This is a genomic window from uncultured Aggregatibacter sp., from assembly GCF_901873365.1.
Taxonomy (GTDB): domain Bacteria; phylum Pseudomonadota; class Gammaproteobacteria; order Enterobacterales; family Pasteurellaceae; genus Aggregatibacter.
Genome location: NZ_CABFLM010000011.1, coordinates 1 through 57,671, shown reverse-complemented (window position 1 = coordinate 57,671; position 57,671 = coordinate 1). Strand labels below are relative to the sequence as shown.

The window sequence follows — 57,671 nt, the reverse complement described above, 5'->3', positions numbered from 1 at the left end:
CACTTGAGAGAGATCCACGCCCTCCGTTTCTAATCCGTGACGGGCTAAAAAGATGCCATTACGCCCTTCTCCCGTGGCAAGATCTAAGGCTCTTCCCGAGGTTGGCAAGTAAGGCTGAATTCTGGCGATAAACTCATTGGGTTCCGTGCCGAAAATGTATTCTTCCGTTTGATAACGCTCATCCCATTTTGTCATATATTCCCCTTTTATTTTGCTAATAACTGCCCTAATCCGCTCTGGCGTTGTACCGGATTTTTCACCGCACTTTCCCACACACTTTGTAACGCAAACACCGTGAGGAAATCCTTGGTGCGGGTGATTCCCGTGTAAACCAGCTCTTTGGATAAGACCGGGCTATTTTCTAACGGTAAAATCAGGAACGTATGTGGAAATTCGGAACCTTGAGATTTATGTACGGTCATCACAAATGCCGTTTCATGATTCGGTACGCGACTAGCCAACACCTTTTTGTAGCTATTTTGTCCCTGTTCGAACCACACGCGTCCATGGCCTAAATAAATACCGATGTCGCCGTTGTACAAGCCGACTCCGCTGTCATTTTGCGTCACCATAATCGGCTTGCCGATATACCACTCCCGTTCCTGATGAAATTGTAACAACCGTTTTTGACGCAATTTTTCTGCAATAGCCAAATTTAGCTGTTCGACCCCAAACTCGCCTACGCGTAATGCGGTTAAAAAACGTATGTGATTAAACGCAGCAAAAATTGACCGCACTTTATCTTCCTGAAGAACGCCATCGGACGGAATTTGTTGCAAATAGCGCGCGTATTCTTCCGCAGCACGATCGACAATCAATTTCACACAAGCTTTACGCTGTTGCATGTCGTCTTTATTACTCAAATAATGCGCAAAGTCCGTTAAGTACACACCACAATGTTTATCTTGATGTTGCTGATATTGTTGCAATAACTGCCAACTCTTGGACGCATTACCTAAATTCACGGTCGTTGCCAACTCACCCACTTCCGGATTCGCCCCAAAACGGCGACTGACTTGTAAATAACAAATACTGTCGCTAATGGCGTTCATCTTCTCTTCTGATGGCAATATCATCCCTGTTGTTGCCTGTAAATATTGCGCCATGGGCGAGCTGTATGTCGGTTTTGCCGCATTCACAAAACGCCCTAATTCGCCCAAAATAGCACCGGCTTCTACGGAAGCAAGTTGGTCTTTATCTCCCAACAAAATCAGTTTAGTTTCCGGTTTGAGTGCATTAAGCAATTTAGCCATTAAAGTGAGATCGATCATGGACGCCTCATCCACCACCAACACATCCAACGGCAATGGATTGTCCGCGTGATAACGGGTTTCTTCACTGAAAAAACGCACACCAAGCAAACGATGGATCGTTTCTGCGTTCATCGGAATGTGCAGATTTTCGATGATTTCTCGCTTATTTGGCTCCTGTACAAATGTCTGTTTTAAACGTTCCACCGCATCCACAATGGATTCCGTTAAACGCGCTGCCGCTTTACCTGTTGGCGCAACCAATTTAATACGTAAGCCGTTTTGATGCAGTTCTTGCAAGGTTAAAAGCAACTTGGTTACGGTTGTTGTTTTCCCCGTTCCCGGTCCGCCGGTAATTAAACAAAAACGCTGACGTAATGCCATGGCAACGGCGATTTTTTGCCAATCAATCCCCTGTTCTTCCTGAAAATAGCGATCGAGAATCGAGGCAATTTGTGAGAATTGCTCGGTTGAAAAAACAGGCTCAAAACAGACCGCACTTTTGAAGTAATCGGCAATCCGAAATTCGTCTTGCCACACGCGATAAAAATACAAGCAATTAAACTGCAACACCAAAGGCGCGATTTGCTGTAATGGCGAATCGGTAAAGGCGATGTGTTGTACCTTTTGCAAGGTAGATTGCCATTGTGAAATCGGCAAATAATCAATTTTTTGCTGAATTTCTGTCAAATAAATACGTTCGTTAAAATAATCCTGTAAACCGAATAAATCCTGTTCAGTGGCTTGGTTCAACAAAAGACAGGTGTTGCCTTGACGATAATTGAAATTACACAATGCCGCCATCATTACCGCCAAGTTTTGCACAGAGGGCGCATAATTGAATGGTTGCTGTTTACGGTGAATAAACTCGGCAAAATAATAGTCGGCGGTGTTAATAATGCCTTTTTCTTTGAGTTGAGATAATAAAGTTAACATCAGAACAAATTCTCCAAGGCTTGAATTAACGCGTAATCCGGTTTATCAAAAAACACACCGTCCTGATTTTCCCCGTTCATGCCGCGCAAGAAACAATAAAACACGCCGCCAAAATGGGTTTCGTAGTGATAGTTTGCGTCACGTTGTTGCAAATAACGGTGCAATGCCAGCGTGTAAAATAAATATTGCCAGTCGTAATGGTTTGCCAGCATGGCTTGCTCAAGGCTTTTGCCAACATAGTTTTGTGGCTCGACACCGAGAAAATTCGATTTGTAATCCACCAAATAATATTTTCCGTTATGGCAGAAAACCAAATCCATAAAACCGCGTAACATGCCTTTAATCGCATCAAATTGCAGCGCTTCTGATGGTAAATGGTGATGTTTTTGCAACGCGCGATTAAATGCCGACACATCAAATACGCGATTAAGTTTCAAATAAAACTGCATTTCTTTCACGCATTGATGGCGAGATAAATTGTTCAGTTTCAACGTTGGATCATCTGCACTTAACGGCGTATCTAAAATCGCCTTCATCCATTGTTGTAAGGATGGCAACCAGGTTTCCTCTAACTGTAACCATTGGCAGAGTTTTTGCACTTTGTCTTCATTTAACGGCTGACTAAAATCATATTTTTCCAAGAAACGGTGCAACGCTGTACCGATTTTAATCCCGTGCGGGAAATCAAAAGGCGAATAGCCGAAAGGATAGGCAGATTCATGACTAGCGCTTTCAGGCATGGTTTCTGTTGCTTGTTCATTAAAATCGTAATCTTTGCCGCCATCAAAAACAGGTTCAAAAGCGACCGCACTTTCTGCCGCCAGTTGTTCTTTATAGTATTTTTTATTTTGATGAATTGCCTCAATGGCGCTGAAACTGGTCACCGTCCAGTTTTGTTCAATATGACCGGTAAATGTTGCCGCGTTTAATGGCGCTTGAGTCTCCGACTGCATTGGTGCATCTAGCGCTTTTAATGCCGTGGTTTCAGAAATCTGAATACTCCCCTCTGGGGCATCATGAACCAACTTTTTCAATAACGGTAAGCTATCGTAGGCTGTCGGCTTCTCATTTGTTTGAATTTCCCCTTGAGTGAGCACATATAACAAGGCACTCCACTTTTCCTCAAAGGTTTTCGGCACACCGATGTTCAACTGATATTTCGCTCGGGTCAGCGCCACATAGAGTAAACGAAGTTGTTCAGCAAAATCCTCTTGCTTTATATCCTTCTCATGAGAACCATCAATATCCCACAGCACATCGTCCCGATCTTGGTCGTAATAAGTAGAAATGTGTTCAGGCCTAAATTTGGAGGCATAACCAATAAACGGCAACCAAACTAAATCGTACTCCAACCCTTTGGATTTATGAATCGTGACAATTTTGACCAACTGCAATTCACTTTCCAACCGCACTTGTTGTTCATTTTGTCGATCTTCCCCTTGAATTTGCTTTTCAAACCAACGTAACAATGCCGCTTCACTTTCGTTCAACGTTGCTGCTTCTTGCAATAATTCCGCTAAATGCAATAAATCCGTCACCAGGCGTTTACCATCCACAGTGGGATACAATTTTTCAGTGATTTTTTCTTGTAGGAATAACTGGTGTAACATCACCAATACACCTTGTTTTTGCCACGTTCTTTGATAATGAATAAATTTTTCGACCCAATATTCCCAACGGTTTTCATCTAAACGAATACGCTGAATATCTGCTGCCGTTTGCGCAAAAATCGCCGTTGCAACAGCATTTAAAATATTGCGTTCGGAAAATGGATTAAGACAGGCTCGTAAAATCAACAACAGATCCTTTGCTGCTTTACTATCAAACACATTGCTATTTTCTGACAAAAACACGGAGGCAATGCCAAGACGACGTAATTCGTTTTTCACCAAATCAGCTTCTTTGCGACTACGCACCAATACGGCAATACTTTCCGGTTTTAAGTTTTTTTCGATACCTTTTTCATCGGAACGAAAATCGGCGGTATTTTCCACCGCACTTTGCAACCAATGTTGAATAGAAATGGCACAGACTTTCGCCATATTCTCTTTTACGGAGGCTTCATCCACATAAAACCGTACGGCAGGTTCCACTTCACCGTTTAACCAAAATTGCGGATGATCGTCTTTAGATTCGACCGGTAAGAATGGAATCTTGTCATATAAAAATGGAGGCGGTTCGTGAAAATCAAACAAGTGATTGACACATTGCACAACATCTTGGTGAGAGCGGTAATTTTTTCCTAGATTGAAACGGTGCTGTGCTTCATCAGCCGCTTTAAAGTAAGTAAAAATGTCGGCGCCACGGAATTTATAAATCGCCTGTTTTGGGTCGCCAATCATAATAAAGCCGTTATCAGACACTGATTCTAATCGCTGCGGCTCTACATAAACCTTAGAAAAAATCTGATATTGCACCGCATCCGTATCTTGAAATTCATCAATCATAGCAAACGGGTATTGATAACGAATCAACTGAGCAAATTCTGTATTATTCGGATGACATAAAGCTTCTTTTAACAAGCGCAATAAATCATAAAAACTTTTTTCGCTATGATTGAGTTTGTATTCAGCCAACTGCGCATTTAGCATTTCTAAATAATGAAACCAAAGCGCTTGAGACAGTAAAGCCTGTTGTTCGGAAAATGCTAACAACTCATCAATTTTGATGAAAAGCGGGTGACTCAACGCTTTCTGTGCATCCTCGCCTTTCTGTTCATCCATTGCCGTTTGCCCGAAGCGGTAAAAACAATCCGGGAAATCTGCTTTTTCGTTTTCCGCCCAATGCTTCATGGCAGCAAGCCATTTCGGGCGATTGGCAGATGTGAAACTGCGGCGGTTTAATTTTTGTTCTTTCGCATTCTTATATTTGGTGTTGATTTCTGTTTCAATCAACTCCGTAATTTCCACCTCTTTTTCTAACCATTTTTGCTTTAATTCGTGAGTTTGCGCGATTAATGCTTGCGAGTAATCAGTAAGTTTTGAAAGAAATTCCTCGAAAGTCCCCTCAAAAAAGTGCGGTCGTTTTTCCGGAAGTTTTAATTCGATTCCGGTAAATTTTTTGATTTTTGTCAAAATATTGCTTGGGGAAACCAAATTCTTTTGAATAAACTCGGCAACCCCATAAGGCTGTGAATAAAAATGCTCACGCCAAATTTTTTGTGCTAAGTGCAACAACAGCTCGTCTTCTTCGCCAGTCAATTCTAGATTGAAATGAACGCCTGAATTGAAGGCGTATTGCATCAGCATTCGGCGACAGAAACCATGAATGGTATAGATCGCCGCCAAATCCATGTTTTGTTCCGCCAAGGTCAGGCGTTGAATGGCAAGCGGTAAATTACTGATTGTCGCAACTAATTCGCGTAAAAAATCATCCTGTCCAAACACCGCAGAATCCTGTGTCTGCTGATAAGCCGTCAATTTTTGTTTGGCATCGTAAATACGCTCGCGAATTTTGCGTTTCAGCTCCTCTGTCGCCATTTCAGTAAAGGTCACCACCAAAATTTGCTCGACATTCAACGCATAGGGAAAGGTATTTTCCCCTGCCTGCAATAATAGGCGCAAATAAAGGGAACCCATGGTATAGGTTTTGCCCGTACCGGCAGAGGCTTCAATTAGACTAACAGCATTTAACGGGATAGAAATCGGATTGAGTTGTTGCATGGTTAAGATTAAAAGAATGAAAAATATTGAATAAAATAAGGGCGGAACCGAATCCGCCCAATACTCTCGCTAGAAATTAACGACTTTATCTGCCCATAACGTCCATTTGGAAACATCGTCTAAGGTGCCGCGAGTCACGCCGTCAATCAGTTTGGATTCAAATAAACCGCGTGCTTTGGTGCAGCTTGTGCAAAGTTTAACTTCTGCGCCTTGTGCCACCAAGATTTCCATCACTTGTTGTACGTTAGACCCTTCATTTGGGTGCTGACCGGCAATGCCACTTAACACAGAATCACCAAAACAGAACACTTTAATTTCTACTTCCTTGCCATGTTCTTCCTGCAAATTCACGGCTAAACGCAATGCGTTGAAGCTTTTTTCTGTGCCGTATGGCGATTCATTTAAAATAAAAAGAAGTTTTTGCATCATTAACCTACCCAGATAAATTTAATTAAGAATAATAAAGAAACCACCCAAACCGGTGCATTCACTTCGCGCCAACGCCCCGTTCCGACTTTCATCACACAATAGCTGACGAAACCAAACGCGATTCCTTCGGTGATGGAGTATGTAAATGGCATCATCGCAGCAGTAATAAAGGCAGGAGTCGCTTCTGTTAAGTCGTCCCATTGCACTTTAATTAAGCTGGATGCCATCAAAATACCCACATAAACCAATGCGCCCGCGGTAGCATAAGCAGGCACCATGCCGGCCAATGGCGAGAAGAAGATCGTCAGTAAAAACAATAACCCGACAACAACCGCCGTCATACCGGTACGCCCACCGACCGATACGCCTGCGCCACTTTCAATATAAGTACTGATCGCAGAAGTACCGATATAAGAACCAACAACGGCGCTTGCGCTATCAACATATAAAGCTTGTTTCATTTTCGGGAAACACCCTTTTTCATCGCTAAAACCTGCTTTGTCGGTGACACCAAGCAAGGTACCGGACGAATCAAATAAGTTCACTAGTAAGAAAGAGAAGGTGATACCAACAAGTGCCGTATCCAATGCACCGGCAATATCCACTTGGCCAACCACTTGAGTTAATGCCGGCGGCATGGAAACGATGCCGTGGAACATCACGCTTTCGTCAAAATACAATGCAAGTGCGGTCACCGTTGCGATAGAAATTAGCACGCCGGAATAAATATTGCGTGCTGCCAACACCACGATAATAAAGAAGCCAAGGATGCCCAATAACACTTGTGGGCTGTGTAGATCGCCTAACGCCACTAAGGTTGCCGGATTGGCAACCACCAAGCCCATATTTTTGAAACCAATTAAGGCGATAAAGAAACCGATACCGGCACCAATACCTACCCGCAAACTAAGCGGAATGGATGCCATCAGCCAATAACGGATTTGGAAAATAGTCAATAGCAACAAGCCGACAGAGCCCCAAAAAATAGTACCCATACCCACTTGCCAAGAATAGCCAAGTTTACCGACAACCACATACGCAAAAAACGCATTCAAGCCCATTGCCGGCGCCAATGCGATAGGCAAGTTACTGAATAACCCCATGGCAATCGTACCGAAGCCTGCGATTAAACAAGTGGTCACAAAGACAACTTGCTTATCCATGCCCGCATCCCCCAACACAGACGGGTTCACGAAAACGATATACACCATGGTAAAAAAGGTGGTAATACCGGCAATAATTTCAGTTTTGGATGAGGTTCCTTTTTCTTTTAATTTAAAGAATTGTTGTAGAAAAGATTGATTTTCCATTGTAATTTCCAATCAGAGACAAAATAAAAACGATGAAAAACAAGGTTATAAGAAAGGTGTTTTTCCCGCTGATTCTAGCAAAAGATCAGAAAGACTGCGACGGGTTTATTGTCTATACACGGTACCTCTTACGCCTCATCATCCTCATCTAAAATAAAGTCAAACCAATCAATCACATCACGTTCATGAATGCCATATCGAATCAAGATATCGGCTTTTCTCACACTCTCAGGATCGCCACTGATTAACGGGTGCCATGACGGCAACGGCTTACCTTCATAAAGCAAACGATAAGCGCAAGTCGTCGGCAACCAACCGAATTCGGGCAAATTGTCTTTGGTCAGTTTGGTGCAATCCTCTTCCAACTCAAAACGTTTCAAATAATTACCGCACTTTCCTGTTTCTAAATCCAATAAATTGCACGCGATACGGGTGTAATACAAACGCTCATATTTCCCCTCGCCATCAATGTATTTACGATAACAACACTTGCCGCAACCATCGCATAATGCCTCCCATTCGTCATCATTCATATCAAGCAGGTTTTTGTGTCGCCAGAAATCAGGTTCTAATTGCATAGGATTATTTACCGGTTTGGTTTTAAAAGCGGAAATTATAGAGAGGAACGCAGCCTGTGACAAATACTGAAAGAGAGGTTTAGAAAAACAAAAAAGTGCGGTCAATATTGACGATGTTTTTCAACAGAAAAAACACATCGGATATTGACCGCACTTATCCTTAAAAATAACAGATTAACGATAGGTGACGCGTTCGTTATCGTTTAAATGAATGGTCGTTTCAGCCAATTTGGTTTCTGCAATGACCTTGCCGTGGCGAATAGAATAACGCGTCGGCACTTGACGTCGTACTGCATCAAAGCCATTTTCTGCCGGTAAAATAATAAAGTTAGCGGCATTCCCCTCTTCCACGCCATAATCTTGCAACCCTAGCGCTTTTGCACTGTTTTCAGTCACTAATTTTAAGCCGTCGTTAATTTGTCCGTAACCCATGAGTTGGCAAACGTGTAACCCCATGTGTAACACCTGTAACATATTTGCGGTTCCCAACGGATACCAAGGGTCAAATACGTCATCATGGCCGAAACACACATTGATATTGTTTTTCAGCATTTCTTTCACGCGCGTCACGCCACGGCGTTTTGGATAAGTATCGAATCGACCTTGCAAATGAATGTTGACAAGCGGATTAGCCACAAAATGAATTTTGGATAATTTCAACAAACGGAAAAGACGAGAGGCATAGGCGTTATTGTACGAATGCATTGCAGTAGTATGGCTCGCCGTCACTTTGTCGCCCATTTCATATTTCAACGCTAACGCAGCAACCGTTTCCACAAAGCGGGATTGTTCATCATCAATTTCATCACAGTGAATATCGATTTGTTTGTTGTATTTGCGCGCAATATTGAAGGCAATGTGCATAGATTCCACACCGTATTCACGGGTGAATTCAAAGTGCGGTATGCCGCCCACCACATCTGCGCCCATTGCCATCGCTTGATCCAACAAGGCTTCGCCGTTCGGATAAGACAAAATTCCCTCTTGTGGAAATGCCACAATTTGAAGATCCACCCAAGGAGCCACTTCTTTTTTCACTTCGAGCATGGCTTTAAGTGCGGTTAACGTTGGGTCGGACACATCCACATGGGTACGCACATGTTGCACGCCATTTGCGATTTGCCATTTTAAGGTTTTCCACGCGCGGGATTTCACATCCTCATGGCTCAATAAAGATTTTCGCTCAGCCCAACGTTCAATCCCTTCAAATAAGGTACCGGATTGGTTCCAGTTCGGTTGTCCTGCGGTTTGTGTCGCATCCAAATGAATGTGCGGTTCAACAAACGGCGGATACACAATGCCCTGTTCGCCGTCTAAAATATCTCCGGAAAAATCAATCTGTTCTTCGTTAGGCAGAATACGGGCAATCTTGCCGTCTTCAATGACAATCTGCCATAAGCCTTCACGGCCGTTAATATGAATATTTTTAACTAACATTTATCGCTCCTATTTAAACGCCAATTTTTTACCGAATAACGGCGTTAACACAAAATAAGCCACGGCACCGCCAATAACGGCATTTAACGGAATAATGCCCGGCAAGAATTTACCGCAAGCAATCCCGATTGCTACAGAGATAATTGCCGTCCAGTTGATGGTGACAAATTTTGCTTGTTCAAAATTGGCATAGGCTTTATTACGCAAAATATAGTCGGCAATGATAACGCCACCAATCGGCGGAATCGCGGCAGATAAAAACGTTAACCAGCCCACAAAGTTGTTGTATAACCACAAGGCGCAAAGCGTACCGATCACACCGTTTAATACCGATAATGGACGGCTACTCCAGCCCGTAATGTTGGCGAAACCCAAACCAGAGGCATAAAGCGCGTTATCGTTAGTCGTCCAAATATTTAAACCAAGCACAATAATCGCCGGCAGAATTAATCCTTGGGCAACCATCACATCAGAAATATCAGACATCCCCGTCACCGCTGCCCCGGCGGCGCCAAAGACGAACATTAATGAGTTGCCCAAGAAGAACGCAATCATACTGATTAAAATCGCTTGTTTGGCTTTGCGTCCGAAACGCACGAAGTCAGCCGTTAATGAACCGGCGCTGATGAAAGAGCCCACAACCAAGGTAATGGCCATCGGTAAGGAAATGTCATCTTTCGGCATGATATTTTCTAATACAGATAAACCACCGGCATCTGTTACCGCCAAATACACCGAATAAGAACCAAGCACCGCAATTGCCGGCACCGCGATAGTGGAAAGAATGGTTAGTGCGGAGATACCGAAGAAAACCGTGATGGTCATTAATAAACCTGAGCCTAAAATTAAATAGTTCACATCAATGCCGGTAACTTTATTAACCGGAATAGCAAACATCGCCACCCCGACACCGAACCAGCCCACTTGGGTGCCGCCTAAAATTAAAGATGGCAACCAAGAGCCTTTCACACCGAAGGAATAACGCGCCAAAACATGGGTTGTTAAGCCGGTTTTTGCACCGATGTAGCCAAGAAATGACGTGTAAATCCCTAACATTAAGTTACCGATGATCACGGCTAACCAGAAATCATGGTAAGTGAGTGATGTGCCCAGCGTGCCGCCCGTCCACATACTTGCAGAGAAAAACGTTAATCCCAGCATAACAAACGTCAGTGCCACAGCACCTTTACGTTCATGTTGTGGAACGGGCTTCAAACTAAAATTTTCAGAACTCATTTTTGTATCCTTTCAAAGTAAAAAAATCGGCAAATTCTAATCCTTAGCCAAGCCAAAAGCAAACGTTTGCTTTGTGAAAAAAATAAAAGTGCGGTCAACATCCAGCGTGTTTTTTCAATTAAAAAACATCGTCAATGTTGACCGCACTTTCTCTCCTCTACCCTTTCAACTGGGACAAACGCCCTTCTTCATCCCCTCGATAGCGCGCGTCTCCTGACGCGAGCCCAAAACATCAATTTCATTTAATTCAGATTTTTACTATTTTCATGACTAACTTCATTCAGTTTATTTATTTTTAGCTAGATGTAAGCACGCGTCAGGAGACGCGCGCTATCTAGGTATAATAGATTGTAATGGCTCAAGCGTGGACGCTTGCGCCATCAGGGGTATGGAGCCAACAAATAGCTTAAGCGATGAACAGAAAAATCCTCGCTATATAATGAACAAGGCTGGCAAGCAAAATTCAACATATAGGATAATTATTTAACCCCTCGTAGCGTGCAACTTGTTGCACGAATGATTAACCTCGATGCGTAATTCACGATTTCATGCGTAGCGTGCATCTTGATGCACGACTAAATTACGCACAGAACGTTATTTAACGCTTTCGGGCATTCATGATTTCGTGCAACAAGTTGCACGCTACGATTCACTAAAATAGTAATATGAAAATAAACACGGTGACCAGTTTTCACAAGCCCCTTGAGGGGCTTTGTGAAGTATAGGCCCTTATAGGGGAGCCTAAAAACCGCACGCTTTACGTGCGGATTGTTATTTGAATAAATCAAAGGCTGATTTTGACATATCGTCAACATCAGCCTTTTTGATGAATAAGTGCGGTCGGTTTTCAACATGTTTTTCTGCATTAAAAAACGACTCAAACATCCACCGCACTTTTGTTTCTTCCAATCGCTAAAAGGGATTACATTGTGCCGGATTGCCACTGGTTAGCCCCAGTTTAAACCATTGCAAACGCTGGGCTGACGTACCATGGGTGAAACTATCAGGAACCACATAACCTTGGCTGCGTTTTTGCAAACGGTCATCGCCTACCGATTCCGCCGCATTAAACGCTTTTTCAATATCGCCACGTTCAAATAAACCGCTTTTTACCGCTTGTGATGCCCACACGCCGGCATAGCAATCCGCCTGAAGTTCCAATTTCACGGAAAGTTGATTTGCTTCCGTGCGGGATGAACGACTTTGCAGATGATGCACTTGTGTCAACGTGCCGAATAAATTCTGTACATGATGCCCTACTTCATGGGCAATCACATAAGCAAACGCAGATTCGCCGGCTGCCCCCAGTTTATTTTTCATGTCGTTATAAAAGGATAAATCCAAATAGACCCGTTGATCATTTGGGCAATAAAATGGTCCCATGGCAGATTGCCCGGTGCCGCATGCTGTCGGGGTTACGCCGTTGTAGATAACCATGCGAGGTTCTATATATTGTCGATTATTTTTGGAAAAATATGTGGACCACACTTCTTCTGTGTCGCCTAGCACCACTTTGGAGAGTTTAAATAATTGGTCTTCTTGCTGTGATTGCAAAGGTGAACTTTGTGTAGTGCCCACCTCCATCTCACCAACCAAGTCTGATAAATCCACGCCATAATAAGCGCCGACCAAAATAATGATCAGCCCCAAAACACCGGTCGGTTTTCCGCCACCGAAACCACCGCCCGAGGAACGTCTATCTTCCACATTTGAACTTTCTCTACGACCTTGCCAACGCATACTTTTTCCTATCTTTAAGTTAAATTCGCGCTATTCTAATCTAGAACCCTTTTTTCCGCCTAACATTTTATTCCTAGACTTATATGGCTGAATTGGGTATGTTGTGGCTCCCTAAATCAATCAACAAGGAGATGAAAATGGGATTATTTGATTTTATCGGCGATATCGGTAAGAAAATCTTCAGCAAAGAAGAAGAGGCTTCCGCCGCAGTAACCCAACACATTAACGAAGACAACCCAGGCGTTGCGGATGTAGCGGTGAAAGTCGAAAACGGCGTGGCTAAAATTTCAGGCGTGGCAAGTTCTGCCGGTGCTTTAGAAAAAGCGGTATTAATGGCAGGGAATATTGCCGGTATCAGCAACGTGAATGTTGATGACGTGACCGTGAAAAACGGTGAAACCCTTGCCGGCGATGATGAATTTTATGTTATCCAAAAAGGCGATACCCTTTGGAAAATTGCTGAAAAACATTACGGCGACGGCAACAAATATGCTGCCATCGTAACGGCAAATAAAGAAGTGATTAAAGACGCAGATAAAATCTTCCCGGGTCAAAAAATTCGTTTACCGAAAAGCCTATAGTGTTATTAAAAACCTTTGAATAAATGACCGCACTTGATGATATAAGTGCGGTCTTTTTTTACTGTGTTTTAATTGAATCACAGCGTGCAACTTGTTGCACGAAATTGTGAAACCCGAAAGGGGTAAATAACGTTCTGTGCGTGATTTGGTCGTGCATCAAGATGCACGCTACGCACTTATAGTATTATTTAAAAACGTTTAAATAAACGACCGCACTTGATGGTATAAGTGCGGTCTTTTTTTATTATGTTTTAACTATTCTTCAATAGAACGCAATAATTCATTAATACCGACTTTGCCTAAAGTCTTGGCATCTACTTTTTTCACGATAACAGCACAGTAAAGGCTGTATTTACCGCACTTTGACGGTAGGCTACCGGACACTACAACGGAACCTGCCGGCACGCGACCATAGTGAATTTCGCCGGTTTCGCGATCATAAATTTTGGTAGATTGGCCGATAAAGACACCCATGGAAATCACACAACCGTCTTCAACAATCACCCCTTCTACTACTTCAGAACGTGCGCCGATAAAGCAGTTATCGCCGATAATTGTTGGATTGGCTTGTAAGGGTTCTAACACGCCACCGATCCCTACGCCACCGGATAAGTGCACGTTTTTACCGATTTGTGCGCAAGAGCCGACTGTTGCCCAAGTATCCACCATTGTGCCTTCGCCCACATACGCCCCGATATTCACGTAAGATGGCATTAATACTGTGTTTTTAGCAATGTATGCGCCTTTGCGTACGGTAGCAGAAGGCACGACACGGAAACCTTCTTGTTGGAAACGTTCTTCTGTATAATCGGCAAATTTTAAAGCCACTTTGTCGTAGTATTTGGTTTCTGCGCCATCAATAATGTGATTGTCATTGATACGGAAAGAGAGCAACACCGCTTTCTTCAACCATTGGTGAGTGACCCATTCGCCATTAATTTTTTCGGCGACACGGTATTTGCCACAATCTAAGCCTTCGATCACTTCTTCAATAGCGGCACGGGTTTGTGCATCAACGGTTTTCGGTGTAATTTCTACGCGTTTTTCAAACGCATTTTCAATGATTTGTTGTAAATTTGACATGTTTTTTCCTATATCAATGTGAGTTAAATAAGCGTTATAAAACATCTAATGTGACGTTATCAAAAAGTTTTTTCACCGCATTATTATCGTGCAGACGTTCTGCTTTTTCTACGTTTTCACGGGTTAAGTGCGGTGAAAAATAAGTAATAAAATCATACATATAATTACGTAAGAACGCACTGTTCTTAAAAGCGATTTGGGTCATGCTTGGACGGAAGAGATGATCCGCTTTAATGGCAATGAGATCCGTATCTGCTGCAGTATGCGCCATGGATGCCATGATACCCACGCCCAATCCCATGCGTACATAGGTTTTAATAATATCGGCATCCGTTGCCGTAAAGACGATATTTGGCAAAATCCCAGCGCTATTAAAGGCATAATCTAAATCCGATACGCCGGTGAAACCGAACGTATAGGTTACCAGTGGGTATTTGCCTAATTCCTCAATGGTCAGCTGTTCGCATTTCGCTAAGGGATGATCAGGCCTTACGATCACGGAACGATTCCATAAATAACAAGGCAATAAGACTACCCCATCAAATAAATACTGCGCTTCGGTGGTGATCGCCAAATCCACTTCATCTGATAATAGCGCATCGTAAATTTGTGAAGGCGAACCTTGGTGAATATGCAGGCTCACATTCGGATAACGCTTAGAAAAACGCTCAACCACCGATGGCAACATATAACGTGCTTGCGTATTCGTTGTGGCGATGCGTAACATCCCATGATCCGGCTTCGTATATTCATCGGCAATTGAACGAATGCCTTGCATTTTCATCATTAATTCTCGAGAAATGGCGACAATGCGCTTTCCCGGAGGCGTTAACCCTTTAATATGTTTGCCGTTACGCTCAAAAATTTCCAATCCAAGCTCGCTTTCTAATAAGCGAACTTGCTTACTGATCCCCGGCTGTGAAGTAAACAGGGCATTTGCCGCTTCCGTCACATTAAAATTTTGATTCACAATCTCAACCACATAGCGAAGTTGCTGAAATTTCATGGATTCCTCTTGTTAATAATACGGCTATTTTTTGTAACGCTTACTGAGTTCCGAATAGCGTTTGACCGCTTTACGAATCTGTCCGGCTTTTGGTTTACGGCGTTGTTTATTCGCGTCTAATTTCGTTTCCGTTTCCGGTGGTAGCCCCACTAAATCGCGCAAATAATTCACTTCATCTAACGCCATTTCCTGCCAACCGCCACGCGGCAAGGTTTTCATTAATTTAATATTGCCATAACGAATGCGAATCAAGCGGCTGACTTGAATGCCTTGAGACTCCCACAAACGACGAACTTCACGGTTGCGCCCTTCCATCAACGTCACATCAAACCACTGGTTCATCCCCACGCCACCCACAAATTTAATCTCTTTAAAATTTGCCGGGCCATCTTCTAATTGCACACCTTTTTTTAAGCGAGCTAACATCGCTTCATCCACTTGCCCGAAAACACGCACAGAATATTCCCGTTCCACTTCACGACTTGGATGCATTAAGCGATTCGCCAGTTCGCCATCAGTCGTAAATAACAGCAAGCCTGACGTGTTAATATCCAAACGCCCGACCGCAATCCAACGTGCACCGTTTAAACGAGGCAAGCGATCAAATACTGTTGCGCGCCCTTCCGGATCATGGCGAGTGCAAAGCTCCCCTTCCGGTTTGTAATACATTAACACCCGACACACTTCTTTTTGCGCTTGTGTGAGATTAATAAGATTGCCGTCAATCCGCACTTTCACGCCTGAATGTACGTTAATGCGGTCGCCTAAGGTGGCGATTTTGCCGTCCACGCTCACACGATTTTCTGCAATGATGGCTTCGATTTCACGGCGGGAACCTTGTCCGGCACGGGCTAAGACTTTTTGTAATTTTTCGCCCTCTGCTGCCATGGATTTATTGACAGATTTCAGCGCAGATTGACGGGGTTTGGCTCCCACCGTTTTTTCTTTATTATTGGCTGAAAAGTGCGGTCGATTTGACGTGCGTTTTTGTGTTGTGGCTTTCATAAATCCTCGTTGTCGCTTTCCCAAGCGTCTGTTGTCGATTAAATAAATGGTGTAATGGCGCCGCTGCCTTCGCGTAAAATCACCGGTGTACTTTCGGTTAAATCCACCACTGTGGTAGGTTCTTGCCCTAAATAACCACCGTGAATAATTAAATCCACCTGACGTTCCAAACGATCACGGATTTCTTCCGGATCCGATTGCGTGATATGTTCTTCATTCGGCAACATCAAAGAACAAGACAAAATCGGTTCGCCCAAGGCTTTCAATAAATCCAAGGCAATTTGATTATCCGGTACACGAATGCCGATGGTTTTACGTTTCGATGTCATTAAACGACGTGGCAATTCTTTCGTCGCCGTTAAAATAAACGTATAACGACCGGGCGTGTTATTTTTAATTAAACGATAGGCAGAATTGGTCACCAACGAATAATTGGACAATTCTGACAAATCACTACATACCAACGTAAAATTGTGCCCTTCCGGCAACTGGCGAATTTGCACGATACGATCCATGGCGTGCTTATCGCCGATCATACATCCCAAGGCGTAACCGGAGTCAGTCGGATACACGATGACGCCACCGTTACGCAGAATTTCAACTGCCTGATTAATCAATCGGGCTTGCGGATTTTCGGGATGAATATAAAAAAATTGACTCATATTCTTCACTCTCCGAGTAAATAGCGAGGCATTATACCAGTTTCAAATAAGGCGGGATAACGGTTTGTTTTACAGAACCCCTATATCACGCCGATTTAAAATGATTGAAAAATTGACCGCACTTTACTTCACTGAACCACACGTCAAACAATACAAATATTGCCCTTTTGGATCGTTAAAGCGAGTTAATGTGCCAAGCGGTTTGGTTAATTGTGTGAACGCTTTCGGTAACCCAACGCTTTCAAGCACGAAACCTTGCGCCCAAGTTTTCGCATCGCCTTTGAAGTCACGTAACATTTTTTTCAATAATGAGCTGTCTTCATCCACAATCCATTCCACTGAGAATGAGGCTTCATCGAGTTTATCTTTTTCTGCCCGTTTTTCATTCACTAATTCAATCGTCTTACCGATGGCCGTATCTAATGTCCCAAGCTCATCTACCAATTTATGTTCAAGCGCTTCAGAGCCTAGCCAAACCTGACCTTGCGCAATATTATCCACTTGCGCCTTGGTTAAATGGCGACCCTCACTGACTTTCGTTAAAAATTGATCGTAGCCATGTTCAATTTCCAACTGAATAACATCATTTAAGGTTGGCGATAAAGGTGAAAATAATGAACTGAACCTTAAATCAGAGGTTTTCACGCCATCTGCGGTAATCCCCATTTTCTTAATGGAGTTCTCAAAGGTCGGCAACATGGCAAAAATGCCGATTGAGCCGGTAATCGTATTTTTATCGGCGACAATATAATCGGCTGTAGAGGAAATCCAATAGCCACCTGAAGCCGCCATACCGCCCATGGAAACCACCACAGGTTTGCCGGCATTTTGTAAATGTGCCACTTCTTGACGAATGATCTCTGAAGCAAACGCACTGCCACCGGGGCTATTGACACGCAACACCACGCCTTTCACTTTGTCGTCGTCATAAGCTTGGCGTAACAATTTGGCAACTGTATCGCCACCCACATTTTCTTCGTCGCTGTCACCATCAATAATAGCGCCTTCCACATTCACTACCGCAATCTGGTTGTCGGTTTCCCCATGCATACGATCCGGCAAAGAGGCTAAATATCTCTCGTAATCCACCATTTTCGGTTGATGATCCTTATCTTCACCGAAAAGTGCGGTCAGTTTTTTATCTAAATTTAAACGATCTATTGCGCCGGTTACGAGCTTGCGTTGCTTCACATAGGCCGCGGTATCGCCTTTTAACGCTTTCAATTCGGTTAAAAACGTATGCGCATCTGGGGCAACGGTACTTTGCTGAATATCACGATTCTCTGCCACACGTTGCTTATAATGATTCCACATGGTATTTAACCAACGTTGTAAATTCGCCTTGGCTTCATCGGACATCTCATTGCGTAAATACGGTTCAACTGCCGATTTGTAGGTACCGACGCGAAAGACGTGCGGGTTCACTTCGAGTTTATCGAGCATATCTTTAAAATACAGCGTTTCCTGTGACAAACCATCAATGGACACGGAACCTATCGGGTTCATATAAATTTCATCGGCATAACTGGCAAGGAAATATTGCGCTTGATTATAGTTATCCGCATAAGCAATCACCTGTTTGCCGCTTTCTTTGAAATTTTCAATCGCCTCGCCTACATATTCCAGCGCCGGCAAATCACCGCCTTGGAAAAAATTCAAATCCAGTACTAAACCACGAATATTGTCGTCTTGTGAAGCGGAATCAATGGCATACACCACATCAAATGTCGAATATTGTTGCGGAATATTCTGCCCATCCAGCTCTTTTAAAAGGGTTTTGAAATCGTTTTTCTCATCGCGATTATCGGCCAAATAGCCATCTAAATTGAGCAATAACGCCCCTTGATCACCTCTTAGCACAGCTTTTTCCGACTTATCTGCGCCAATCATCAAGGTTGCAACAGATAAAAGCACCAAAACGAAAACAAGAAACACCAAATTCATGACCAAATCACGAATAAAATTTAATATTCGCCAAGCGAACTTAATACAAGATAAAATGACGTTCATACCACCTCAAAAAGCGATCCAAAAGGATGCTTAAAATACCACAAACCGCCTGCGCAATAAACACGCGGAAAAAATAAACTGTGCTATAATCCACCGCACTTTTCGTCTCACCCACAAATGAAGGACAATCATGGATGCATTAAAATTGCTTACCGAGCGTTATTCGGAGAAAAAACTGAGCGCCCCAGCCCCCGATAAACACCAATTAACCCAAATGTTTCAAGCGGCATTGCGCAGCCCTGATCATGGCAGGCTGCAACCTTATCGTTTTATTGTCATTGAGCAAGATAAAATGACGGAATTAAGCCGTTTATTAAAAAGCGCCGTACATGAACTGAACCTTGGTGAAGAACGCTTGAAAAAAGCCGAAAACCTAGCGACCCGCGCCCCGATGATCATCGGTGTTGTTGCCAAAATCGATCCGAATATTAAAAAAGTTCCGGAATGGGAACAACTGCTTTGCGCAGGTTGCGCGACCTATGCCATTCAATTAGCAGCAAACGCTTTAGGCTTTAAAAACGTTTGGGTTAGCGGCCCTTGGTTGGATGGTACCGATTTGCGTAAAGCCTTCCAATGCCAAAGCCAAGATAAAATCATCGGTTTCTTGATGATCGGATCTGCTGAAGATAAATTGGAAAGAGAGAAAAAAACGTTAAATTTAGATGACCTTGTGTTTTCTCTTTAATGTAAAAATACCCAAAAACAGACCGCACTTGACGAAGCAATCAAAGTGCGGTCTGTTTTTTTATTGTTTTAATATGACAAATGAAGCTTTCTCATGCCGATCCTCATTTGTTGTTATAAAAAATAAGCTCAATGCGTAAAAAAGTTTGACAATTCTTTACATCATATAATATAATTTTTATATGTTAAATCTTTGTTAATTATTACTGTAAACTAAGGAGACAAATATGAACAAAAACGTTGGTGGTATAGATAAAGTCATTCGCATCCTGTTAGGGGTCGTTCTTATCGCACTCACGTTAACGAACGTCATCGGTTGGTGGGGATGGATTGGTGTTGTGCCGTTATTGACAGGACTCTTCTCACGCTGTGGTCTTTATTCATTACTTGGCATTAACACCTGCCCATTAAAAAAATAACACATTAAGGCATCATTTCCTCTTGGTAATGATGCCACTTGCTTATTTATTCTGAGAAAAACACATACTATGATGATTTCCATCATTTCCGCCATGGAAGCAAAAGACAAATTAGCTGCCGGCGCCATATTAATCGATATTCGTCAACCGGAAGAATATCACCGCGAACATATCGACGGTTCAATTCTACAACCGCTGTCCGAATTACAACATCAAGGATTGAGCAAAACCTTAAAACAAGGCAGTTGCCTTATTTTTCACTGTAAATCCGGGGCAAGAACCGCCGGTCAAGCTGACTTTTTGAAACAGTTGGCACAAGAAAATCATTGTGAAGCTTATCTGCTTCAAGATGGAATAACCGGTTGGAAAAACGCCGGGCTTGCTACGCGATTTAATCCGTCACAACCCATTGAGATTATGCGCCAAGTCCAAATCGTGGCAGGAAGCTTAATTTTACTGGGCTCATTGTTGGGATGGTGGATTTCGCCTTATTTTTATTGGCTACCCGCATTTGTCGGTGCCGGTCTCACCTTTGCCGGAATAAGCGGTTTTTGTGGTATGGCAAAACTTCTCTCTCTGATGCCATGGAACCGACGCTAAGCAATTCGCGCGTGGGATTGCTAAAAAAACGGATCAGTTATTGGTTTCAGCGGATAGGACGTGTAAAATGAGCGCTCTCATTCCCACAATGTGTAAATACTGAAATAGGATCTGATGAAAGATATTTTCGAAAAAAGTCACGAAGCCAGTACCTTTTTAAAATTGTTGGCCAATCCGAATCGCTTGGCGATTTTGTGTTGTTTACACGAACAACGCTATAACGTCACCGAGTTAACCGTCAAATTGAATATGCCGCAAGCAGCCATGTCGAACCAATTAGCCCTTTTGCGCAAAGCCGGACTAGTGGCAAGCGAGGTTCAACATCGGGAGCGCGTGTATTACATTAAAGATCCGAAAGTTGTCGAGATGATCAATGTATTACATCGCTTTTTCTGTGAAGTTCCCTCCGAAAAAGTATGATTCTCATCACCCAATACAAAAAAACGCAGATTTAACGCTGCGTTTTTTGTATCGTCTAACTTGGACAAGTTTATCTAAACCACTTCCTCTTTATCTCTCATTGTGCATTTCAAGATTCGAGGAATCCTTTTCGCGTTTTTTCTTTGCCGCATCGTTACGTTGCTCAGCAATGTTATCCAAATAAGCTTCTGTAATATCGCCGGTAACATAACAGCCGGTAAACACCGAGCAATCAAATGCTTGAATAGCCGGATTTTCTTGTTGTACGGAACCGGTTAAATCCGCTAAGTCTTGGAACACCAATTTATCCACGCCAATCAGTTTGGCAATTTCATCGGTATTACGTTCATAGGCGATTAATTCGCTGCGCGTTGGCATATCAATGCCATACACATTCGGATAGCGAATTTCCGGTGCGGCGGAAGCAAAATATACTTTTTTCGCACCGGCAGCACGAGCCATCTCCACGATTTGTTCGGAAGTAGTTCCACGCACGATAGAGTCATCCACCAATAAGACATTTTTGCCTTTAAACTCAGAGGCAATAGTATTCAATTTACGACGAACAGAACTCACTCGCTGCGCTTGCCCCGGCATAATGAATGTGCGGCCGACATAACGATTTTTTACAAATCCTTGACGATAAGGTTTGTTCAACACATTAGCAATACGCAATGCAATATCATTTGAGGTTTCCGGTACAGGAATCACCACATCAATATCCATGTCTTGCCATTCACGGGCGATTTTCTCCCCTAAACGTTGTCCCATGTGCACACGAGCGGCATACACGGAAACGCCGTCAATGCAGGAATCCGGACGGGCAAAATAGACATATTCAAAAATACACGGCGTTAACACGGGATTGTCAGCACATTGTTGAGCATACAACTCACCATCAAACGTAATAAAAATGGCTTCTCCCGGCGCCACATCACGCACAAACTCAAATCCCACAACATCTAACGCCACGCTTTCCGAAGCGAACATATACTCGGTTTTGCCATGCTCTTCACGTTTACCTAACACCAAAGGACGAATACCATGAGGATCACGAAACGCCACCATGCCGTGATCGATGATCATGGCAATACAGGCATACGCACCGCGAATATCTTTATGGGTTTGTTTCACTGCATTAAAAATATCTTGCGGTGTTAACGCGTATTTTTGCGGTTGATCGAGGTGATACGCAAGAATGTTCAGTAAAAGTTCTGAGTCGGAATTGGTGTTCACATGACGGCGGGCAAGGTTGAAGAGTTTTTCCTTCAATTCGACAGAATTTGTTAAATTGCCGTTATGTACCAAGGTTAAACCATAAGGCGAGTTTACATAAAACGGCTGGGCTTCAGAGACACTGGAACTTCCTGCTGTCGGATAGCGTACATGACCGATACCGGTATTGCCCGCCAAGCGCAACATATGCACTTGTTGAAACACATCACTCACCAAGCCGTTCGCCTTACGCAAACGAAAGCGGTTTTCGTCATCAATGGTGACAATGCCCGCTGCATCCTGCCCACGATGTTGTAATACCGTTAAGGCATCATAAATGGCTTGATTTACCGGGGTTTGGCTGACAATACCGACAATACCGCACATACACGTTGTTCCTCTACTGATTCTGCGTTGAAGTTGGGGTTGGATTTGAAGCCGGTGTAGCCACTTGCTCCAAATTCAAGGTTGAATTTAAAAAACTGGAATTGGCTTGTATTTGTTGGAAGAACCAATCCACCACAAAACGAAAGTGCGGTATTAATTTTGACTCTTTCCACCAATCACTTTGATTTGACGCGGTGAACGTATCCAAGAAAAATAACATTGCCGCCACAATGAGCACGCCACGTAATAGCCCGAAGCAAGCACCAAGTACTCGATCCGTCCCGCTTAAGCCGGTACGATCCACTAGCTGACCTAATACATAATTCACGATAGCGCCAACAATCAATGAGGCAATAAATAAGATAGCAATGGCAACACCATTGCGAATATACAAGGATTCAATGGAAGTTAACAAACCCGCCAAATACACATAAAAATTGCTTGCAATAAAAAATGCCACAATCCAACTGGCTAGTGACATCACTTCGCGGACGAAACCGCGTAATAAGCTGACAATAACGGAAAAAACAATAATACCGATAATAATGTAATCAATCATCAAATCATCTCTAAAGTGTTGAAAAAGACACTTCTATTTGCAACGGGCGTTATTCTAGCAAAAAACGAAACCGTTTGCGCAAAAATTTACGCACAAAAAAACGCCCTTTTGCACAAAGAAGCAAAGGGGCGTCACTATACCATTGTTATGTTTGGGAATATAGAAAAAATCGGGGAATTAAAGCTCCTGCCAAAAATCACGGGGTAATTTTTTCTGAGCAAGATTCAGTAACTTTGCCAAATCCAAATAGGTGGGCTTGTCGGGGAAAGAAGGTAAGGTATCCTGCGTCTCTCTCAATTTTTCAAAAACGCGTTGAAAACCGACCGCACTTTGAGGGGGCAATGCCGTTTGTGCACGTTTGCCTAACCAATAAAATCCCTGCAAAGGCAAACATAACGCAAATAAAGCGCTTAACACCGCAACAGCAAGCGCCATGTTGTCCCCTCGTGCATAAATTTGCTGCCACACCACAAATAATACCGCGAGAAACGGCATCATTTTCTGGGCAAATAAAGTGGCTTTAATAACGCGATTTTCGGGAAAGATAGCGCCTAATTTAGGCTCTAAAGGCCAACTATTTAAATATTTTTGCCCTATTTTTAATGTGCGATAAAAACCCATGTCATGCTTATCCTTTGTGTCAATTCAACGTCAGGTTGCTCAACATAACATAAACTGACGGATTTTTTAATTTTCCATATTCATACCTCTTCTTTAGTAATCTTTTTTTCAGGAAAAATGAATCACTTACGAAATGTAAAAAAATTGCTAAATTTTTTTGATTCAGGTCGCATTTTTTGATGTTAAGAATTTATTTTAAAAGGTGAAGGGTGTATTCTATGGCGGTTTAATTTTCTATTATTCGTTCACTATTTGAACGGATTTTGTTTAACTCAAACCCGTATAGGTCGCTTATGTCTGAAAAATTAGTCCTAATCCTCAATTGTGGTAGCTCTTCATTAAAATTTTCTATTTTGAATCCTGCCACCGGCGAAGAAAAATTGTCCGGCTTAGCCGAAGCGTTTTACTTACCTGAAGCCCGTATTAAATGGAAATTACACGGCGAAAAAGGACAGGCTGATTTAGGTGCCGGCGCCGCTCACGCCGAAGCGTTAAATTTTGTTGTTAATAACATTTTCTCGCTTGATCCTGAATTACAAAAAGGCGTTGTTGCTATCGGTCACCGTATCGTACACGGAGGCGAAAAATTCACTTCTTCCGTTATCGTTACCGATGAAGTGGTTAAAGGCATCGAAGATGCAATTCAATTTGCGCCATTACACAACCCTGCACACTTAATCGGTATCAAAGAAGCATTCAAACTCTTCCCGCATTTGAAAGAGAAAAACGTGGTGGTATTTGATACCGCATTCCACCAAACCATGCCGGAAGAAGCATACTTATACGCATTACCTTACTCTTTATATCGCGATCACGGTGTTCGTCGCTACGGCGCACACGGTACAAGCCACTATTATGTCAGTCGTGAAGCAGCAAAACGTTTAGGCGTTGCAGAAAACAAAGTCAACGTGATCACTTGCCATTTAGGTAACGGTGGTTCCGTATCCGCAATTCGTCATGGCGAATGTATCGATACCTCTATGGGTTTAACCCCGTTAGAAGGTTTAGTCATGGGTACCCGTTGTGGTGACATCGACCCGGCTATCGTTTTCTACATGCACGACACCCTCGGCATGTCCGTTGAAGAAATCAACACCACCTTAACGAAAAAATCCGGTTTGCTTGGTTTAACCGAAGTCACTAGCGACTGCCGTTATGCCGAAGACAACTACGACAAAGAAATCCCGGCAAAACGCGCATTAGATGTTTATTGCTACCGTTTAGCTAAATACATCGGTTCTTACATGGCCGTTATCGGTGAGCGTTTGGATGCCATTGTCTTTACCGGCGGTATTGGTGAAAACTCTGCGCACGTACGCGAACTCACCTTAGCACACTTAAAATTATTCGGTTACAAATTGGATAATGAGAAAAACTTGGCCGCCCGTTTTGGTAAAGAAGGCGTGATTACCGCTGATAACACACCAATCGCCATGGTAATTCCAACCAATGAAGAATTAGTGATCGCACAAGACACCGCACGTCTTTGCATCTAAAACGTAATCTATAAACTGCCGATTTATTCGGCAGTTTCTTTTTAATCCTCTATTCCAATCGAAGGTAAATTATGTCTCGTACTATTATTTTAATTCCGATTAGCACCGGCGTGGGTTTAACCAGCGTAAGTCTTGGTTTAATCAACGCACTTGAACAAAAAGGTGCCAAAGTCGGTTTCATGAAACCTATTTCTCAACCAAATACCGGTGAAGATATTATCGACCGCACAACGGCTATCGTACGCACCAGCACCGGTTTAGAAACGGCTGAGCCGTTTATGCTAAGCGTGGCAGAATCCCTGATCGGTCAAAATCAATCTGATGTTTTATTAGAAAAAATCGTTGAAAATCATCAACGTCTTGCTAAAAACAATGAAATTGTCATTGTGGAAGGCTTGATTCCAACCCGCAAACATTCTTTCGCCAATAGTATTAACTACGAAATCGCCCAAGCACTTGATGCGGAAATCGTGTTAGTTGCGGCACCGGCCACAGAAACCCCGGCACAATTAAAAGAACGTGTAGAAGCAGCGGCTTCTCTGTTCGGTGGTCAGGGCAATAAAAATCTTCTTGGCGTGATCGTGAACAAATTCAATGCGCCAGTAGATGAATCCGGCAGAACCCGCCCAGATTTAAGCGAAATTTTCGATTCTTTCCAACACAGCCACAACAGCGAATCCGAGTTGGTAAAATTATTTGCACAAAGCCAGCTCAACTTATTGGCTTGTATTCCATGGTCTGCCGATCTTATCGCAACCCGTGCCATTGATTTAATTAAACATTTAGGTGCATCCATTCTTAATGAAGGCGATGTCAACCGTCGTATTCGCGGTATCACTTTCTGCGCAAGAAGTTTGCCAAATATGGTGGAACACTTCCGTGCCGGAAGCTTACTCGTGGTTTCTGCTGACCGCCCTGATGTAATCGTGGCAGCGGCCCTTGCGGTGTCTAACGGTATTGAAATCGGTGGTTTATTATTAACCGGCGGTTACAAATTAGATCCACAAATCAACAAACTTTGTCAACATGTTTTTGAAAACAAAAAATTGCCGGTTTTCCGTATTGAAGGCAACACCTGGCAAACCGCTTTAAGCCTACAAAACTTTAACCTTGAAGTACCGGTTGACGATAAAGAGCGCATTGAAAACATCAAACGCTACACCAGCGAAAAATTAGATGCCGCCTTCGTTAACGGATTAGTTGAAGCTTCAAGCCGTTTACGTCGTCTATCTCCACCGGCATTCCGCTTCCAATTAACGGAATTAGCCCGTGCGGCGAATAAACGTATCGTCTTACCGGAAGGGGATGAACCACGTACAATCAAAGCGGCAATCTTATGTGCTGAACGCGGTATCGCAGAATGTATCTTGTTGGCCAACCCTGAAGAAGTAAAACGCGTTACTGAATCTCAAGGTGTGAAATTAGTTAAAGGTATTACGGTTGTTGACCCGGCAAGCGTACGTGAGAACTATGTCGCGCGTTTAGTAGAATTACGTAAAGCCAAAGGCATGACAGAAACCATGGCGCGTGAACAATTGGAAGACAACGTTGTACTTGGCACCATGATGTTAGAAGCCAACGAAGTGGATGGCTTGGTCTCCGGTGCAGTTCACACCACAGCCAACACCATTCGTCCACCGATGCAAATTATCAAAACCGCACCGGGCAGCTCCATTATTTCTTCTATCTTCTTCATGTTGTTACCGGATCAAGTGTTAGTTTACGGTGACTGCGCGGTGAACCCGGATCCGACCGCAGAACAACTCGCGGAAATTGCGATTCAATCTGCCGAATCGGCGAAATCCTTCGGTATCGAACCGAAAGTGGCGATGATCTCCTACTCTACCGGCTCTTCCGGTAGCGGTGCAGACGTTGAAAAAGTAAAAGAAGCGACTCGTATTGCGAAAGAAAAACGTCCTGATTTACTCATCGATGGTCCATTACAATACGATGCCGCGGTGATGGAAGATGTGGCACGCTCTAAAGCGCCAAATTCTCCGGTTGCCGGTCAAGCCACCGTATTCATCTTCCCGGATCTGAATACCGGTAATACCACCTATAAAGCAGTTCAACGTTCCGCCGACCTTGTTTCTATCGGCCCGATGCTCCAAGGTATGCGTAAACCGGTGAACGACTTGTCCCGTGGTGCGTTGGTTGATGACATTGTGTACACCATTGCATTAACGGCAATTCAAGCAACACAATAAAACGCTTGAAAAACACACCGCACTTTTGTGCAAAAGAAAAGGCTTTCGTAATGAAAGCCTTTTTTATTATAGCTTGCCAAAATGTGGCTATAAAAACCATACGCTATGCGTATGGAGCGCAATTTTTCCTCTCGTAGCGTGCAACTTGTTGCACAAATAAACCACACACGGAACGTTATTTGAGACCTTTGCAAAAAAGCCTTTCCTCCGACAACCGAAACCCAAACACAGGTTTTCGGCTGTTTCCGCCCCCAATACCTCCTGATTTTACCCAAATACCCCCTTAATCCTCCCCGGACGCCCGATAATCAGGCATCCGGGCCGCCTTTTAGGCGGCAACAGGCACACTTAGCCTGTTAGCCGCTTTCAACAGGTTCAAACACATCGCCTTTAGATGGCTTTGCGCACTCACTTTAATCAACCCGAAATAGGCTGCCCGGGCATAGCGGAATTTACGGTGCAGCGTACCGAAGCTTTGTTCGACCACATAACGGGTTTTCGATAAATACCGGTTACGCTTCGTTTGATTTTCCGTCAGCGGACGGTTACGGTGGGCTTTGCGCATAATGCCGTCCAACAACTGATGTTCTTTCAGATGTTGCCGGTTTTCCTTACTGTCATAGCCTTTATCGGCATAGACGGTCGTACCTTCGGCTATTCCTTCCAGCAAAGGTGACAGGTGGTTGCACTCATGGGTATTGGCGGGGGTGATGTGCAGTTTCTCAATATAGCCTTCCGCATCGGTGCGGGTATGTTGTTTGTAACCGAGTTTGTATAAATCGTTTTTCTTTGTCCAACGGGCATCTTTATCTTTGCTCGGTGTGGTTTGGCCGCTGACGTGTCCTTCCTCATCAACTTCTATGGCCTGACGCTGTTTGCTGCCGGCAGTTTGAATAATGGTGGCGTCAATGACGGCGGCGGATGCTTTCTCTACTTTTAGGCCTTTTTCGGTCAGTTGTCGGTTAATCAGTTCCAGCAGTTCGGACAGGGTGTTGTCTTGCGCCAGCCAGTTGCGGTAGCGGCATAAGGTGCTGTAATCGGGGATGCTCAACTCGTCAAAACAGCAAAACAGGTTGAAATCGATGCGGGTGATGAGGCTGTGTTCGAGTTCGGGATCGGAGAGGCTGTGCCATTGTCCGTAGAAGCGCAAGAGCGACGCGAACGAATGAAAAAACAGTTCGCCGACTAAAATATAGATGTAGAAACCTTAAAAGGCCGTCTGAAATACTATTTGCACTCATTCCCGATTTGCCGCAACGGATGTTATCGGGCGGATTGGCAAAAGCGGAATTGCCCGCCGTCCGCACAGGCTTGGGATTCATCGATCGCAAGCTCGGCGGCTTTCTCGAACTGGACTGGTATGCTTATCAAATGAAGCTCATCGGCACAGGCAACACCCCGCAGCCGAAACGCTCCGCGTGGGCGGAACTGTTCCGCCTGCTGAAAAACATCCGCCAACACCGCCTGCGTTCCGAACGGGCGTAAAAAGTGCGGTGGAATTTTTGCAATTTTTCGCTTAAATTCCATCGCTTGCAGCTACAAAAGTGCGGTCTATTTTACGAATTTTTCTTTATATTCCCCAATAGTAATCTGCGCCCTTCAAATTCCTTGCCGGCAATTTCCAAAGCGAAGCGTTCTTTGTCGGCGTCGCGTACTTTGTCGTGTATGGCACGTAATTCCTGCACGCTAGCACCCAATGCCTTGACGATTTCATCGCCCATTTTCATGGAAGAATAGAAGGTTTCGCGCACTACGAAATCCGCTTCCGCTTTCACTAGGGCCAGCGCATTGCGTCTGTCCCAGGCGCGCACGAACACCTTGGCGTTCGGGTTGATATGATGAATATTTTCCACAATTCTGACCGCACTTTCTCCGTCGTCCACGCATACCGCTACGATGTCGGTGTGTTCTACGCCGCAGGCATGCAGCACGTCGGCGCGGGTGGCTTCGCCGTAATAGACTTTGAAACCGTATTCGCGTGCGACGTTGATGATGTCGGGATCGTTGTCCAGAATGGAAATGGTGGCACCGTAGGCTAGCGGCATTTGGCTGACCACCTGCCCCATGCGCCCGAATCCGATAATCAGCACGTTGCCGTTGAGTTCGCCCGCATGTTCTTCCACATCGTCCACTGCCGCAGCTGCGCGGGATTCTTTGAAATAGCGGTCGAACAGCATAACGCTGAAGGGTGTCATAATCATGGAGAGCACCACGATTGCCGTCATATTCGCTAGCACTTCCGCATTAATCGCCCGTTGTACGGCAGCGGAGGCGAGTAATACGAAGGCGAATTCACCGCCCTGCGACATCAGTACGGCGCGGTGTATCGCGGTGTGATGGCTTGCTTTGGCAAAACGCGCCACTCCATAAATGGCAAGGCATTTCAAGATAATCATCAGTACAGTGGCGGAAAGAATTACCTTCCAGTTATTGAGCACCGTTGCCACATCCAGCGACATCCCGACAGCTAAGAAAAACAGCCCGAGCAAAAGGCCTCGGAACGGTTCGATATCCGCTTCAAGCTGATGACGGAAGTCGGATTCCGACAGCAGCACTCCCGCCAGAAACGCACCCATCGCCATAGACAGACCGCCCAGCTCCATTAAATAAGCCGCACCGAGTACCACCAGCAGCGCGGCGGCAGTCATCACCTCGCGTGCTTTGGATTTTGCCAGAATTTTAAACAGCGGATTGAGCAGCCAAATACCTGTAGCAATCAACGCTGCCAAAGAAAGCGCGGCAACACCGATTTTCTGCCATAGCGGTACGGCATCGGCAACGGCATTGGGATTATCGGGTGCTAGAAATGCTACAATCGCCAGCATGGGCACAATCAGCAAATCTTCAAACAGCAAAATGGAGACAATGCGCTGACCTTGCGGTGTGCTGATTTCATGACGTTCGTCCATAATCTGCATGACCATTGCGGTGGAGGTGAGTGTAAAACCTACCGCCGAAATAAACGACATCACTAAAGAAAAACCGTAAGCCAGCCCGATTTGGGTAAGGAACAGACTGGAAAAAGTCACCTGCAGGGTACCCAAGCCGAAAATCTGATTACGCAATTTCCATAAATGCGACGGCTTCATTTCCAGCCCGATCAAAAACAGAAACATCACCACGCCGAATTCCGCAATATGCAAAATAGCGTGGGAATCGGTAACGAGCTTTAATCCGAAGGGTCCGATAACCAGCCCCGCAGCCAAATAACCCAGAATTGAGCCTAGACCTAAACGTTTAAATAACGGCACGGCAACTACCGCCGCCCCCAATAACTCCACCACGTGCAATAAATCGCCGTCAGCTGCTTCTACCGCCATAATTCCTGCCTTTGTTAATTCATAAAAATTTTTCGTATTATAAAGAAAAATCGCCGTAACACAAAAAAGCCGTCTGAAAAATGGATTCAGACGGCGTTTAGCATTTCAGGCAGCCTGAAACCCCCAAATCTCACACCGCAAAATGCGGCATCACGTTTTCGGCGAAATCCTGAATGGTTTCCAGCGCGCCGCGCCGTGTGGGTTTTAAGTTCACGGTAATGTGTGCCACGCCGTCAGCCTGCTGTTTCTGCCAAAACTCGACGATGCTTTTGGCGCCGCCGCGCAGGTAGATGTTGTTGTAGAACTTGGCGGGGGCGTTCGGGTCTTCCAAGAGTTCGACGAAATTCGCCACGCCAAAGGGTTTCCAGGTTTCGCCGTCGCCCAATTCTTTGAGCGTGTTGACGATGTCGCCCAGTTTTTCGGGGGCGATGCCGTACCAAATCCATGCGTCGCTTTCTCGGGCAATCCATTCCAGCTCTTGGCGGGCGCGGCCAATGGCGAGCATCGGCAAACCGTGTGCGGGTTTGGGCACCAAGTCCAAATTGCCACTGAATCTGCCGTAGTGTTCGCTATTGAACGCGGGGAATTTTTCCTGCGTCAGGCGGCGGATGATTTGCCACGCTTCGCGGTAGCGTTCGGCGCGGTTGTTGAAATCGGAGGCAAAGGCGGGGTATTCGGTGGGACGGTCGCCGCTGGCCAAGCCGAGCAGGAAGCGGCCGCCGCTGATTTGTTCCACCGATGCGGCTTCTTTGGCGGTGAGAATCGGCTCGCGCAGGGGCGAAACATAACCCGCCGAGCCGAGCGCAACGTTTTGGGTGAGCGCGGCGAGATAACCCAGCGTTACCGACGGGTCGTAAATCTGCGCGACATCGCCAAAACTCGGGTCGTAAAACGGCACATCGCGCACCCACAGCGTGGCAATGCCGCTTTGGTCGGCGGCTTTTATCACGGTGGCGAAGTCGTCCATTTCGGGCACGGGGCTGTCGGGATAGCCTTTGAATGGCGCAATCAGGCCCAATGTGAGTTTGCCCGGTTGGAAAGTGCGGGCGAAACCGCGATGGTTTTGCAGGCGTTCGGGTAATTTCAGCGCAGTCATTTTTTTGCTCCTTGTGATGTGTTTTTGCACGGGATGAAGTATATTTGTTTTATTCGGGAATGTGCTTCCCTAATCTCGGGCAAGAAAATACCAAATGTAGGTCGGGCATTGATGCCCGACGTTTTTAAATTTACCTGTATTTGTCGGGCATAAATGCCCGATCTGCGCAAGAAAAATTTATGGAACTCAACAATCTCAACGATATGACCGCCTTTGTCGCCAGCGTAAAAAGCGGCTCGTTTACCGCCGCCGCCAAACAACTCGGGCTCACGCGTTCCACCATCGGTAAACGCATCGTCCGCCTTGAAGCGCGGTTGAACGTGCGCCTTTTGCAGCGCAATACGCGCAACCTTGCGCCCACCGACGAAGGGCGGCTGTTTTACGAACGCTGCACCGCCGTGTTGGAAGAGCTGGAAAACGCCGAGCAATGCCTTGCCCAACGCAGCATCGAGCCGCAAGGCCGTCTGAAAATCAGCGCGCCGCTGGTGTTGGGCAAAACCATCTTGCCGCCGCTGTTGGCGGATTTTCTCCACCGCTATCCGCAAACCAGCGTCGAACTCTCACTCACCGACGACTACGCCGACCTGATTTCAGACGGCTACGATCTCGCTCTGCGCAACGGCAACCCGCCCCAATTCGACAGCCTGATCGCCCGCACCGTCGGCAGCCAGCAAATGCTCACCTGCGCCGCCCCAGGCTATCTCGTTCAACACGGCACGCCGCAAAGCCCCGACGATTTGGCACACCACCAATGCCTGCATTTCCTACACGGCGGCCGCGTCAGCCGCTGGCGTTTCCAGCAAAAAGGCAAAGAAACCACCTTCCAAGGCAGCGGACGCTTCAGCACCGACAACGGCGAAGCCCTGCTGGAACTCGCGCTGTCCGCATTCGGCATCGTGCAGCTGCCGCATTATCTGGTGCAAACCGCCCTCGATGCAGGCAGCCTGAAAAGCGTTTTATCCGATTTCCAACCCAAACCCGTGCCCGTGATGGCGGTGTACCCCAGCCGCAAACAGCTCTCGCCCAAAGTGCGGGCGTTGGTGGATATGATGGGGGAAGCGTGGGGGAAGGCCGTCTGAGATGCCGCCGGCCATTCCAAAAAAGCTGCCTGAAAAACAAAAAAGGCCGTCTGAAAACCTAATTCCGGGTTTCAGACGGCCTGAGACCTTTGCAAAATCCCCCAAAATCCCCTAAATGTCTTGGTGGGATTTTGGGGGATTTTGCAAAGGTCTCATGTAAAAACAAATCGATAAGGTATATAATTGGTGCGCAATCCATCATTTCACGGAGACAAATTATGCACACACAAAATCTTATTATCGGCTTTGGCAAAGCGGGCAAAACGCTGGCGGCGGATTTGGCGAAACACGGGCAACAGGTCGTGCTGGTGGAACAGTCGGCTCAGATGTACGGCGGCACTTGCATCAACATCGGCTGTATTCCCAGCAAAAAACTGATTGTCGAGAGCGAGCAGCGCGGGCATAACGCCAACAAAGAGGCGGTGTTTGCGGCGGCGATGAACGCGAAAAACACCCTGATTCCGAAATTGCGCGCCGCCAATTTCGCCAAACTGGACAATCTGGACGGCGTAACCGTGCTCAACGCGCGCGCCGAGTTTCTCGACGATCGCACGGTCAAACTGACTGACCCAGACGGCGGCGAGCAAACCCTTACCGCCGAACGCATTTTCATCAACACCGGTGCCACCCCGCGCCGCCTGGGCGTGGCGGGCGAAGACAGCCCGCGCGTACTGGACAGCACCGGCGTGCTTTCGCTTACCCAACGCCCCGACCGCCTCGTCATCATCGGCGGCGGCTACATCGGCTTGGAATTTGCCTTTATGTTCCGCGCCTTCGGCAGCGAAATCACGATTCTAGACGGCGGCGACCGCTTCCTGCCGCGTGAAGATCGCGACATCGCCGAAGAAATGCTGCGCGTATTAAACAGCAAAGGCATCAAGGTGTTGCAAGGCGTGAAAATTGAAGCGTTCCGCGACAATACGGCGGACACCAGCGTCATCACCTCGCAAGGCGAATTTACCGCCGACGCGGTGCTGGTGGGCGTAGGCCGCGTGCCGAACACGCAAGGATTGGGCTTGGCAAACGCGGGCATCGAAACCGACCCACGCGGCTTCATCCTCGTTGACGATCATCTGCGCGTGCAAGGCAAAAACCACATTTGGGCGATGGGCGACGTGGCGGGCAGCCCGATGTTCACCTACATCTCGCTCGACGACTACCGCATCGTGCGCGAACAGCTTTTCGGCGACGGCAAACGCAACCGCGCCGACCGCACCCCGTTCCCGACCGCCACCTTTACCGAGCCGCCGCTCGCCCATATCGGCTTAACCGAAACCGCCGCGCAGCAATCGGGGCGCGAGGTGAAAGTGTTGAAACTGAAAGCCGACGCGATTCCGAAAGCCAAAATCCTCAACCAAACCGACGGCCTGCTCAAAGCCGTGGTGGACGCGCATAGCGGCGAAATCCTCGGCGTAACCCTGTTCTGCGCCGAAGCGCACGAAATCATCAACCTGTTTAAAATGGCAATCGATTTCCGCGTCCCTGCCCGCTATGTCAAAAACCAAATCTTCACCCACCCGACCATCGCCGAAGGGCTGAACGATTTGTTCGCGGGCTGCTAAAAAACTGGTTGTAAAACGACCGCACTTAATACGGAAATGCCATCTGAAAGCGATTTCAGAATCGATGCGGGTATGTTGTTTGTAACCGAGTTTGTAGAGGCCGTTTTTCTTTGTCCAGCGGGCATCGCTGTCTTTGCTCGGTGTGGTTTGACCGCTGACTTGTCCTTCTTCATCGACTTCTATGGCCTGACGCTGTTTGCTGCCGGCGGTCTGAATAATGGTGGCGTCAATGACGGCGGCGGATGCTTTCTCTACTTTTAGGCCTTTTTCGGTCAGTTGGCGGTTAATTAGTTCCTGCAATTCGGACAGGGTGTCGTCTTGCGCCAGCCAGTTACGGTAGCGGCATAAGGTGCTGTAATCGGGGATGCTCAGTTCGTCGAAACGGCAAAACAGGTTGAAGTCGATGCGGGTAATGAGGCTGTGTTCGAGTTCGGGATCGGAGAGGCTGTGCCATTGTCCGAGCAGGACGGCTTTGAACATGGACAGCAGGGGATAGGCAGGATGGCCGCGATGGTCTCTAAGATAACGGGTTCTTTGGCTATTCAGGTACTGCTCGATCGGGTGCCAATCAATCACTTGATCCAACTTCAATAGTGGGAAGCGGTCGATGTGTTTGGCGATCATGGCTTGTGCGGTTTATTGGAAGAAGGTGCTTATGAGAAATCCCCTAAATGTCTTGGTGGGGATTTTGGGGAATTTTGCAAAGGTCTTTATTTAACCTTTCGGGCATTCACGATTTCGTACGTAGCGTGCAACTTGTTGCACGAACAAACCACACACGGAACGTTATTTAACCTTTCGGGCATTCACGATTTTGTGCGTAGCGTGCATCTTGATGCACGACCAAACCACGCACGGAGTATTATTTACCCCTTTCGGGCATTCACGATTTCGTGCAACAAGTTGCACGCTACGATTACATGGTTCAAGATAATTTATCAACGAAAGAACATATTAACCGCACGTTTTACGTGCGGATTACTCTTTCTCTAATTTATCGCAATTCCGAAAATGTTTACGCATAAAAAAAGCGCCCCGAAAGGCGCTTTAATTTTGAACTCATTGACGATTATTTACCGTAGTGTTCACCTAATTTCGCTTTGTGTTTGCCTTCTTCAATCATGACGATAAAGAGCAAGATCACGGCGAGAACACCACCGCCGATCATGACGTAGAAACCGCCGTCCCAACCGTAGTGTTGTGCAGCCCAACCGATAACGGCAGATGCTGATACTGTACCACCTAAGTAACCGAATAAACCAGTGAACCCTGCTGCCGTACCTGCCGCTTTTTTCGGTGCAAGTTCAAGCGCATGTAACCCGATAAGCATAACCGGACCGTAGATTAAGAAACCGATTAAGGTCATTAAGATGAAGTCGGTTAATTGATATGGGTTTTCATACCATGCTGAGTAGTTTGCAAGCTCTGCTTCTGGTGTAGCTGGGTTCATCCAGTATGCTACAACTGCTGCGGTAGTTAAGATCATGAAGATGAAACCGGTTAAACCACGTTTACCTTTGAAGACTTTATCGGATACCCAACCACATAATAATGTACCTGGAACCGCTGCTAATTCATAGATTGTGTATGCCCATGCGGTACCTTTGATGTTGAAGTGTTTTACTTCGCTCAAGTAAACCGGAGACCATTTTAATACGCCGTAGCGGATTAAATATACGAATACGTTAGCAATTGCGATGTACCATAACAATTTGTTTTTCAATACATAAGTGACGAAGATTTCTTTTGTGCTTAAATCGTTTTCGTACGTTTTTTCGTTATAGTCATCCGGATAGTCATTACGCCATTTTTCGATTGATGGTAAACCGCAAGATTGTGGCGTATCACGCATCACGAAATACACCGGAATCGCACAAAGCATTGCTGCAATACCCGGATAGTAGAGGGATTGTTGCCAAATATCTTTGGCTTGCGCTTCAACACCGTGAGTACTGAAGAAGATCGCACTGGCTAATAGCACCATCGCACCCGGCATCATACCACCGATGTTGTGCGCGGTATTCCAGATAGATACGATCGTCCCACGTTCTGATTTAGACCACCAGTGCACCATTGTACGACCACATGGAGGCCAACCCATCCCTTGGAACCAACCATTTAAGAAGATCATGACCCACATGATGGCAATGCCTGAAGTAGCCCATGGGAATAACCCCATCATGGTCATACAAAGACCGGAAAGCAATAAACCAAATGGTAAGAACACACGCGGGTTCGAACGGTCAGACATCCCCGCCATGACGAATTTAGATAAACCATAGGCAAGACCAGCTGCTGAGCCGATAACACCTAATTCCGCTTTTGAGTACAAGCCGGCTTGAATTAAGCCCGGTTGTGCCAAGTCGAAGTTTGCACGCACAAAATAGTATGCGGCATAACCAAAGAAAATCCCTGCAAACACTTGCCAACGTAAGCGTTTATACGTGGAATCAATTTTCTCCGCCGGAAGTTCCGCAATATGCGGTGCGGGTTTAAATGGTCCAAACATAATTTCTCTCCAATATCATTTTAATTATGAGTCCACCCCCATGTTGGGGATAGCGTGCATGATAAAATAAAAACAGAAATTAAACAGGGAAATAATTCAAAAATGTGATGCATTTCACAAAATATTTTTTAACAAATGAGCGAATTCGAAAATTATGTGATCCCTCTCACAAAACAGCTTTCTTTTTCGCTCAAAATGTTGTGAATTTAACCGCACTTCCCTACAATAGCTACTCAGTTTATAACCGTTTTTACGTTTCTTTTTATTCATATTTTGGCTTGGGGGTAACAATGGGATTATCGCCTAATCTGTATCGTGATGCGGGAGATTTTTCCCCGATTTCGACGGATGTGATTATCATTGGTGGTGGTGCGACAGGTGCGGGAATTGCTCGTGACTGCGCATTGCGTGGCATTGACTGTATTTTATTAGAGCGTCGTGATATTGCGACAGGCGCAACAGGCCGTAATCATGGTTTGTTACATAGTGGTGCGCGTTATGCCGTAAACGATCAGGAATCCGCAGAAGAATGTATTAAAGAAAACCGAATTCTGCGCAATATCGCTCGTCACTGTGTGGATGAAACAGAAGGTTTATTTATCACCTTACCTGAAGATTCCCTTGATTATCAAAAAACGTTCATTGAAAGTTGTACCAAATCCGGTATTGAGGCCGTTGCCATTGATCCTCAACTTGCCAAAATTATGGAACCATCAGTAAACCCAGATTTAGTCGGTGCAGTAGTTGTGCCAGATGGTTCAATCGATCCTTTTCGTTTAACCGCCTCCAACGTGATGGATGCCACCGAAAATGGCGCGAAAATGTTCACTTATTGCGAAGTGAAAAACTTAATTCGCGAAGGTGGCAAAGTAATCGGTGTGGATGTTTACGATCACAAAAATCGTGTAAACCGTAAATTCTTTGCGCCATTAGTCGTCAATGCAGGTGGTATTTGGGGACAAGGCATAGCAGAATATGCGGATCTTAAAATCAAAATGTTCCCAGCAAAAGGTGCATTACTTGTCATGGGTCACCGTATCAACAAAATGGTGATTAACCGTTGCCGTAAACCGGCGGATGCGGACATTCTTGTGCCAGGGGATACCATTTGTGTTATCGGTACAACCTCTAGCCGTATTCCTTACGATCAAATCGATAACATGGAAGTCACCCCGGAAGAAGTGGATATCTTATTCCGTGAGGGGGAAAAACTTGCGCCAAGCTTACGTCATACTCGTGTATTACGTGCTTATGCCGGTGTGCGTCCATTGGTGGCGACAGATGATGACCCATCTGGTCGTAACGTAAGCCGTGGTATCGTGTTACTTGACCACGCAGAACGTGACGGCTTAGACGGCTTTATCACTATCACTGGTGGTAAATTAATGACTTATCGCTTAATGGCTGAATGGGCAACGGATCTTATTTGTAAAAAACTCAACAAAACAGCACGTTGTACGACTGCAGAGCGTCCATTACCGGGTTCAAGTGAAAGCCGTGCAGAAACCAATCAGAAAGTCATTTCACTTCCAAGTCCGATTCGTTATTCAGCGGTGTATCGTCATGGTTCTCGTGCAACTCGGTTATTAGATAAAGAACGTCTTGATCGTTCAATGGTGTGTGAATGTGAAGCCGTGACAGCGGGTGAAGTACGTTATGCTGTTGATGAATTAAATGTGAATAACTTAGTGGATTTACGTCGCCGTACTCGTGTGGGAATGGGGACTTGCCAAGCTGAGCTTTGCGCATGCCGTGCAGCAGGTTTAATGCATCGTTTTGAAGTGGCAACGCCTCGCCAATCTACCACACAATTAACCTCTTTCATGGAGGAACGTTGGCGTGGTATTGAGCCTATTGCATGGGGCGAAGCGATTCGTGAAGCCGAATTTACTTCATGGATGTATGGCAGTGTGTTGGGCTTAAATGATGTTCAACCGCTTGAAACTGACAAACAGCAAGGGACGGATAACAATGAATTTTGATGTAGTGATTATTGGTGGCGGCCTTGCAGGTTTAACTTGCGGCATCGCCCTACAAGAACAAGGCAAACGTTGTGTCATTATCAATAACGGCCAAGCAGCGATTGATTTTGCATCCGGCTCATTAGATTTATTAAGCCGTTTACCAAATGGTGCGTTTGTTAAAAATATTCCTGAAAATTTGACCGCACTTGCAGCTCAATTACCACAACACCCTTATAGCATTATGGGTGTTGAACGTGTATTAGCGAAAGCGCACGCTTTTGAAAAATTAGCGGAATCGTTAAATTTAGATTTAATTGGCTCAAGTGCAGAAAATCATCTTCGAGTAACGGGTTTAGGGAGTTTACGTGGTGCATGGCTTTCACCAAATAGTGTGCCAACCGTACAAGGCGAAACCCCATTCCCGTATAAAAAAATTGCGGTTTTAGGCATTGAAGGCTATCACGATTTCCAACCGGAATTATTGGCGGATAACCTTACGCTCAATCCACAATTTGCTCATTGTGAAGTGAAAACGGGCTTTTTAAATATTCCTGAACTGGATCAGTTACGTGCAAATTCGCGCGAATTCCGCAGTGTGAACATTGCGCAAGTTTTAGAATATAAACTGAAATTCGATGATCTTGTGGCTGAAATGAAAGAAGCTGCGAAAGGCACAGAAGCGATTTTCTTACCGGCTTGTTTCGGTCTAGAAAATCAAGAATTTATGGAGTCACTTCGTAAAGCAACTGGCTTACCATTATTTGAATTACCAACTTTACCACCGTCTTTATTAGGTATGCGCCAACGTATTCAATTACGTCGTCGTTTTGAAAAATTGGGCGGTTTGATGATGAATGGCGACAGCGCATTAAAAGCGCATTTTGATGGTAACAAAGTTCGCGCCATTCAAACGCGTTTGCACGAAGAGGAAGAAATCACGGCAGAGCATTTCGTCTTAGCGTCAGGCAGCTTCTTCAGTAAAGGTTTAGTCTCTGAATTCGATAAAATCTACGAACCGGTATTCTATTCTGACATCATCGGTGTGGAAGGCTTTAAAGATACCGATCGTTTTACTTGGACAGATCATCGTTTCTCAAATCCGCAACCGTACCAATCTGCGGGCGTGGCGATTAATGCGCAATGCCAAGTGCAAAAGAGCGGTCAATTTTTAACGAATTTATATGCGGTGGGTAATGTGATTGGTGGTTTCAATGCACTAGAACTCGGTTGTGGTTCTGGCGTGGCAGTAGTCACAGCGCTTGCTGTTGCGGATGAAATTCTTCACAACACACATTAAGGAGGCGTTATGAACATTCAACAATTAATTGAAAATGCAAAACAATCCCTTAATGCACCACAACATCATCATGCCTTTGATGAAAGTTTTGAGAGCTGCATTAAATGTACAGCGTGCACAGCGGTATGTCCTGTTTCACGTCAAAATCCAAACTACCCAGGTCCAAAACAATCAGGCCCAGATGGTGAGCGTTTACGCTTAAAATCAGCCGAGCTGTATGATGAAGCCTTGAAATATTGTACTAACTGTAAACGTTGTGAAATTGCGTGTCCGTCTGATGTAAAAATCGGTGATATTATTGTTCGCGCAAGAAACAAATACCTTGCTCAACAACACAAGCCAGCGGTGCAAAAATTACGTGATGCGATTTTAAGTAACACCGATATTATGGGAACACTTAACACACCGCTTGCGCCGATTGTGAACACTCTCACAGGCTTAAAAGCGACAAAATTTGTGTTGGAAAAAGCATTGAAAATCAGCCGTCATCGTACATTACCAAAATATTCCTTTGGTACGTTCCGCAGCTGGTATATGAAGAAAATGTTGGCAGACCAACAAAAATTCGAACGTAAAGTGGCGTATTATCATGGCTGTTATGTGAACTACAATAACCCACAATTGGGTAAAGAATTTATTCAAGTGTTCAATGCCATGGATATTGGCGTGGTGTTATTGGAAAAAGAAAAATGCTGTGGCTTGCCATTAAGCGTGAACCAATTTCCAGAACGTGCGAAAAAAATTGCGCAATTTAACACCGATTACATCGGCAAAATGGTGGATGAAAATGGCTTGGATGTGATCAGCGAAGCATCAAGTTGTGCCTTAAATTTACGCGATGAGTATCATCATATTTTAGGTATCGACAATGCGAAAGTTCGTCCGCATATTCACATGGTGACACCATTCTTGTATCAGCTCTTTAAAGAAGGTAAAACCTTACCACTTAAACCATTGAAATTACGCGTGGCTTATCACACCGCATGTCACGTGGATAAAGCGGGTTGGGCACCGTACACCTTGGAAGTGTTAAAACAAATTCCGGGATTAGAAGTGGTGATGTTGCCATCACAATGTTGTGGTATCGCCGGGACATACGGTTTCAAGGCGGAAAACTATGAAGTGTCTCAAGCTATCGGGAAAACACTATTTGATCACATCAATGCAGGTGGATTTGATTATGTGATTTCAGAATGCCAAACTTGTAAATGGCAGATCGATATGTCATCTAATGTAACCTGTATCCATCCATTGACGTTGTTGTGTATGTCAATGAATCAATAATCCGCAATCCACCCCATACAAAGTGCGGTGGATTTTTTATTTCTTTTTTACTTACGCTTTTAAGCGCAGACATGGTTTAATCCGCTTAACTTAGGTAAACGATTGCGTACCCTGTTATTACAGGAAATCACAACCATTTAATCTTTGCTTTTTCCCTGTTGTCTGTGTAGAATGCGCGCTCGGTTTATTCACTAATCCGAACACAAGGAGCGTTTCATCATGAAAACATCGACGAAAAAGATGACTTTTCCTTCCGCATTTAGCATTCTTTTTATCATTCTTCTAATGGCCATTGGTTTAACTTGGCTTATTCCCTCGGGCGCTTATTCCAAACTTTCCTACGACAACACTGAGAAACAGTTCATTGTCAAAAGCTACGGAAACCCTGATCAACGCTATCCTGCAACCGAACAAACCCTCAATCAATTTAATATTAAAATTCAGCTTTCCCATTTCACCAACGGCATAATCAAAAAACCCATTGCCATTCCCGATACTTATCAACGCGTTACACAACACGAAAAAAATGCCATCGATATGCTCCATGCCATGGTGGATGGCACCATTGAAGTGGCAGATATTATGGTCTTTATTTTTATCTTAGGTGGCATGATTGGCGTGATCAATAAAACTGGTGCATTTAATGCCGGCTTAATGTCGCTGGCAAAAAAGACAAAAGGCAATGAATTTTCTGTGGTGTTTGCGGTGTGCGTGTTAATGCTACTGGGAGGAACAGCTTGCGGCATCGAGGAAGAAGCCGTCGCGTTTTACCCGATTCTTGTGCCGGTGTTTTTAGCACTAGGGTACGATGCCATTGTATGCGTCGGCGCTATCTTCCTTGCGGCGTCAATGGGTACCGCATTTTCCACCATTAATCCGTTCTCCGTTGTCATCGCCTCAAATGCCGCCGGCATTCCATTCACTGAAGGCATCGGATTCCGTGCCATCGGACTGATATTAGGTGGAATTTGCGTCATTGTTTATATGAGATGGTATTGCAAAAAACTGACTGCCAATCCCGCATTCTCTTATACCTACGAAGATCGTCAAGCCTTCTATGATCACTACATGAAAGATATCGATCCCAACGCCACCGTTGACTTCACCTTTAAAAGAAAACTCATTCTGATTTTATTCTGCTGCGCATTCCCACTTATGGTATGGGGTGTCATGTTCGGCGGCTGGTGGTTTCCTCAAATGGCCGCCTCCTTCTTGGCAATCACTATTCTCATTATGTTTATCAGCGGATTACCTGAAAAAGATCTCATCCACGGCTTCACACACGGCGCTTCCGAACTCGTGGGCGTAACACTGATTATTGGCCTTGCTCGTGCGGTCAACATCATTTTGGAACAAGGCATGATCTCTGATACAATTCTTGATTATCTGTCGCACTTGGTAAGCGGTATGCACGGTAGCGTTTTTATTATCGGACAACTTCTGATTTTTATCTTCTTAGGTCTCATCGTGCCCTCCTCTTCCGGCCTTGCCGTGCTGTCCATGCCAATTATGGCACCATTAGCCGATACCGTCGGCATTCCAAGAGACATCGTGGTTTCAGCTTACAACTGGGGGCAATACATCATGCTCTTCCTTGCGCCCACAGGTTTGGTGCTGGTAACCTTACAAATGCTGAATATTCCGTTCAATAAATGGATTAAATTCGTCATGCCGATTGTTGGCTGCCAATTTGTGATTTCATCCATTTTGTTAATCATTCAAGTGATCATGTACGGCCATTAAACCCGCATCAAGATGCAAAAATAGAGATTTCGTGCATCAAGATACACGCTACAACTGCGGTAACTTTAAGGCGTGTTTTGATAGCCTGCGTAGCGTGCAACTTGTTGCACGAATAGACGCACTTAATCTCGTCATTCATTTCAAAAGTGCGGTAACTTTAAGACCTGTTTTGATCGTTATCGGATTTAAAACGATACGAATTTCGTGCATCAAGATGCACGCTACAACTGCGGTAGCTTTAAGACGTGTTTTAATCGTTATCGGATTTAAAACAATATGGATTTCGTGCATCAAGATACACGCTACAACTGCGGTAGCTTTAAGGCCTGTTTTGCTTCGTAGCGTGCAACTTGTTGCACGAATAATGGGAATAAATTAAATCGTTTTTCTAAAAAAAATGCGATCACATTTGATCGCATTTTCTTTGAAAATTAAATTGAGCGTTTAACCTCAACCACTTCGAATACTTCAATCTGGTCGCCGACTTTTACGTCATTGTAATTCTTCACGCCGATACCACATTCCATACCGTTACGCACTTCAGATACGTCATCTTTGAAGCGGCGAAGCGATTCTAGTTCACCTTCAAAGATCACTACGTTGTCGCGCAAGACACGAATTGGGTTGTTACGTTTCACAATACCTTCGGTTACCATACAACCGGCGATCGCACCAAACTTCGGATGACGGAATACATCACGCACTTCAGCCATACCAATAATTTCTTGTTTGAATTCAGGTTGTAGCATACCGCTCATAGCCGCTTTGATTTCGTTAAGCAATTCATAAATGATGGAATAATAACGTAAATCAATATTTTCATTTTCGATAATACGGCGAGCAGAGCCATCCGCACGCACGTTAAAACCGACAATGATCGCATTGGATGCTGCCGCTAAAGTCGCATCTGTTTCAGTAATACCGCCCACGCCGGAACCGACCACTTTCACTTTCACTTCATCCGTTGAAAGCTCCATTAAGGATTGAACGATAGCTTCCACAGAACCTTGTACGTCAGCTTTCACAATGACATTGAGTTCTGCCACATCACCTTCTGCCATATTGCTGAACATATTTTCCAATTTGGCTTTTTGCTGACGAGCAAGTTTTACTTCGCGGAATTTGCCTTGACGGTATAAGGCAACTTCACGTGCTTTTTTCTCATCACGCACTACGGTCGCTTCATCACCGGCAGCAGGCACACCGGAAAGACCAAGCACTTCCACTGGAATCGCCGGACCGGCTTCGTTAATTTCTTTGCCATTTTCATCACGCATTGCACGTACACGGCCATACTCAAAACCACAAAGTACGATATCGCCTTTATGTAACGTACCAGATTGAACAAGAATGGTTGCCACCGGACCGCGACCTTTATCAAGATAAGATTCGATCACAACACCACTTGCCATGCCATCTTTCACCGCGGTTAATTCAAGTACTTCTGATTGAAGTAGGATGGCATCTAATAAATCATCGATACCCATGCCTTTCTTCGCAGAAACCGGTACGAATTGCACATCACCACCGAATTTTTCAGAAATCACTTCGTGTTGAAGCAATTCTTGTTCTACGCGATCCGGGTTGGCTTCCGGTTTATCAATTTTATTCACCGCAACCACTAAAGGCGCACCGGCTGCTTTCGCGTGTTGGATCGCTTCAATGGTTTGTGGCATCACGCCGTCATCCGCGGCAACCACGAGCACCACGATGTCTGTCGCTTTCGCACCACGTGCACGCATAGAGGTAAACGCTGCGTGCCCCGGTGTATCTAAGAAAGTGATCATTTTGCCATCATCGGTTTCGACATGATAAGCACCGATATGTTGGGTAATCCCACCAGCTTCGCCCGCAGCAACTTTGGCTTTACGAATATAGTCAAGCAAAGATGTTTTACCGTGGTCAACGTGTCCCATAATAGTGACCACTGGCGCACGCGTCACTTTTTCAGCATTAACATCACGATCGCCTAATACTTCTTCTTCAAGCTCATTTTCGTTACGAAGAATGACTTTGTGACCTAATTCTTCTGCCACTAATTGCGCCGTTTCTTGGTCAAGCACTTGGTTAATAGTCACCATTTCGCCCATTTTCATCATTGCTTTGATGATTTCAGTCGCTTTGGTCGCCATCTTATTTGCTAATTCTGCAACGGTAATGGTTTCACCAATGACAACATCTGTTTTCACCGCCTGGACAGGTTTTGTAAAGGCTTGTTGTAATGCAGCACCTTTCTTACCATTTTTACCTTTGCCGAATTTACCGTCTTTTAGATTGCGGCGGTTAGACTCGCGCTCGTTTTTATTGCTTTCATCATCACGTCCGCCTTTTTTCGCTTTAGCGACTTTATTTTTACCACGACCACGATTTTCATTACGACGTTCTTCTTCATCTTCTGCTTCTAAAGCATAACGAGAGCTTAAATTGTAATCGGTATAATCTTCTGAGGTGCTTTCATTGCTTGACGTATCAGCTTCAGCATAACGTTTCGCTTCCTCAGCCGCTTTACGCGCCTGTTCTTCCACTTTTTGACGAGCAACCTCTTCCGCTTTACGACGTAATTCCGCTTCTTCAGCTTTACGTTTTTCTTTTTCCGGATCAGCTGATTTAGGCGGATTATTAACCGCACTTTGTGCTTGTTTCACTTGCGTTTGTTTCGCTTTCTCTGCAGCTTCTTTTTCCTTCGCTGCTTTTTCTTTAGCCGCTTTCTCTTTTGCAGCTTTCTCTTCCGCCGCCTTTTGTTCAGCCGCTTTTTGTTCAGCTTCCTGCTGTGCTTTTAATTTTGCAGCCTCTTCTGCTTTCAATGCAGCTTCGGTTGGAACCGTACGTTTCTTACGCACTTCAACCTGAACTTCCTTGCTTTTACCGGAGGCACTGGTTGTGCTCACCGTAGTTTTTGTACGTGGCTTTAAACTTAATTTCTTGGGTGCATTCGTTTTTAATTCTTCAGTCATCTTTTCACTCCCTTATTACTCAGTGAACCAACAAATATTTCGGGCTGCCATAATTAAATCTGCCGCTTGTTCGGCACTGAGTTCTTCAATATCGGTTAAATCATCAACGCCCTGCTCGGCTAATTCTTCCAATGTCGTAATGTGTTTTTCCGCCAATTTAAATGCGATATGACGATTCATGCCGTCAAGGTTTAATAAACGATCTTCAATTTTCGCTTGTTTTAAGGCTTCTTCTTCTGCCAACGCTTTTGCGGTGATCGCATTTTTTGCACGAGTTTGTAACTCTTCGACTAAATCTTCGTCTTCCAAACCGTCAATTGCCGTTAACTCACGAACCGGTACATAAGCCAATTCCTCCAATGTTGAGAAACCTTCATCAATGAGTAATTGAGCAAATTCTTCATCAATTTCTAATGCGTCAATAAATAAATTTAAGACTTTATTATCTTCCGCCTGATGTTTTTCGCTTAATTCTTCGGTGGTCATCACATTTAATGTCCAACCGGTTAATTGTGTTGCCAAGCGTACGTTTTGACCGTTACGTCCAATCGCTTGCGCCAAGTTGGCATCTTCTACCGCAATATCCATCGCGTGCTTGTCTTCATCAACCACGATAGAACTTACATCTGCCGGCGCCATTGCATTAATCACAAATTGTGCCGGATTGTCATCCCAAAGGACGATATCCACACGCTCACCGCCTAATTCATTGGTAATCGCCTGCACGCGCGAACCACGCATACCGACACAGGCACCGACCGGATCAATCCGTTTGTCGTTGCTTTTTACTGCAATTTTGGCACGAGAACCCGGATCACGGGCGGCACTTCTAATTTCAATTAATTCTTCGCCAATTTCAGGCACTTCCAAACGGAATAATTCCACTAACATTTCCGCCTTCGCGCGTGTTACAAATAATTGTGCGCCTTTGCTTTCCGGACTCACTTTATATAGCACACCACGCACTCGGTCACCCGGACGGAAGTTTTCACGTGGCAACATATCTTCACGCAACATCACGGCTTCGGCTTTATTACCATCTTCACCATTTACATCTAAAATAACGCTGTCTCGGTTACTTTTCTTCACTGTTGCAGTGACAATTTGCCCCTCTTTTGCACGGAATTGATCGACAATTTTGCTGCGTTCCGCTTCACGAATTTTGGTGCTAATAACCTGACGCGCAGTTTGCATGGCAATACGATCAAAGGCGATGGATTCAATTTGATCTTCCACATAGTCGCCTAATTGAATATCCGGATTTTCTAAACGCGCCGCTTCTAATGTAATTTCCTTGGTCGGGTTCATCACATTTTCCACGACAACCCAACGGCGGAAGGTATCAAACTCTCCGGTTTTCGGATTAATCGCAACACGCACATCGACTTCGTATTCATATTTTTTCTTAGTAGAAAGCGCAATCGCACTTTCTAAGGCCTCAAAGATTTTTTCACGTGGCAATAATTTTTCATTGGATACCGCTTCGGCCGCTAATAAAATTTCTTTACTCATGCTTTTTTATCCTTCTTTAAATTTAAAATTTCGCAACAACGTTGGCTTTTTGAATGTTGCCAAACGCTAAAACTTGCTCTTGTTTATCCACAATCAGCGTAATCATGTCATTTTCAATTTTTGCTAATTCGCCTTGCCATTTACGACGATCCGCTACCGGAATGCGCAAATGCACGACAATGTCCTGACCGATATAATGGGCATATTGCGCCAAGGTAAATAATGGGCGATCTAAACCCGGTGAAGACACTTCTAGGTTATATTTATCGGCAATCGGATCTTCCACATCCAACACAGCGCTCACTTGACGGCTGACATCAGCACAATCTTCTACGGTTACGCCACCTTCTTTATCAATAAATAAACGCACAGTTAAATAGCGACCGACACGTTGACATTCAATGCCCCAAAGCTCACAACCAAGACCTTCAACCGAACCTTGTAATAATTCTTGTAATTTTTGTTCTAAAGTTGCCAAAACAGCCTCCTCAAACGACAGACATAAAAAAAGGGCTTACAGCCCAGTTTTTCAATAATTATCAACCAATTACATATCATGCGTTGATAGTTAAACAACAAATTTATCGTATAAAAAAACCCCAAAATTGGGGTTCTTTTTACTGAACTTGTGATTGGTTGCGGGGGCCGGATTTGAACCAACGACCTTCGGGTTATGAGCCCGACGAGCTACCAAGCTGCTCCACCCCGCGTCCGAAATATGGAGCGCATTATAGCCACTTACTCACCAAATAGCAAGATTTAATTCACACAAAAGTCTATGGGGAAAAAACACCTAAAAAATCCACCGCACTTTTTAATGAGTGATGAGGTTAGAAACCTTCTTTCAAACTCACCGTTAAGTTAAACACCAAATGTTCCGGGTGGCTGTCTTTGCTGTCGGCACAGAAATAGCCTTCACGTTCAAATTGGTAGCCTTTTTCTGCTTCCGCATTGCCAAGGCTTTGTTCGACAAAACCGTGTTTCACCACTAAGGATGTTGGATTTAGCACGCTTTCGATGTTTTCTTCTACACCCGGGTTTGGCACGGTGAAAAGGCGTTCATATAAACGGAATTCTGCCGGGTGGTTGTGCGTTGCGGAAACCCAGTGGATTACGCCTTTCACTTTGCGACCATCTGCCGGGTTTTTACCTAAGGTTTCCGGATCATAGGTACAGAAAATGGTGGTGATTTCACCGTTGGCATCTTTTTCCACACGTTCGGCTTTAATCACGTAAGCGTTGCGCAAACGCACTTCTTTGCCTAACACTAAGCGTTTATATTGTTTGTTGGCTTCTTCACGGAAATCTGCGCGATCGATGTAAATTTCTTTGGTGAATGGCAATTGACGTTCGCCTAATTCCGGACGATTCGGGTGATTCGGCGCAGTTAACATTTCTTCGCCTTCAAAATTTTCAATCACCACACGAACAGGATCGATCACTGCCATGGCTCGCGGCGCATTTTGGTTTAAATCATCACGAATGCAAGATTCTAATGCGCTGTATTCCACCACGTTGTCTTGTTTTGTCACGCCAATACGACGACAGAATTCACGAATTGAGGCAGGTGTATAACCGCGGCGGCGCAAACCTGAAATCGTCGGCATACGCGGATCATTCCAACCGTCCACAATTTCATCGTTTACCAGTTTTAATAATTTACGTTTAGAGGTTAACGTGCCTTCTAAATTTAAACGGGAGAACTCGTATTGATGCGGCAATGGGCGCTCAATGCTGATATTTTCCAACACCCAATCATATAAACGACGGTTATCTTGGAACTCAAGGGTACATAAGGAGTGCGTAATACGCTCAAGGGCATCAGAAATACAATGGGTGAAATCATACATCGGATAAATGCACCATTTGTCGCCCGTTTGGTGATGGCTGGCAAATTTAATGCGATAAAGTACTGGATCGCGCATCACCATAAACGGTGACGCCATGTCAATTTTTGCACGTAGGCTGGCTTTACCCTCGGCAAATTCGCCGTTTTTCATTTTTTCAAATAAGGCAAGGTTTTCTTCCACGCTACGATCACGATACGGGCTGTTTTTGCCCGGTTCGGTTAAGGTGCCGCGATATTCACGCATTTCTTCCGGCGAAAGTTCATCCACATATGCCAACCCTTTTTTGACAAGTTCAATGGCGTAACCATAAAGTGCATCAAAATAATCGGAAGCATAACGCGGCTCACCTTCCCATTTGAAACCTAACCATTCCACATCGGCTTTGATGGAATCCACATATTCCACATCTTCTTTCACCGGGTTGGTGTCGTCAAAACGGAGGTTACATAAACCGTTATATTCTTTTGCTAAACCGAAATTTAAACAGATAGATTTGGCATGACCGATGTGCAAATAGCCGTTCGGCTCAGGCGGAAAACGGGTGTGAACGCGTTGGTGTTTACCGGACGCTAAATCTTCATCAATAATTTGGGTAATAAAATTGTGCGGACGGGCATTTTCCGTCGTTTCTAAGATAGTTTCTGTACTCATAATTTTCTCAATTAAAACGCATAAAAAAATAACCGCACTATTCTACACGCTATGACACAAAAAGCGAAGAAGGCGGTTTGTTATTGAAAGCGATTAGCGAAAAACTTCAGAATGGGTGTTGATTGGCTAATCGTTTGAGATCGCGTTTATAGTCTTTAGTAAAGCTAATTTTCATTTATGCCTCGTTTGCGACACGTTGCATTTTTTTAATCAGCTCCTCTACGTTCTCAGCTTCTACGCTTTCCACTTTTCCACTTAAGGCATCTTCCATAGCACGGATCGTTGTTTCATTCGGTTGATAATCTAACTGAACCGGAATCGTTTTTGTCGAAACCACTTGTTGTAAAATCATTTTTAGTGCCTGAGCCGGGTTTAATCCGTAGCTTCTGAAAACAGAAAAGGCCTGCTCTTTTAATTCAGGATCTAATCGAAAAGTATATGAAGTCATTTTAGTCTCCTTAATGTAATACAATTGTCTTACATTTTAATAACAATACATAAATATTCAAGTTCCGTTTTTGATTCTCACTTGAATATCCGAAGAAGAATCACTAAAATGCGCCACTAAATGAACGTTCATTCATTAATAATTAAGATTTCCTTAATCTTTCTCCTGTATTCTATTTTCACTGTTTCCTTAACCCTTGAGAAAATATGACAAAAAAATATTGGATAATGGCCGCACTGGCTGCCGCGGTGATCACCGGCGGTTATTTTTTTATGGGTGATTCCACGCCTAAAACCACTTATTTAACGGAAACCGTGCAACGTGGCGACATTGAAAAAAATGTGGTGGCGACCGGCTCAATTGAAAGTATCAACACCGTTGATGTGGGCGTGCAGGTTTCCGGTAAAGTCACCAAACTCTACGTGGCTTTAGGTCAACAAGTGAAAAAAGGCGATTTAATTGCAGAGATTGATTCCACCACCCAAATCAACACGTTAAACACCCGAAAAGCGGCGCTTGCAAGCTACCAAGCCCAGTTTGTCGCGCGTAAAACTGCCTATGATGTGGCGCTTTCTAATTACAATCGTTTAACCAAATTGTATGCGCAAAAAAGCACCTCCTTGGACAGCTTAAACAGCGCAAAAGCGACCTTAGATAGCGCCAAAGCAGAAATGAATGTAGTGCAGGAAAACATCAAACAAGCAGAAATTGAAGTGAATACCGCGGAAACCAATGTGAGCTATACAAAAATCACCTCACCGATTGACGGCACAGTGATTGCTACACCGGTTTCTGAAGGCCAAACGGTAAACTCTAATCAAACCACGCCGACCATCGTCAAAGTGGCAGATTTAAGCAAAATGCGCATTAAACCGGAAATTTCCGAAGGCGATATTACGAAGGTGAAAGCCGGACAAGAGGTGACCTTTAGTATTTTGTCCGACAGCAAAACCCGTTATCACGCCAAAATTGAATCCGTTGATCCGGCGACAACAACGATTAGCAATAGCTCCACGTCCAGCACCACAACTTCAACGTCAAGCACCAGTAACAGTGCAGTTTATTATTACGCCAACATTATCGTGGAAAATCCCAACCATATTTTGCGCATCGGCATGACCACGGAAAACAACATCAAAATTGCCAACGCGCAAAATGTGCTATCCGTGCCGAATATGGCAATTCAAACGCAAAACGGTAAAACCTTTGTGAAGGTATTAAACAGCAACAACCAACCGGAACAACGTGAAGTAGAAATCGGTGTACAAAATGATTACCAAACAGAAATTAAATCCGGCGTTGCTGAAGGCGAAAAAGTCATTGTGTCACAAGTGGCTGCCGGCGAAGCCGTCGGCAGTATGCGTGGGCCACGAATCTTCTAAAGTGCGGTGGAAATTTCCAATGAATATTATTGAAATGAAAAACATCAACCGCTACTTTGGTGCCGGCGAAAATCGCGTTCATATTCTGAAAGACATTTCATTAAATATCGAAAAAGGCGATTTCGTTGCCATTATCGGGCAATCGGGTTCAGGTAAATCCACGTTGATGAACATTATCGGTTGCCTCGATACGGCGACCAGCGGTTCGTACAAAATCGATGAGAAAGAAACCATTGAATTAAGTGCCGATCAACTCTCCGATTTACGCAGCCAAAAATTCGGGTTTATTTTCCAACGTTACAATTTATTGAGCAGCCTCACCGCAGCAGAAAACGTGGCATTACCGGCAATTTATGCGGGCATGCCCCACAACCAACGTTTGGAACGCGCCAAACAATTATTGGAAAAACTGGGGTTAAGCGATAAATGGCAGAATAAGCCGAATCAACTCTCCGGCGGGCAGCAACAACGTGTGAGTATCGCCCGCGCCCTAATGAACGGCGGTGAAATCATTTTAGCCGATGAACCCACCGGTGCGTTGGATTCGCAAAGTGGCGAAAATGTGATGGAAATCCTACGTCAACTGCACCAAGAAGGGCATACCATTATTATGGTTACCCACGATAAACAGATCGCTGCCAGCGCCAATCGGATGATTGAAATCAAAGACGGCGAAATTATCAGTGACACGCAAACCCAGCCGGTGAAAAGTGCGGTCAAAAATTCAGGTGTTTTTAAAGGACGTTTCGGCTTCAGCAAAGATCAGCTGATGGAAGCCTTTCGGATGTCTGTTAGTGCCATTGTGGCACATAAAATGCGTTCCCTACTCACCATGCTTGGCATCATTATTGGGATTACCTCCGTGGTGTCCGTGGTGGCGTTAGGCAATGGTTCGCAACAAAAAATTTTAGAAAATATTCGCGGCATCGGCACAAACACCATCACCATTTTTAACGGCACCGGCTTTGGCGATCGCCGTGCGGAACAAATGCAAAATCTTACAGTTAGCGATGCCAACACATTAAGCCAACAAACCTATGTGCAAAGCGTTACGCCGAACAGTTATTCAAGCGGCACCTTGATTTATGCGAATAAAGCGTTTTCGACGACGTCCTTAAAAGGTGTGAGCGAAGAATCTTTTGATGTGGAAGGTTTAAAATTAAAACAAGGTCGCCTACTCTCAGCGCAGGATGTCGCAGAAAACGCGCAAGTGGCGTTAATTGATGAAAGTGCCAAAAAAGCCATTTTCCCCAATGAAGATCCGCTCGGCAAAGTGGTGATGTTTAATAAACGCCCGTTGCGTATTATTGGTGTTGTGTCCGACCGACAAATGGGTGGTGCGAGCAGTTCACTGAATCTTTATGCGCCCTACACCACTGTCATGAACCGCATTTCAGGCAGTAAAAAAATCGGTTCGATTACGGTGAAAGTGGCGGAAGAGATCAACTCAACAGCGGCAGAAAAAGGCATTACGGAATTGCTGACGCTACGCCACGGCAAAAAAGACTTCTTCATCATGAACAGCGACACTATTAAACAAACCATCGAAAGCACCACCGGCACGATGAAATTACTTATCTCCTCTATCGCCTTTATTTCCTTGATCGTCGGCGGGATTGGCGTGATGAACATTATGTTGGTATCGGTGACCGAACGCACCAAAGAAATCGGTGTGCGCATGGCAATCGGCGCAAGACAATCCAACATCCTGCAACAATTTTTAATTGAAGCCGTGTTGATTTGTCTTATCGGTGGCGTCACCGGCATTTTGCTTTCCGGTGCGATTGGAGTGCTGTTTAACACCTTTATGACCGATTTCACCATGGCATTTTCCGGCGGTTCGATTATTGCCGCCGTCGCTTTTTCGAGCTTAATCGGCGTAGTGTTCGGCTACACCCCGGCAAAACGTGCAGCACAATTAGATCCGATTATGGCATTAGCCCGTGAATAGATTTTGTAAAAGCTAAAAATGCGGTTAAAATCGACCGCACTTTTGAGGCATAAAATAGCCCCCTTGAACCTTAAAGAAGGATAAAAAATGTTAAAAATGAAAAAATTAACCCTTGCAGTGGTGATGGCAACAACCCTTGCCGGCTGTGCCAATATCGGCGATTCTTATCAAGCCAGCCTCGATAATTACAAACAATATGAAGAGATCACCAAGCAATATAACATTAAAGACAACTGGTGGTCGCTTTATAACGATGCACAACTCAACCGTGTGGTCGAACAAGCCCTTGCAAATAACAAAGACTTAGCCAAAGCAGCGGTTTCCGTCAACCGTGCGCTGTATAGCGCCAACCTTGCCGGGGCAAACCTCATTCCAGCCTTTAGCGGTGCGGCAAAATCCTCTGCTCAAAAAGACATTAATCGTGGTGGCAATTCCGCGATCACACACACCGGCGCATTAAATGTGTCTTATACGTTGGATTTATGGCGTCGTTTAGCGGATACCGCCGATGCAGCAGAATGGTCGCATAAAGCCACCATTGAAGACATGGAATCTACCCGTCTTTCTTTAATCAACTCGGTGGTGACAACCTACTACCAAATTGCCTATTTAAACGATGCCATTAGCACCACACAAGAAAGCATTAAGTATTACACCGACATCAGCAACATCATGAAAAATCGCTTGGCGCAAGGTGTCGCAGACAGTGCTAGCGTAGATCAGGCACAGCAAGCGGTATTAACGGCGCGTAATAATTTAATTACTTTGCAAACCAACCATAAAAACGCAGAAAAAACCTTACGCAATTTGCTAAACTTAAAACCGGATGACGCATTAAACATCAACTTCCCGCATATTTTGAGCGTGAAAACTGTGGGCGTGAATTTAAACGTGCCGGTTTCCGTGATCGCCAATCGTCCTGATGTTAAAGGCTATCAAGCCCGTTTAAGCAGCGCATTCAAAAATGCCAAAGCCACAGAAAAAAGCTGGTTCCCGGAAATCACATTGGGCGGGAGTTTAAGCCGCAATGCCACCAATCAAACCGGGACAACCACATCCTCCTCTATTGGTGCCGGCAACGTTGGTATTACACTGCCGTTCTTAAATTGGAATACGGTTAAATGGAACGTGAAAATCTCTGAAGCAGATTACGAAACAGCTCGTTTAAACTATGAAAAAAGTATCACCACCGCGTTAAATGACGTAGATACCAACTACTTTGCTTTTACTCAAGCGCAAAGCCAGTTTGCCAACGTGCAACAAACGTACAATTACAACCAACGCATCACGCAATATTACCGCAACCGCTATAATGCAGGCGTGTCTGAATTGCGCGAATGGTTGACGGCGGCCAATACAGAAAAAGCCTCCCAGCTTTCCATTTTGCAAGCCAAATTCAATGTAATTCAGGCAGAAAATGCCGTTTACAGCTCAATGGCAGGTTACTACTCTCGTTAAGTAAAAATGCGGTGAAAAACCACCGCACTTTCTCTTTAAAAAACAAAAACGGCGCTTGATTAACAAAGCGCCGTTTTTTTTGAGAGAAAAGTGAGGTCGGTTTTCAGACTGTTTTTCAGATAAAACGTCACCAAAACTAACCGCACTTTTATGGCTATGACCAATTATTTACTGATACTATCCATCCATTGGAACAGCTCGTCCAGATCATAATCACCCGAATGCGGCACGCCCCACGGAGTTTCATAATCCACCTGTTTGCCTGCCATACGCAGTTTTATTGCAAGTATCGCACTGATGGCGTGCGAGGTATCACGATCAGAAGTACCTGCACGAATGCGCCAATATGCGGTTTTGCCATGATCCACATAATTCATCGCGTTCATTAACTGAATGACGTGCTTATCTGCCATTTTCCCTTTCTCGGTACTATGTTGCATGGAATAGTCTGTAAAATGCTGATTATTCACGCTTTCCGTACCGAATAAGTTATTTTCGCCGGAACTCAAATTCAGCGCATCAAAGGCAGGTGGTGATTTCATGCGTTTTTCTGAGTGAATATAGCCCTCCCAATCAATGTCGCTGACGCCTTCCTTGTTCAGTTTCACCCAAGGTTTATCTTCAAAGGTCACGCCACTTTTACGGGCTTTATCTGCCGCGCGCACAATGACATTTTTCACATAATCTTTAAAAGAACCGTTACCTTGCGCATCTAACGTCAAGGCATTACCTTTCTCATCTTCTAATTTCAGACTATTTAAATAAGATGGGAACTCGGCTTTTAGTTGATCGGACACCTGAATTTCCGCAGCCGTCAACGTGCCCTCAATTGTGGCTTTTGCCGCAGCTTGAGAACGATCATTAAAACTTTGTGCATTCAAACGGCTCATGTCCATTCGGCGATAATCGTTCAAGCCGTTAAATTCCCACTCATAAGCGCTGTCGGCGTGTTCCAAATTGGTAATCGGGCAATAGGCGGACACCGCAAAAATGACATCACTCGCCTCTGCCGCGCCGACTTGTTTTAAATACTCAACATAATCCATGCTGTCACCGCTTGCGCCTAACAAAGCGGACAATGCTCCACCTGCGCTGGTGCCGTTAGAAATGATCTTATTGGCATCACCCGGCATTGCTTCATCGTTAAAATGCAAATAACGCACCGCCGATTTCAAATCAATAATCGCTGCCGGTGCCTTGCCGGTATATTTGCCGTCTTTCTCCAACGTCCGTCCACGCGCACCCACACTTGCCACCACATAGCCCTTGGAAAGTGCGGTCAAAATTGCGTTAGGTTTATCACCACTGCCGAAGCCTTTTGCATCATAGGTTGCCGCTTTTGCCGGCATATAACCGCCCACCGCATTCGGCAGGAAAATCGGCGCGCTCTTGGCATTAAAGCCATTGATTTTGCCATTATTAAAATAGGCTTCCGGCACATAAATGTTCAGTGTCTGATAATCCGGCTCAACCGGGTTTTGCACATACACAATCTTTTCAAACGCACGGAATTTCACCGTCTCACCATTCACTTTCGCCTCTAAAGTGCGGTAAGTTTTCGGTGAGAATTTTAGATCATAGCCACTGTCCGTTTTATTGAAATACGGCGCATCCGCCAACGGATCATTCCCTTGCGGTGGGTTCGCCATAGCCATACCGGAAACAGCCAACCCTACCAACGAAGCCAACCATGTTTTTGCTTGCATAAAGTTCTCCTGTATCAAAGATATACTGTTGGTTAGGTAGACGTATTGTAAATAAGTTCGGCGGAAGAAAATAAAATGACAAAAGCCACCTGCTTACGACAGATGGCTTTTTTCACCTACGCCTTCTTCAAAAACTCCGATTTCAGCATAATTTTGCCGCAATCCACGTTGTGATCGCCTCGGGCAAGGCGGATGCCTTTAAATTTAGTGCCTTTCTTTAATACTTCAGAGGAGCCTTTAAGTTTTAAATCTTTGATGAGTAGCACGTCGTCGCCATCAGCCAGTTCGTAGCGTGCATCTTGATGCACGACTAAATTACGCACGGAACGTTATTTAACGCTTTCGGGCATTCATGATTTCGTGCAACAAGTT

At 44.8% G+C, this 57,671-nt stretch carries 43 protein-coding genes, 1 tRNA gene and 3 pseudogenes (1 of these 47 running past the window's edge); 17 read left to right on the top strand and 30 right to left on the bottom strand.

The window, feature by feature from the left end; genetic code table 11:
• From QZ106_RS00300 to QZ106_RS00260, 9 genes are all read right to left on the bottom strand, one after another.
• Positions 1-195 carry the 5' end (the start) of a bifunctional 2-polyprenyl-6-hydroxyphenol methylase/3-demethylubiquinol 3-O-methyltransferase UbiG gene (locus QZ106_RS00300; RefSeq protein ID WP_295972794.1) on the bottom strand. It extends 402 nt beyond the left edge of the window, so the window shows 195 of its 597 coding nt (coding positions 1-195); the start codon lies at positions 193-195; the stop codon falls past the left edge of the window.
• Between the two features lie 11 nt (positions 196-206).
• Positions 207-2,186 carry an exodeoxyribonuclease V subunit alpha gene (gene recD, locus QZ106_RS00295; protein ID WP_295972791.1) on the bottom strand — a complete coding sequence of 660 codons (1,980 nt, stop codon included), beginning with the start codon at positions 2,184-2,186 and terminating at the stop codon, positions 207-209.
• Positions 2,186-5,848 carry an exodeoxyribonuclease V subunit beta gene (gene recB, locus QZ106_RS00290; protein WP_295972788.1) on the bottom strand — a complete coding sequence of 1,221 codons (3,663 nt, stop codon included), beginning with the start codon at positions 5,846-5,848 and terminating at the stop codon, positions 2,186-2,188. The genes recD and recB overlap by 1 nt, the downstream gene beginning before the upstream one ends.
• A 69-nt stretch (positions 5,849-5,917) precedes the next feature.
• On the bottom strand, positions 5,918-6,274 hold the full coding sequence (locus QZ106_RS00285; RefSeq protein WP_033002726.1) for a DsrE/DsrF/TusD sulfur relay family protein: 357 nt from the start codon (positions 6,272-6,274) through the stop codon (positions 5,918-5,920).
• Between the two features lie 2 nt (positions 6,275-6,276).
• Positions 6,277-7,587, bottom strand: a complete 1,311-nt coding sequence (locus QZ106_RS00280; protein ID WP_295972782.1) for an NCS2 family permease — start codon at positions 7,585-7,587, stop codon at positions 6,277-6,279.
• Positions 7,588-7,715: 128 nt separating this feature from the next.
• Positions 7,716-8,165, bottom strand: a complete 450-nt coding sequence (locus QZ106_RS00275) for a YcgN family cysteine cluster protein (protein ID WP_295972779.1) — start codon at positions 8,163-8,165, stop codon at positions 7,716-7,718.
• Positions 8,166-8,339: 174 nt separating this feature from the next.
• Positions 8,340-9,602, bottom strand: a complete 1,263-nt coding sequence (locus tag QZ106_RS00270; protein WP_295972776.1) for a cytosine deaminase — start codon at positions 9,600-9,602, stop codon at positions 8,340-8,342.
• 9 nt (positions 9,603-9,611) lie between these two features.
• Positions 9,612-10,838, bottom strand: a complete 1,227-nt coding sequence (codB, locus tag QZ106_RS00265) for a cytosine permease (RefSeq protein WP_209362638.1) — start codon at positions 10,836-10,838, stop codon at positions 9,612-9,614.
• Positions 10,839-11,750: 912 nt separating this feature from the next.
• Positions 11,751-12,578, bottom strand: coding sequence for a neutral zinc metallopeptidase (locus tag QZ106_RS00260; RefSeq protein WP_295972771.1), 828 nt, complete (start codon positions 12,576-12,578; stop codon positions 11,751-11,753).
• A gap of 137 nt (positions 12,579-12,715) precedes the next feature.
• Between QZ106_RS00260 and lysM the strand changes: the two genes are divergently transcribed.
• Positions 12,716-13,159 (top strand): peptidoglycan-binding protein LysM, encoded by a 444-nt coding sequence (gene lysM / locus QZ106_RS00255; RefSeq protein ID WP_295972768.1) that lies wholly within the window; start codon positions 12,716-12,718, stop codon positions 13,157-13,159.
• A 255-nt stretch (positions 13,160-13,414) separates the two neighbouring features.
• Here the strand turns inward: lysM and dapD are convergent, their stop codons facing one another.
• The 5 genes from dapD to sppA all read right to left on the bottom strand — a co-directional run bounded on the left by dapD (position 13,415) and on the right by sppA (position 18,925).
• Entirely contained in the window at positions 13,415-14,242 is an 828-nt protein-coding gene (gene dapD, locus QZ106_RS00250; RefSeq protein ID WP_295972764.1) for a 2,3,4,5-tetrahydropyridine-2,6-dicarboxylate N-succinyltransferase, read from the bottom strand.
• Positions 14,243-14,276: 34 nt separating this feature from the next.
• Positions 14,277-15,248, bottom strand: coding sequence for an HTH-type transcriptional regulator CysB (cysB, locus tag QZ106_RS00245; RefSeq protein WP_295972761.1), 972 nt, complete (start codon positions 15,246-15,248; stop codon positions 14,277-14,279).
• Between the two features lie 24 nt (positions 15,249-15,272).
• Positions 15,273-16,253 (bottom strand): 23S rRNA pseudouridine(2605) synthase RluB, encoded by a 981-nt coding sequence (rluB, locus tag QZ106_RS00240; protein WP_295972758.1) that lies wholly within the window; start codon positions 16,251-16,253, stop codon positions 15,273-15,275.
• A 38-nt stretch (positions 16,254-16,291) separates the two neighbouring features.
• On the bottom strand, positions 16,292-16,915 hold the full coding sequence (locus QZ106_RS00235) for an L-threonylcarbamoyladenylate synthase (RefSeq protein ID WP_021616807.1): 624 nt from the start codon (positions 16,913-16,915) through the stop codon (positions 16,292-16,294).
• A 123-nt stretch (positions 16,916-17,038) separates the two neighbouring features.
• Complete coding sequence (gene sppA / locus QZ106_RS00230) at positions 17,039-18,925, bottom strand: signal peptide peptidase SppA (RefSeq protein WP_295972752.1); 1,887 nt, start codon at positions 18,923-18,925, stop codon at positions 17,039-17,041.
• A 130-nt stretch (positions 18,926-19,055) separates the two neighbouring features.
• Between sppA and QZ106_RS00225 the strand changes: the two genes are divergently transcribed.
• The 4 genes from QZ106_RS00225 to QZ106_RS00210 all read left to right on the top strand — a co-directional run bounded on the left by QZ106_RS00225 (position 19,056) and on the right by QZ106_RS00210 (position 21,048).
• Positions 19,056-19,610 carry an NAD(P)H nitroreductase gene (locus tag QZ106_RS00225; protein WP_295972749.1) on the top strand — a complete coding sequence of 185 codons (555 nt, stop codon included), beginning with the start codon at positions 19,056-19,058 and terminating at the stop codon, positions 19,608-19,610.
• Positions 19,611-19,836: 226 nt separating this feature from the next.
• Complete coding sequence (locus tag QZ106_RS00220; protein WP_290521763.1) at positions 19,837-20,028, top strand: DUF2892 domain-containing protein; 192 nt, start codon at positions 19,837-19,839, stop codon at positions 20,026-20,028.
• Positions 20,029-20,097: 69 nt separating this feature from the next.
• Complete coding sequence (locus tag QZ106_RS00215) at positions 20,098-20,628, top strand: rhodanese family protein (protein WP_295972745.1); 531 nt, start codon at positions 20,098-20,100, stop codon at positions 20,626-20,628.
• A 114-nt stretch (positions 20,629-20,742) separates the two neighbouring features.
• Positions 20,743-21,048 (top strand): helix-turn-helix transcriptional regulator, encoded by a 306-nt coding sequence (locus QZ106_RS00210; RefSeq protein WP_295972742.1) that lies wholly within the window; start codon positions 20,743-20,745, stop codon positions 21,046-21,048.
• A 90-nt stretch (positions 21,049-21,138) separates the two neighbouring features.
• Here QZ106_RS00210 and purF read toward each other — a convergent pair whose 3' ends face one another.
• The 3 genes from purF to yfbV form a co-directional block, all read right to left on the bottom strand.
• Positions 21,139-22,650, bottom strand: coding sequence for an amidophosphoribosyltransferase (gene purF / locus QZ106_RS00205; RefSeq protein ID WP_295972739.1), 1,512 nt, complete (start codon positions 22,648-22,650; stop codon positions 21,139-21,141).
• Between the two features lie 13 nt (positions 22,651-22,663).
• Positions 22,664-23,209, bottom strand: a complete 546-nt coding sequence (locus QZ106_RS00200) for a CvpA family protein (RefSeq protein WP_295972737.1) — start codon at positions 23,207-23,209, stop codon at positions 22,664-22,666.
• Positions 23,210-23,386: 177 nt separating this feature from the next.
• Positions 23,387-23,830: a terminus macrodomain insulation protein YfbV gene (gene yfbV / locus QZ106_RS00195; RefSeq protein WP_295972735.1), complete on the bottom strand. Its 444-nt coding sequence runs from the start codon at positions 23,828-23,830 to the stop codon at positions 23,387-23,389.
• 293 nt (positions 23,831-24,123) lie between these two features.
• On the opposite strand from yfbV, the gene QZ106_RS00190 reads away from it, so the two are divergent.
• Both QZ106_RS00190 and pta read left to right on the top strand, forming a co-directional pair.
• Positions 24,124-25,326: an acetate kinase gene (locus QZ106_RS00190; protein WP_295972733.1), complete on the top strand. Its 1,203-nt coding sequence runs from the start codon at positions 24,124-24,126 to the stop codon at positions 25,324-25,326.
• Between the two features lie 71 nt (positions 25,327-25,397).
• On the top strand, positions 25,398-27,533 hold the full coding sequence (gene pta, locus QZ106_RS00185; protein ID WP_295972731.1) for a phosphate acetyltransferase: 2,136 nt from the start codon (positions 25,398-25,400) through the stop codon (positions 27,531-27,533).
• A 328-nt stretch (positions 27,534-27,861) separates the two neighbouring features.
• Here the strand turns inward: pta and QZ106_RS00180 are convergent.
• Positions 27,862-28,689 (bottom strand): annotated as a pseudogene (locus QZ106_RS00180) (IS5 family transposase); the annotation flags it as partial.
• 119 nt (positions 28,690-28,808) lie between these two features.
• Here QZ106_RS00180 and QZ106_RS00175 point away from each other — a divergent pair.
• Positions 28,809-29,018 (top strand): hypothetical protein, encoded by a 210-nt coding sequence (locus QZ106_RS00175; RefSeq protein WP_295972728.1) that lies wholly within the window; start codon positions 28,809-28,811, stop codon positions 29,016-29,018.
• A 71-nt stretch (positions 29,019-29,089) separates the two neighbouring features.
• Here the strand turns inward: QZ106_RS00175 and QZ106_RS00170 are convergent, their stop codons facing one another.
• Positions 29,090-30,853 carry a monovalent cation:proton antiporter-2 (CPA2) family protein gene (locus QZ106_RS00170; protein WP_295972726.1) on the bottom strand — a complete coding sequence of 588 codons (1,764 nt, stop codon included), beginning with the start codon at positions 30,851-30,853 and terminating at the stop codon, positions 29,090-29,092.
• 130 nt (positions 30,854-30,983) lie between these two features.
• On the bottom strand, positions 30,984-31,949 hold the full coding sequence (locus QZ106_RS00165; RefSeq protein ID WP_295972723.1) for a TIGR03571 family LLM class oxidoreductase: 966 nt from the start codon (positions 31,947-31,949) through the stop codon (positions 30,984-30,986).
• Positions 31,950-32,128: 179 nt separating this feature from the next.
• Here QZ106_RS00165 and QZ106_RS00160 point away from each other — a divergent pair, with 179 nt between their 5' ends.
• Together QZ106_RS00160 and QZ106_RS00155 are read left to right on the top strand one after the other, a co-directional pair.
• Complete coding sequence (locus tag QZ106_RS00160; RefSeq protein WP_295972720.1) at positions 32,129-33,028, top strand: LysR family transcriptional regulator; 900 nt, start codon at positions 32,129-32,131, stop codon at positions 33,026-33,028.
• A 218-nt stretch (positions 33,029-33,246) separates the two neighbouring features.
• Positions 33,247-34,590 (top strand): FAD-dependent oxidoreductase, encoded by a 1,344-nt coding sequence (locus QZ106_RS00155; RefSeq protein WP_109103832.1) that lies wholly within the window; start codon positions 33,247-33,249, stop codon positions 34,588-34,590.
• 54 nt (positions 34,591-34,644) lie between these two features.
• Here QZ106_RS00155 and QZ106_RS00150 read toward each other — a convergent pair.
• Positions 34,645-35,214, bottom strand: a pseudogene (locus QZ106_RS00150) (transposase); the annotation flags it as partial.
• Positions 35,215-35,659: 445 nt separating this feature from the next.
• Positions 35,660-37,099, bottom strand: a complete 1,440-nt coding sequence (glpT, locus tag QZ106_RS00145) for a glycerol-3-phosphate transporter (RefSeq protein WP_295972716.1) — start codon at positions 37,097-37,099, stop codon at positions 35,660-35,662.
• A gap of 290 nt (positions 37,100-37,389) precedes the next feature.
• Between glpT and glpA the strand changes: the two genes are divergently transcribed.
• The 4 genes from glpA to QZ106_RS00125 all read left to right on the top strand — a co-directional run bounded on the left by glpA (position 37,390) and on the right by QZ106_RS00125 (position 43,387).
• Entirely contained in the window at positions 37,390-39,081 is a 1,692-nt protein-coding gene (gene glpA, locus QZ106_RS00140; protein ID WP_295972714.1) for an anaerobic glycerol-3-phosphate dehydrogenase subunit A, read from the top strand.
• Complete coding sequence (gene glpB, locus QZ106_RS00135) at positions 39,071-40,360, top strand: glycerol-3-phosphate dehydrogenase subunit GlpB (RefSeq protein WP_295972711.1); 1,290 nt, start codon at positions 39,071-39,073, stop codon at positions 40,358-40,360. The genes glpA and glpB overlap by 11 nt, the downstream gene beginning before the upstream one ends.
• 9 nt (positions 40,361-40,369) lie before the next feature.
• A complete protein-coding gene (glpC, locus tag QZ106_RS00130; protein WP_295972709.1) occupies positions 40,370-41,644 on the top strand; it encodes an anaerobic glycerol-3-phosphate dehydrogenase subunit GlpC in 1,275 nt (424 codons plus the stop codon).
• Between the two features lie 219 nt (positions 41,645-41,863).
• Complete coding sequence (locus QZ106_RS00125; protein ID WP_295972706.1) at positions 41,864-43,387, top strand: YfcC family protein; 1,524 nt, start codon at positions 41,864-41,866, stop codon at positions 43,385-43,387.
• Positions 43,388-43,818: 431 nt separating this feature from the next.
• Here the strand turns inward: QZ106_RS00125 and infB are convergent, their stop codons facing one another.
• The 6 genes from infB to QZ106_RS00095 form a co-directional block, all read right to left on the bottom strand.
• Positions 43,819-46,341, bottom strand: a complete 2,523-nt coding sequence (gene infB, locus QZ106_RS00120) for a translation initiation factor IF-2 (protein ID WP_295972702.1) — start codon at positions 46,339-46,341, stop codon at positions 43,819-43,821.
• A gap of 15 nt (positions 46,342-46,356) precedes the next feature.
• Complete coding sequence (gene nusA, locus QZ106_RS00115; RefSeq protein ID WP_295972698.1) at positions 46,357-47,853, bottom strand: transcription termination factor NusA; 1,497 nt, start codon at positions 47,851-47,853, stop codon at positions 46,357-46,359.
• 22 nt (positions 47,854-47,875) lie between these two features.
• Positions 47,876-48,331 carry a ribosome maturation factor RimP gene (gene rimP / locus QZ106_RS00110; protein WP_290521365.1) on the bottom strand — a complete coding sequence of 152 codons (456 nt, stop codon included), beginning with the start codon at positions 48,329-48,331 and terminating at the stop codon, positions 47,876-47,878.
• Between the two features lie 155 nt (positions 48,332-48,486).
• A tRNA-Met gene (locus tag QZ106_RS00105) sits at positions 48,487-48,563 on the bottom strand.
• A gap of 120 nt (positions 48,564-48,683) precedes the next feature.
• Positions 48,684-50,354, bottom strand: a complete 1,671-nt coding sequence (gene glnS / locus QZ106_RS00100) for a glutamine--tRNA ligase (RefSeq protein ID WP_295972693.1) — start codon at positions 50,352-50,354, stop codon at positions 48,684-48,686.
• Positions 50,355-50,529: 175 nt separating this feature from the next.
• On the bottom strand, positions 50,530-50,802 hold the full coding sequence (locus tag QZ106_RS00095; protein WP_295972689.1) for a type II toxin-antitoxin system RelB/DinJ family antitoxin: 273 nt from the start codon (positions 50,800-50,802) through the stop codon (positions 50,530-50,532).
• Positions 50,803-51,008: 206 nt separating this feature from the next.
• Here QZ106_RS00095 and QZ106_RS00090 point away from each other — a divergent pair, with 206 nt between their 5' ends.
• The 3 genes from QZ106_RS00090 (at position 51,009) to QZ106_RS00080 (ending at position 55,593) form a co-directional block, all read left to right on the top strand.
• The gene (locus QZ106_RS00090; protein ID WP_295972686.1) at positions 51,009-52,184 is read left to right on the top strand and encodes an efflux RND transporter periplasmic adaptor subunit; all 1,176 of its coding nucleotides are present in this window, start codon (positions 51,009-51,011) and stop codon (positions 52,182-52,184) included.
• Positions 52,185-52,203: 19 nt separating this feature from the next.
• Positions 52,204-54,135, top strand: a complete 1,932-nt coding sequence (locus QZ106_RS00085; RefSeq protein WP_295972684.1) for a MacB family efflux pump subunit — start codon at positions 52,204-52,206, stop codon at positions 54,133-54,135.
• Between the two features lie 87 nt (positions 54,136-54,222).
• Positions 54,223-55,593 carry a TolC family protein gene (locus QZ106_RS00080; protein WP_295972681.1) on the top strand — a complete coding sequence of 457 codons (1,371 nt, stop codon included), beginning with the start codon at positions 54,223-54,225 and terminating at the stop codon, positions 55,591-55,593.
• 164 nt (positions 55,594-55,757) lie between these two features.
• On the opposite strand, the gene QZ106_RS00075 is transcribed toward QZ106_RS00080, so the two are convergent.
• Both QZ106_RS00075 and QZ106_RS00070 read right to left on the bottom strand, forming a co-directional pair.
• Positions 55,758-57,299, bottom strand: coding sequence for a subtype B tannase (locus QZ106_RS00075; RefSeq protein ID WP_295972678.1), 1,542 nt, complete (start codon positions 57,297-57,299; stop codon positions 55,758-55,760).
• Between the two features lie 116 nt (positions 57,300-57,415).
• Positions 57,416-57,616 (bottom strand): annotated as a pseudogene (locus tag QZ106_RS00070) (zinc ribbon domain-containing protein YjdM); the annotation flags it as partial.
• Positions 57,617-57,671 lie beyond the last annotated feature (55 nt).

Coding starts and splice junctions, on each gene's coding strand:
- recB (WP_295972788.1), bottom strand. CDS start 5,848: ATGCAACAACTCAATCCGATTTCTATCCCGTTAAATGCTGTTAGTCTA.
- QZ106_RS00235 (WP_021616807.1), bottom strand. CDS start 16,915: ATGAGTCAATTTTTTTATATTCATCCCGAAAATCCGCAAGCCCGATTG.
- lysM (WP_295972768.1), top strand. CDS start 12,716: ATGGGATTATTTGATTTTATCGGCGATATCGGTAAGAAAATCTTCAGC.
- nusA (WP_295972698.1), bottom strand. CDS start 47,853: ATGAGTAAAGAAATTTTATTAGCGGCCGAAGCGGTATCCAATGAAAAA.
- QZ106_RS00155 (WP_109103832.1), top strand. CDS start 33,247: ATGCACACACAAAATCTTATTATCGGCTTTGGCAAAGCGGGCAAAACG.
- pta (WP_295972731.1), top strand. CDS start 25,398: ATGTCTCGTACTATTATTTTAATTCCGATTAGCACCGGCGTGGGTTTA.
- QZ106_RS00210 (WP_295972742.1), top strand. CDS start 20,743: ATGAAAGATATTTTCGAAAAAAGTCACGAAGCCAGTACCTTTTTAAAA.
- QZ106_RS00270 (WP_295972776.1), bottom strand. CDS start 9,602: ATGTTAGTTAAAAATATTCATATTAACGGCCGTGAAGGCTTATGGCAG.
- purF (WP_295972739.1), bottom strand. CDS start 22,650: ATGTGCGGTATTGTCGGTATTGTCAGCCAAACCCCGGTAAATCAAGCC.
- infB (WP_295972702.1), bottom strand. CDS start 46,341: ATGACTGAAGAATTAAAAACGAATGCACCCAAGAAATTAAGTTTAAAG.
- QZ106_RS00280 (WP_295972782.1), bottom strand. CDS start 7,587: ATGGAAAATCAATCTTTTCTACAACAATTCTTTAAATTAAAAGAAAAA.
- glnS (WP_295972693.1), bottom strand. CDS start 50,354: ATGAGTACAGAAACTATCTTAGAAACGACGGAAAATGCCCGTCCGCAC.
- QZ106_RS00170 (WP_295972726.1), bottom strand. CDS start 30,853: ATGGCGGTAGAAGCAGCTGACGGCGATTTATTGCACGTGGTGGAGTTA.
- sppA (WP_295972752.1), bottom strand. CDS start 18,925: ATGAACGTCATTTTATCTTGTATTAAGTTCGCTTGGCGAATATTAAAT.
- glpA (WP_295972714.1), top strand. CDS start 37,390: ATGGGATTATCGCCTAATCTGTATCGTGATGCGGGAGATTTTTCCCCG.
- QZ106_RS00285 (WP_033002726.1), bottom strand. CDS start 6,274: ATGCAAAAACTTCTTTTTATTTTAAATGAATCGCCATACGGCACAGAA.
- recD (WP_295972791.1), bottom strand. CDS start 2,186: ATGTTAACTTTATTATCTCAACTCAAAGAAAAAGGCATTATTAACACC.
- QZ106_RS00165 (WP_295972723.1), bottom strand. CDS start 31,949: ATGACTGCGCTGAAATTACCCGAACGCCTGCAAAACCATCGCGGTTTC.
- QZ106_RS00225 (WP_295972749.1), top strand. CDS start 19,056: ATGGATGCATTAAAATTGCTTACCGAGCGTTATTCGGAGAAAAAACTG.
- QZ106_RS00095 (WP_295972689.1), bottom strand. CDS start 50,802: ATGACTTCATATACTTTTCGATTAGATCCTGAATTAAAAGAGCAGGCC.
- QZ106_RS00275 (WP_295972779.1), bottom strand. CDS start 8,165: ATGCAATTAGAACCTGATTTCTGGCGACACAAAAACCTGCTTGATATG.
- QZ106_RS00075 (WP_295972678.1), bottom strand. CDS start 57,299: ATGCAAGCAAAAACATGGTTGGCTTCGTTGGTAGGGTTGGCTGTTTCC.
- codB (WP_209362638.1), bottom strand. CDS start 10,838: ATGAGTTCTGAAAATTTTAGTTTGAAGCCCGTTCCACAACATGAACGT.
- yfbV (WP_295972735.1), bottom strand. CDS start 23,830: ATGGGTTTTTATCGCACATTAAAAATAGGGCAAAAATATTTAAATAGT.
- QZ106_RS00215 (WP_295972745.1), top strand. CDS start 20,098: ATGATGATTTCCATCATTTCCGCCATGGAAGCAAAAGACAAATTAGCT.
- QZ106_RS00080 (WP_295972681.1), top strand. CDS start 54,223: ATGTTAAAAATGAAAAAATTAACCCTTGCAGTGGTGATGGCAACAACC.
- QZ106_RS00220 (WP_290521763.1), top strand. CDS start 19,837: ATGAACAAAAACGTTGGTGGTATAGATAAAGTCATTCGCATCCTGTTA.
- QZ106_RS00125 (WP_295972706.1), top strand. CDS start 41,864: ATGAAAACATCGACGAAAAAGATGACTTTTCCTTCCGCATTTAGCATT.
- dapD (WP_295972764.1), bottom strand. CDS start 14,242: ATGTCAAATTTACAACAAATCATTGAAAATGCGTTTGAAAAACGCGTA.
- glpB (WP_295972711.1), top strand. CDS start 39,071: ATGAATTTTGATGTAGTGATTATTGGTGGCGGCCTTGCAGGTTTAACT.
- QZ106_RS00190 (WP_295972733.1), top strand. CDS start 24,124: ATGTCTGAAAAATTAGTCCTAATCCTCAATTGTGGTAGCTCTTCATTA.
- QZ106_RS00200 (WP_295972737.1), bottom strand. CDS start 23,209: ATGATTGATTACATTATTATCGGTATTATTGTTTTTTCCGTTATTGTC.
- rluB (WP_295972758.1), bottom strand. CDS start 16,253: ATGAAAGCCACAACACAAAAACGCACGTCAAATCGACCGCACTTTTCA.
- QZ106_RS00160 (WP_295972720.1), top strand. CDS start 32,129: ATGGAACTCAACAATCTCAACGATATGACCGCCTTTGTCGCCAGCGTA.
- cysB (WP_295972761.1), bottom strand. CDS start 15,248: ATGAAATTTCAGCAACTTCGCTATGTGGTTGAGATTGTGAATCAAAAT.
- QZ106_RS00090 (WP_295972686.1), top strand. CDS start 51,009: ATGACAAAAAAATATTGGATAATGGCCGCACTGGCTGCCGCGGTGATC.
- glpT (WP_295972716.1), bottom strand. CDS start 37,099: ATGTTTGGACCATTTAAACCCGCACCGCATATTGCGGAACTTCCGGCG.
- QZ106_RS00260 (WP_295972771.1), bottom strand. CDS start 12,578: ATGCGTTGGCAAGGTCGTAGAGAAAGTTCAAATGTGGAAGATAGACGT.
- glpC (WP_295972709.1), top strand. CDS start 40,370: ATGAACATTCAACAATTAATTGAAAATGCAAAACAATCCCTTAATGCA.
- QZ106_RS00085 (WP_295972684.1), top strand. CDS start 52,204: ATGAATATTATTGAAATGAAAAACATCAACCGCTACTTTGGTGCCGGC.